Consider the following 57,671-nt stretch of genomic DNA (forward strand, 5'->3'; position numbering starts at 1 on the left):
TTACCTAAATAGCATATTAAATAAAAAAATAAAAGCTCAAAAAACGAATGAATAGATTTTTGAGCCTAGAAAAATATTGTAAAAATTTAACGAAGAATTTATTTGTTTTTTAACTCAGTTCTTTGTTGTAGGTAGTTTTTTTATTCCACCATGCATATCCAATCAGTCCAATTCCAACAACTGTCATTCCTACTATTCCAATTTTCAGTCCTAACATTGGATTGTCATATAATTTGTGGTTAAACAGACCAAAAATTAAGGAAATTAATCTTGTCGGTAAAAATGCTAAACTCATTAGTATTGCCAAGTATTTTGGATTTGCATATTTTGTTGAAATCGAAAGAATTATTGGTGCAATATGAATTTCCGAAATTCCGAGAAAAACCAATGATATTAAATATGTAATTGTATGATTTTCGGTTGGAATTTCTGGAATTACAAATAAAACCCCAAATGATATTGCTCCAAAAATAAAACCAACCATTAATTTAAAAAATTGAGAACTGTAGAAAAAAGTCCAAAGAATAATTGCAACTAATGAAATAGGAAGAGTGAAAATAGAACCAATAGTTTGCCATAGACTTTTAGAGATATTCCACGCTGAAATTTCGCTGAATTGCATTTGTAAGTCAAAAATCCGAATATTTGATATTTCGTAAATACCCCAAAACACTCCAACCACAATAAAAACAATTAGAATGTTTAAAATTCTTTTGCTTATTGATGTCTCGCCTTTTTCAAACTCTTCTGAATTAAACTCTTTTGAAATAATGATTGGAACAATTGACAGTAACATCAGTATTCCAGATATTACAAACCCAATATTGTAGGCAAATTTTTCTCCAGAATAGCCAATTAATGAAATTCCAAGAAATGAGCCTAAATTTATTGCGAGATAAAAGATTGTAAATCCTGAATCCAATAATTTAGTTTTGTTCAAATATGATTTTCCAAAATTTGAAAGGATATTAGGCGTAAAAAATCCGCTACCTAAAACGACAAGAAACAAACCTAAATAAAGACCAGTTGTCGAAGGTATACACAAGCTAAAAGCTCCGATTGCTTGAATAATTCCACCAAATATAATAGCTTTTTTATTTCCAATCAGTAAGTCTCCAAAAAGTCCTCCGATAATTTGAGAAAAAACCATTGAACCTGCAAACCAGCCATATATACTTAACGCTTCAGTTCTGTCCATTTTCAGGGTTTCTCCAGTCATATACAGAACTACTAAAGCTCTGAAACCATAATAAGAAGCTCTTTCAAGCATTCGGGTTAAACTGTAATAAAAAGTCTCTATTGAGTGTTTCCGATTTTGAATTTTTTCCATTCAGTTTCTTGGGTTGGTAAATTACCCACAAGGGTTACACGAATATGCAACGTTTCAATGTTTTATATTCGTAGTTAGTGAAGTTCTAGTTTTTTTAACTTAGAAACAAACTAAATTATCCCATAATACCTATTACAAAACAAAAAAACTCACAACTTTCGTTATGAGTTTTTACTAAATATATTTTAGACTAAGAATTACTAAAATTCTTATTGTCTTTAAAACTGCTCTCTACCAGAAAAGTGGAAATTTCCTTCAATTTCTGCATTTTCATCAGAATCAGAACCGTGTACAGCATTTTCTCCCATAGAAGTTGCATATAAGTTTCTAATAGTACCTTCTGCAGCCTCTGCTGGATTAGTAGCTCCAATTAAAGTCCTAAAATCTTCTACAGCATTATCTTTTTCTAAAATTGCTGCAATAATTGGTCCACGAGTCATAAACTCTACCAATTCTCCAAAAAACGGACGCTCGTTATGCACAGCATAAAAAGTTTCAGCATCAGCTTTTGTCATTTGGGTTTTCTTTAATGCTACAATTCTAAATCCTGCAGTATTAATTTTTTCTAAAATAGCACCAGTGTGTCCGTTTTCTACAGCATCTGGTTTAAGCATTGTAAATGTTCTATTTGTTGCCATTATATTGACTTTTTTGTTTCTAATTTGATTAATGTGAAACTATTCACAAATTCGCCGCGAAATTACATAATTTTTTTAATTAAATTGTATATTCGCCACTTATGATTTTAAAAGGATTTGAAGCTCTAAAAAGCTTTCTTGTTGCGCCAAAAAATATTGTAGTAATTGGTCATAGAAACCCAGACGGAGATGCTATGGGATCTACATTGGCCTTAAAACTTTATTTTGATAAAAAAGGACATCAGGCTACTGTTGTTGTGCCAAATGAATATCCTGAGTTTTTACATTGGTTGCCAGGTTCTAAAACAACATATAGGTTCGATTGGCAAAACAGTCAGTCTCAAAGAGCTATTAATAATTCTGATATTATTTTTCTATTGGATTTTAATGCGTTGCATAGAGTAGGAACTGATATGCAAAATACCTTAGAAAAATACCCGAATGATTTTGCTATGATAGATCACCATCAGCAACCAGAAGATGTAAAATATATGTATTCTGATGTTGAGATTTGTTCCACTTGTCAAATGGTATATCAATTTATAGAAATGAATAACGATTTGCATTTAATTGATGCTGATATTGCTACTTGCTTATATACAGGAATTATGACAGATACTGGTTCTTTCCGTTTTAGATCTACTACAAGTAAAACACATAGAATTATTGCAGACTTAATTGATAAAGGAGCAGAGAACGATAAAATTCATAATAATGTATATGATGTTAATTCTTACAATAGGTTATTATTATTAGGGCAAGCCTTAAGTAATTTGCAAGTTTTGCCATCATATAAGACGGCTTATATTACTTTAACTGATGCAGAAAAAAAACGTTTTGATTTCAAAAAAGGTGATACAGAAGGTGTTGTTAACTATGCTTTATCTTTAAAAGGAATTATTTTTGCAGCTATCTTTATTGAAGATAAAGAACAAGGAATTATAAAAATATCTTTTAGATCTAAAGGTAGCTTTTCTGTAAATCAGTTTGCAAGAAACCATTTTAATGGAGGAGGACATGATAATGCGGCTGGTGGTAAATCGGATTTGCCAATGGAAAAAACGGTTACAGAGTTTGCATCATTATTACCAAAATATCACAATGAATTACAAACTTCTTATGAAAGTTAGAATTTTAATTTTTTGTTGTATTCTATGTTTTGGTTGCTCTAGAGTTGAACCAAGGAAACCAATTCATCCAAAGCCATCGACTACAATTTTACTAGAAACAATTGAAGAATCTAAAAAGTTAAATAAGTTAGAAGACGATAAAATTATCAATTTAATAAAACAAGATTCTACTAAGAAATATCAAGTTTCCCCAAATGGTTTTTGGTATTCTTACATTCGCAAAGTACAAGAGGAAATACCTTTTGCAAAAACCGGTGATGAAGTTGAAATAGAATATAATATTGCAGATTTAAAAGGAAACATTATTTATTCTAAAGAAGAATTAGGAGTTAAAAAATATAAAGTAGATAAAGAAGATTTTTTATCAGGACTTCAATCAGGAATAAAGTTGATGAAAGTAGGAGAAACTATTACATTTGTTATTCCATCCTATAATGCTTTTGGTATTTCTGGAGATGGAAATAAAATTGGAATTAATCAGTCAATTATAAGTACCGTAACATTAATAAATATTAAATAATACAAAAAAAATGAAAATTATAAAAATTATTTTAACGTTAACAGTCGTAGTATCTATGACTTCTTGTGGAAAACAAAGAAAAGAAGTAAAATCTTTAAATTCAAAAATAGATTCAGTAAGTTATGCAGCTGGTATGAGTTATGGTGTTAACATAAATAAGCAGCTTAAAAATGGTTTTGAAGAGGTAAATAAAGAGATTTTTATTCAAGGTTTCTTAAATGGTATTGATTCTTTAAATTTTTTAATGCAAGAAAAAGATATCCAAAATGTAATTACTACTTACTTTCAGAAAAAACAAGAAGCTAAAATGAAAGAACAGCAAGAAAAAGCGATTAAAGAAGCAGAAGCTAAATTTGGTCACATAAAAAAAGCTGGAGAAGAATTTTTAGCTGCTAATAAAAGCAAAAAGGGGATAAAAACTACAGCAAGTGGATTACAATATATTGTATTAAAAGAGGGTAAAGGAGATTTAGTAAAGCCAACTGATAAAGTAAAAATTCATTATCATGGAACTACAATAGATGGTAAAGTTTTTGATAGTTCTGTAGAAAAAAAGTCACCTTACACTGCAAGAGCTAATCAATTTATTCCAGGTTTTAATGAAGGATTAGCAATGATGAAAGAAGGTTCAAAATATAAGTTTTTTATTCCTTATAAAATTGCTTATGGAGCTCAACAAAGAGGCGAATTAATAAAACCTCTTTCTACATTAATTTTTGAAGTAGAAATATTAGAAATTATAAAATAATATGAATAGAACTATTTTATACATTTTAGCTTTTGTTACAATAACAGCCTGTAAGCCTACTAAGTATAATGATTTAGAAAAAGGTCTATACGCAGAAATTCATACTAATAAAGGCGATATTTTATTAGAGTTATATGCTGATAAAGTACCGATGACAGTAGCTAATTTTGTTTCTTTAATTGAAGGCACAAATAATAAACTTCACGATTCTTTAAAAGGTAAAAACTTTTATGAAGGCATTATTTTTCATAGAGTTGTTAATAATTTTGTGATTCAAGGTGGTGGTTTTACGCCAAAAGGAAGGAAACCTGCGGGTTATGTTTTTGGTGATGAATTTCCAAAAAATAAAGAAGGAGACTTGTTATATAAACACGACGATGTTGGAGTATTATCTATGGCAAATGGTGGTCCATCTACTAATAATAGTCAGTTTTTTATTACGCATAGAGCAATTCCACATTTAAACGGAAAACACTCTGTTTTTGGAAAAACAACTGTAAATCCAAATCAATTAAAAGAGATAAAAACCAAGTTTAAGGATTCAGAGAAAATTAAAAAAGCAATAGATTCAGTAAGAATGTCTGTTGTAAATTCGATTACTCAAGGAGATACTATAAACTCAATAGAAATTATTAGAGTTGGTTATAAAGCAACATCTTTTAATGCTGCTAATGTTTTTGATAATGAACTTCAAAAATTTTCAGCTAACGAAAAAGATAGAAAAGCAGAAGAGTTTAAAGTTGAGCAAGCTAGGTATACTAAATATTTATCCAAAAAAGTGAAATTTTTGGAGAAAATGGAAGAACCTATAGCTACAAAAACAGAATCCGGTTTAAGAGTTTTAATGCTGAAAAAAACTAAAGGGAAGAAAGTAGATGCTAATAAACCTTTAACTGTACATTTTACACTTTTTGTTGCAGATGGTACTAGAATTCAATCTTCTTTAGACCCAGGTATGGAGCCTTTTTCTTTAACATTAAGTGATCCTCAAAGACCAATGATAGCTGGTTTTAAAGAAGGATTACTAAAAATGAGAGAAGGTGAAAAAGCTAGATTATTTATACCTTATTATATTGGTTATGGAGAAGAAGCTTTTGGACCTTTTCCTAAAAAAGCCGATTTAATGTTTGAGGTTGAAGTTTTAAAAGTAGGTGAATAATTTGATAGAAGATATCATACAAATAGATAAAAAGCTTCTTGTTTTTTTAAATAATTTAGGAAGTGAACAATGGGATTCACTTTGGTTGACAATTACAAATCAGCTAAATTGGATTCCTTTGTTTTTACTAATTTTTTTTTTAATCATTAAAAGTTATGGTTGGAAAAGAGGTGGATTTATGATTTTGGCTATGGTAGTATTAGTCGGCGTATCTGACCAATTTACCAATTTAGTTAAAAATACTGTTCAAAGACTAAGACCAAATAATGACCCTCAGATTTACCAACTATTAAGAAATTTGATTGACCCACAGAGTTATAGCTTTATGTCTGGACATGCTACAACTTCTACTTTTTTCACCATTTTTGCAATATTGTTATTAAAAGAAAAATATAAGTATCCCTATTTTTTACTTTTATTTCCAGCATTTTTTTCTTACTCAAGACTCTATTTAGGAGTTCATTTTCCAATCGATATTATTGTTGGAATATTAATCGGAGTTATTTTTGGAAACCTCTATTTTAGACTTTATCAAAAGTTAGATAGGGTATCATTCAACTAATTTTTTATTATTAAAATATAAATATTTTGTAGCATGATAATATGCATTTAATAAACTATCCATTTGTTTTGTAATTTCAGGATAGATAGATTTATAATCTTTTACTTCTTTTTCATTTAGATTGTATAGTCCGTTAGTTTTTGTGACATTGGTTCTTGAGTAGTATAAACTATCTTTTAGTAATCCTACTGAAGGTTCTCCATTGATTTTTAGATATACAAAAGAAATATTTTTATTGCTCGAGATAGAATCCATTAGGTTGTCTCCTAAGGTATAATTCGTGTGATTAACTCTTGCGATACTGGCTAAAGTTGGAAAAATATCAGCTAGCTTTCCATTAGTATTTATAGTAGTATTTTTTACAAAATTTGGAGCATGAATAAAAAAAGGAACATGATGTGGTTGAATTTCTAAATCATATTCTTTAGAAAATAAATCTGTTCTTTTCATTGCTGTATTATGGTCTCCAAAAAATGCAAATATGGTATTCTTATAATAACCAGATTCTTTTGATCTATCTAAAAAACGTTGAATATTAAAGTCTAAATATCTTAGTGCATTAAGCTGAGCAATTGATTTAAAACCAGATTTTTCAAGCAATTCGCTACTAATTTCGCTATTAGTTAAAGGTTTATAATTTTCTTTTTTATCTGGTACTGTAAATGGCATATGGTTTGTTGCAGTTTGAATATAAGCAACAAAGGGTTTTCCTTTTTTATGTAGTTTATAAAGTTCTTTATCAGATTCTTTAAATAAATCATAATCATCTATCCCCCAAACATCAGCTCTATCTTCAATCTCATAACTACCTTCTTCAAAAATTTTTAATCCTTTTATATTCGATTGAAAAATGCCTCTAATATTTGCCCAATTTGCACTTCCTCCCAAAAAATATAGCTTCTCATATCCTTCAAATTGATCAAAAATAATTCTCTGATTTATAACCATTGGATTTCTAGAAGCAGTTTTAACATCATCGATATCTGGTAAACCTGTAACACTTGCAAAGACACTTGCAGCTGTTCCTGCTTTATGAACAAAGAAATTAGAAAAATTTAAACTTCTTTTAATGATACTATCCATATAAGGAGTACTATTTATAGGGTTTCCATAATAGCTCATTGGTTTTACACCAACAGACTCCATCATTATAATAACTAGATTCGGTTTTTTGGTAAAGGTAGAATCAAAAGCAGTTTTTCTCTCGAAAGAAATTTTATCTTTAGGTAAATCTAGGTGTCTGGCAATAACAGGGTAATATGTATTCAATTTATTAATGTCTACTCCTTCGCTACGAAAAGCAAAACTGTCAAAAAAATATAACACTGGATTTAAAGCAAATTGGTTTACTGCATTGTTTTTGGAGAAAAAAGCCTGACTCCAGCGTAATGGATAATGTGTGATGCTATTGTAAATACCGTATGACATCAGTAAAATTGTACCAATAAAATAGATAGCTTTTAGCTTTTTTGAAATGGTTTTCTTTTGACTAGAAAAATATATAAAAATGAATTTAGAAAATATAAAAATTAAAAAGCATAATATTAGTAAACCTAATAACCCCTTGTATATAGGATAACTTTCAATTAATACCTGGCTAGATATTTTAATATCATCTAAGAAACGTAAAGAAGAAGCATCTAATCGAATATTTAGATAATCATAATAACCAAAATCAAAAAGGTAGAATAGGGTTAAAACGAGATAGACTAAAACCAAGTATAGTACAGCGATTTTTTTATACGTTTTATTTTTAAAAAAACGATAATTTACTATTAAAATTAAAGACGCTAGAGGAAAAAAAGCAATTACAGATATTTTAATGTCAAAACGAACACCTAACCAAAAAGCTTTTTGTATTTCTATAGTTTGTGCTTCATCAAGTTGAGAGAAAAAAGTGTAAAAAATCATTCTAAATACTAAAGAGAATAGAAATAGAAAAAAAATATTTGTAAAAATATATTTAATATAATTGGGAATACTCTTTAGCATTTGTTAGATTTAAGTTGGCAAAGATATTTATTTTAGAATTATTAAAAATAAACTTATACTTTTTAAAATGAAAATGAATGATAAAAAGTAGAATTTAAGTAAATTTGCGGCTAACAAACCCGATAGAAAATATGAAAATTTCATACAATTGGTTACAACAATTCTTACAAGTTGATTGGGAACCTGTAAAAACAGGAGAATTGTTAACTGATTTAGGTTTAGAAGTTGAAGGAATTGAGACTAAAGAATCTATAAAAGGAAGTTTAAAAGGTGTAGTCGTAGGTAAAGTTTTAACTTGTAAACAACACCCAAATGCAGACAGATTAAAAGTTACTTCAGTTGATTTAGGTGATGAAAAACCAGTTCAAATTGTTTGTGGTGCACCAAATGTAGCTTCAGGTCAAAAAGTACCTGTTGCAACTATTGGTACAACTTTGTATGACGAAAAAGGCGATGGTTTTAAGATAAAAAAAGGAAAAATTAGAGGAGAAGAAAGTTTTGGAATGATTTGCGCTGAAGATGAACTAGGTCTTGGTATAAGTCATGATGGAATTATGGTTTTAGATAAAAAACTAAAAGTTGGAACTCCTGCTGCTGAGGTTTTTAATATAGAGGTAGATTATGTTTTCGAAATCGGATTAACACCAAACAGATCTGATGCAATGAGTCATTTTGGAGTGGCTAGAGATTTACGTGCTGGGTTAATTCAGCAAGATGAAAAATTAGAATTAATATCACCTTCAGTTAGTGATTTTCATGTAGATGAAAGAAGACTTCGTTTTGACGTTGAAGTAGAAGATAAAGATTTAGTGCCTCGTTATTGCGGAATTACAATTACTGATGTCGAAGTTAAAGAATCTCCACAATGGATTCAAAATCGATTAAAATCGATTGGTTTGGCTCCCAAAAATAATATTGTAGATATTACCAATTATGTATTACACGAATTAGGGCAACCATTGCATGCGTTTGATGCCCAGAAAATTAAAGGAAATAAAATCTTAGTAAAAACTTTAGAAGAAGGTACTAAATTTATTACTCTAGATGAAGTAGAAAGAGAATTATCATCAGAAGATATCATGATTTGTGATGCAGATTCTAATCCACTTTGTATTGGTGGAGTTTTTGGAGGATTAAAGTCTGGAGTTACAGAAAATACTACCTCAATTTTTTTAGAAAGTGCTTATTTTAACCCAGTTTCTATTAGAAAAACAGCAAAAAGACATGCTTTAAATACTGACGCTTCTTTTCGTTTTGAAAGAGGAATTGATATTAACTTGACTGAATATGCTTTAAAAAGAGCTGCTCTTTTAATAGAAGAATATGCTGGAGGAAAATTAGCATCTGATATCTCTGATTTTTACCCTGAAAAAATAGAAGATTTTCAAGTGTTTTTATCTTACGAAAATGCATATCGTATAATAGGACAAGAAATTCCGAAAGAAACGATTAAGAATATTTTAGCTTCATTAGAAATAAAAATTAATAGTGAAACAGAAGGTGGTTTAGGATTAACAATACCTTCTTACAGAACTGATGTTCAGCGTGAAGCTGATATTATTGAAGAAATTTTAAGAGTCTATGGATACAATAACATAGAGTTTTCTCATAAATTGAATACATCAATTTCTTTTGATTCTAATAAAGAAACAAAGATTGAAAATATTGTTGCCAATCAACTAAGTGCACTTGGTTTTAACGAAACTATGGCGAATTCATTAACCAAGCCAGAGTACTCAAGTTTATCTGAAAATATTAATGAAGAAGCTAATGTAGAGATGTTAAATCCATTAAGTAACGATTTAAAAGTGATGCGACAATCTTTATTGTTTAGTGGATTAGAATCTGTTGGGTATAACATTAATAGAAAAAATAACGCACTTCAGTTTTATGAGTTTGGTAAGACCTATCATAAGTACAATGAAAAATATGAAGAAAATAAGCACTTAACTCTTTTTGTAACAGGAAATCGAACAAAAGAAACTTGGAATATTGATAATAAAATTTCAGATTTCTTTTATTTAAAAGGAATTATTACTTCTTTACTTGAGAGGTTAGGAATAGATAAATCAAAATCTTCGCCTTCTAAATTGGATGTTTTTACAGAAGGGATTTCTTTAGGTTTAGGAAAAATTAAATTAGTTGAATTCGGAGTTGTAAAGCGTTCAATTTTAAAAGAATTCGGAATTAAGCAAGAAGTTTTATTTGCAGATTTTAATTGGGATGCTATCTTAAAATTAGTAGGGAATAAGAAAATTAAAGTATCAGATTTGCCAAAATTTCCAGCGGTTAAACGTGATTTAGCATTATTATTAGATGGTAAAACTGAATTTAAAGAAGTGTATAATTTAGCATTCCAGTCAGAAAGAAAACTTTTAAAGGAAGTCGATTTATTTGACGTTTACCAAGGAGATAAATTACCAGAAGGTAAAAAATCTTATGCAATAAGTTTCTTATTACAAGATGAATCAAAAACATTAGAAGACAAACAAATAGATAAAATAATGCAAAAATTACAGCAATCTTTTGAAAAGAATTTAAATGCTGTTTTAAGATAATTCTATAGCTCCTTGGTTGGAGCTTTTTTTATATTTAAATATATGTACAAATTATTAATACGTCCAATTTTATTTTTATTTGATCCTGAAAAGGTTCATTATTTTATATTTTCTTTAATTAGAACTTTATGTAAAATTCCTTTAATGACATCAATTTTAAGAGGATTTTATCAAATAAATGATAAAAAATTAGAGCGTAACCTTTTTGGTCTTACTTTTAAAAATCCTGTCGGTTTAGCGGCTGGATTTGATAAAAATGCAGTTTTATATAACGAACTTTCTAATTTTGGTTTTGGTTTCATAGAAATAGGAACTGTAACTCCTAAAGGACAAATTGGGAATCCAAAGAAAAGATTATTCCGCTTAAAAGATGATAAAGGAATTATTAATAGAATGGGATTTAATAATGATGGAGTTGAAGCGGCAATAGAGAACTTAAAACAAAATAAAGGAAAAGTTATTATAGGTGGAAATATAGGTAAGAACACCAATACTAAACCAGAGGATTATACGGAAGATTACCTTGAGGTTTTTGAACAATTACATCCATATGTAGATTATTTTGTACTGAATGTGAGTTGTCCTAATGTTGGAAGTCATGCTAAATTAAATGATAAAGAATATTTAGTAGAACTAATAACAGCGTGCCAAAAATTAAATAATAGCCAATTAAAGCAAAGACCTATTCTATTAAAAATTGCTCCTGATTTAAACAATACTCAACTAGATGAAATTATAGAACTAGTTGCAGAAACAAAAATTGATGGTGTTATCGCTTCAAATACATCAACGACAAGAGATAATTTAAAAGCATCTAAATCACGTTTAGATGAAATTGGTAACGGAGGTGTAAGTGGTCAACCCATTAAAAATCAAAGTACAAAAGTTATCCAATATTTAGCGAATAAATCTGGTAAATCATTTCCTATTATTGGGGTAGGAGGTATTCATTCTGCTGAAGATGCACTTGAGAAGATTAATGCTGGAGCGGATTTGGTTCAAGTTTATACTGGTTTTATTTATGAAGGACCAAGTTTGCTTAAAAAGATACATAAAGCCATTTTAGAACAATCATAATTATGATTGAAACATTGTTTTCCTTTGGAGTGGCCACTTTGATTTTAGCCATTTCACCCGGACCAGATAATATTTTTGTATTAACACAAAGTGTTGTAAACGGTAAAAAATATGGTTTAGCTACTGTTTTTGGGTTAATTTCTGGTTGTATAATTCATACAACGCTCTTAGCATTTGGTGTATCTGCAATTATTAAAGAATCAGAAAATTTGTTTTTTGCAATTAAGTTATTTGGTGCTTTCTATTTACTCTATTTGGCTTTTAAAGCTTTAAAATCGGAGGCTTCTATTGCGTTGAATTCTAATAGTGTTCTTAAGAAAACAACGTTACAATTATTTAAACAAGGGTTTACAATGAATGTTTTAAATCCAAAAGTTTCTATTTTCTTTTTAGCTTTTTTCCCCGGTTTTTTATTTAGTAAAACCCTTCCAACAGTAATTCAGTTCTATATTTTAGGTTTCTTATTTATGTTGGTTTCATTAATTGTATTCTCTTTAATTGCAGTTTTAGCAGATGTAATATCACAAAAAATTAGAAATAATACCAATATTGCATTTTACTTAAAATGGATTCAAGTTATCGTTTTTATAATGATTGCAGTTCTTATTTTAATTTAGCATTATTATAAAAAAACCTTCAATTTTTAGATTGAAGGTTTTGGGATATTCCGGTATGTAATTTTATCTTTCTCTACGTCTTCTTCCGAAGCCTCCAGATTTTCTATCTCCAGAATTTTTAGGTCGGTCAGATCTTCTGTCTAATTTTCTTTTTCCTCCTTCATCTTTTCTCCTAGAAGAACTTTCAGAATTTCTTCTTCTTCCAAAACCACCATCTTTATTTCCAAAAGGTTTTTTTCCGCGTCTTTTTCCACCACTAGAACGATCTTTTTTAGTAATTTCTACATTGACTGAACGCCCATCAAAATCTGGCTGATTTGTTGCAAATGCTTCTAAGGTTGCACTTTCAAAGTTTTTATCAACTTCAAAGAAAGAGAAAGTGTCTAAAATATCTATGGCACCAATTTCAATTTTATCACCAATATTTTGGTCATTGATTAAACCAATTAATTTCGCTGGATTAAGTTTGTCTTTTCTTCCAATATTAATAAAAAAACGACTCATGTCTTCACTACTAGATCTTCCTCTAGAATTGTCTTTTGAGGACAAATCGTTTAAATCTTTAGCGTTTTCATAATATGATAAAAAGGTGTTAAATTCTAAAGAAACAAATTTTTGAATTAATTCTTCTCTAGAAAAACTTTCTAATTTTTCGTAGATGTTAGGTAAAAATTCTTCTATTTGAGATTTATTAACTTCAATATTTTGCACTTTATCAATCAAATGCATTAATTGGTTTTGGCAAATTTCTTTTCCAGATGGTACCTTAGTTTCTACAAATTTCTTTTTAATTATTCTTTCAATAGGTCTTAATTTCCCTTTTTCTTTGTTATTTACTAAAACTATGGAAATTCCTTTTTTACCAGCTCTACCAGTTCTTCCACTTCTATGGTTGTAATTCTCTATTTGATCTGGTAATTTATGGTTAATAACGTGTGTTAAGTTATCAACATCTAAACCTCGTGCAGCAACATCTGTTGCAACTAGTAATTGAACTGTTTTTTTTCTGAATTTACCCATTACAGAATCACGTTGAGCTTGCGATAAGTCTCCATGTAGTGAATCTGCATTATAACCATCTCTAATCAAATTATCTGCTACTTCTTGAGTTTCTCTTCGAGTTCTACAGAAAATAATTCCATAAATGTCAGGATTTAAATCAGCAATTCTTTTTAAAGCAGGATAACGAGTTCTTTCTGTAACTGCATAATATTCATGACTAACATTATCTGAACCTTGATTTTTTTCACCAGAAGTTACTTCTATAGGTTTAGTCATGTAGTTTCTGGCAATAGCCTCTACCTCTCTTGGAAACGTTGCAGAAAATAATAAAGTTTGTTTAGTTTCGGGAGTTACTTCTAAAATATTATCTAGTTCTTCTTTAAAGCCCATATTTAACATTTCATCGGCTTCATCTAAAACTAACCATTCTATATTTCCTAATTTTAAAGCTCTTCTATTAATTAAGTCAACAGTTCTACCAGGAGTTCCCACAACTATTTGGGCACCTCGTTTTAGTGCTCTAATTTGCTCTTCTATGTTTGCTCCACCATAAACTGTAACAACTTTCATATTTGGTAGATATTTTGAAAAGTCTTTAATATTGTTACCAATTTGAACCGCTAATTCTCTTGTAGGAGATAAAATTATAGCCTGTGTGTTTTTGTTATCGGAATCTGCTAATTGTAAAATAGGTAAACTAAAAGCTGCAGTTTTTCCTGTACCAGTTTGTGCAAATGCCTTTAAATCGTCTGTAGATGATATAATTTGTGGAATTGCTTTTTCTTGAATAACGGTAGGTTTTTCGTAACCTAAATCCGCCAATGCTTTGTTTATAGGCTCTTTTAAGCCTAATTCTAAAAATGTTGACATTACTGTGTTTTTGTGGATTCACAGAACGCCCACCTGCAAACCCGTTTATAATTCGGACTGATTTTTTACGAGTTACCCCATAAAATTAAAATCGTGCAAATGTACATTAAATAAAATAGATACTACTCGCTAATTAATTCTTTTAGCTGATTGTAAATTTTTCTGGAAGAAATAGATGCATATCCATTTTGGACAATTCCTTTTTTGTCAATAATAATAGAACGAGGCATTTTACTTGTTAGAAAATTATTTGCTTCGCTTGTAGCATCTATGTAGAATTGATTTTTTATATCTAACTTATGAATTCTATCTTTCGAATTTCCGTCAATTTTTATTTGTATAAACTGTATGTCTGGAAATTTTTTTGATAAATAGTTCATTCTTGATGAAATATACATTGGAGAAACATATTCAGGATTCCAAAAGAATAAGAAAGAATTTTTATTTTTTATAATTTTATGAATGCTTTGTTTTCTTTCATTAAAATCATATACCTGAAAATTATTTATTTTTTTTCCTTTGTGAACAGCTTTATTATCTGTTAGTAAGAGTCTAACATGGTTTTTGTCTTCATCACTAGTACTTAATTCAAAATAGGTGTTGAATGCATCTTTGTTTACATCACAACTAGATTTTCTATAAAAATGCCCAATTACGGTTTGCTTTAAAAAAGCATTTTTAGATTTTTTGGACGATATTTTAGTATCAATAGTGTTTAATAAATCTTTAGTAAAATCTGAAGAGTATTCATTTGCCATGGGTTTATGACCTAATGAATATGTAGAATTATATAAATAGTTTCTAACATATTGAGTGTAAGGAGGATAATACATCAAAGAATCTTTATTAATATTTACTACTTTTCTGTGTTTGAAAAATGTTTCATCTAAATCATGAAAATCTTTTTTGTTAGAATATTTTAAATGAACTATGGGGTATCTTTCTATACGTGCATATATAGGATAAGTTAGAGCTACATTTAATACAGTATTAAAACCAGAGGTTTCATCTGGGTGCTCTGTGATATATTCTTTGTATGTAATATCTTTTAAAAATAAAATTGAATCAGTTTTTTCCTTGAATTCTCTAGGTTCTAAATGATTCAATTTGTAAAACACTTTGTTATCCTTTTCATCTTCTAAAAAACAATCAATTAAGATATTATTTCTTTCAGCCCCTTTACCTGCAAAAACCAAAGATTCATCAAAATCCCATGTGTTTAAACGTAACATTAAACTGTCTTTTGGTTCTAAATAAATATATTGATTTTCGATTCCATGAACAAAATAGTATAAACCTTCGCTAATATTCTTAAACCTCCCTAAAAAACGATTATTATTATCTAGAAATAGCGTATCAATAACCTTATCCATAGCATAAAGAATAACATGATTCGTTTTTGGATTAATAATCTTACCGCCAAAAAATGTGTGCGAATCTTTATCTGATTTGCAACCTATTATGGCGTTGAAAATAATAATATAAAAAAGTAAGTGTTTTATCATTTAAAAATATACATTTCTGCAATCACAAATTTAACTATTCAAGGAAGCTATTCTTGTTAATTCGTTGTTAAAATAGTTCTTAAAAAACTATATTTTTTTGTAAAAAACGGTTTAAAATACTAATAGAAAAGAGAAATCTAATTTGTACTTTTGCAGCAAATTTTAAAAAAGTATTATGTTATCAGTTTCTAACTTATCTGTACAATTTGGTAAACGTGTTTTGTTTGATGAAGTAAATACCAAGTTCCTAAATGGAAATTGTTATGGAATAATTGGCGCAAATGGAGCAGGAAAATCTACCTTTCTAAAAATTCTTTCAGGCAAACAAGAACCAACATCTGGTCAGGTACACTTAGAACCTGGTAAACGTATGTCTGTTTTATCTCAAAACCATAATGAATTCGATGAATTCCCTGTGTTAGAAACAGTGGTAATGGGTAATAAAGATTTATTTGACATAAAAAAACAAATCGACGAATTGTATGCTGATTATACTGATGAAAATGCTGAAAAAATAGGCGAGTTACAAATTGTTTTTGAAGAAATGAATGGCTGGAATGCTGATTCAGATGCAGCAGCAATGCTATCTAATTTAGGGATTTCTGAAGATTTACATTATACACTAATGAAAGATTTGGATGGTAAACAAAAAGTAAGAGTTTTATTAGCGCAAGCATTATTTGGTAGCCCAGATGTATTAATTATGGATGAACCTACTAACGACTTAGATTTCGAAACAATTGGTTGGTTAGAAAACTTTTTAGCAAATTATGATAACTGTGTTATTGTTGTTTCACATGATAGACACTTTTTAGATGCGGTTTGTACACATATTTCTGATATCGATTTTGGTAAAATAAATCACTATTCTGGAAACTACACGTTTTGGTATGAATCTTCTCAATTAGCAGCAAAACAAAGAGCTCAACAAAACAAAAAAGCAGAAGATAAAAAGAAAGAACTTGAAGAGTTTATTCGTCGTTTTTCTGCTAATGTTGCAAAATCTAAACAAGCAACATCGCGAAAAAAAATGATTGAGAAATTAAATGTAGAAGATATAAAGCCATCAAGTAGACGTTACCCTGCAATTATTTTTAAAAGCGACAGAGAAGCTGGAGACCAAATTTTAAATATAGATGCTTTATCAAAAGATTTCGAAGGTGAAAAACTTTTTGATAAAGTAGATATTAATCTTAACAAAGGAGATAAAGTTGCAGTAATTTCTAAGAACTCTAGAGCGGTTACTGCTTTTTATCAAGTTATAATGGAAAATGAAAAAGCTAATTCTGGTAAATTTTCTTGGGGAGTTACAACAACACAATCTTATTTACCTCTAGACAATTCTTCTTTTTTTCAGAATGGAGAATTAAATTTAGTAGATTGGTTAAGACAATATGCACAGACCGAAGAAGAACGTGAAGAAGTATTTTTAAGAGGTTTTTTAGGTAAAATGATTTTTTCTGGTGAAGAAGCATTAAAGAAAAGTAATGTACTTTCAGGAGGTGAAAAAGTTCGTTGTATGTTGTCTAAAATGATGATGAAAAGAGCAAATATTTTAGTTTTAGATGAACCCACAAATCACTTAGACTTAGAATCTATACAAGCCTTAAATAACTCATTAATAAATTTTAAAGGAACTGTTTTGTTTACAACTCATGACCATGAGTTTGCACAAACTGTTGCCAATAGAGTAATTGAATTAACTCCAAAAGGTGTAATTGACAGATTAGGTACTTTTGATGAATATTTATCTGATCCAAAAATTAAAGAATTAAGAAGTAAGATGTACGCTTAGTATTACTATTTAACAAATACCCGAAAAATTTAAATTTTTCGGGTATTTAGTTTTAGGTTAATTGTACTAAACCTAGTTTACTATTATTTAGTCTTCTGTAAAGGACTAACTATTTTAACATCAGAAAAAGCAATTGCACCTTTTATAACACCATCAATAGTTTTCTTCAAAGCTTCAATCAATTGCATTTTTAATTGTGATTTATGGTAAATTAAACTTACCTCTCTAGCTGGTGGTGGGTTTGTAAATTCACGCAAATATCTTTTGTCAGTTTCGTTTATGTCTAAAGTATGTAGGTAGGGTAAAAGAGTCATTCCAAGACCCTCTTTTGATAGTTTTATTAATGTATCAAAACTTCCACTTTCTAGTTGAAAGCCTTTCTTGTTGTCAATTTTATGATTTCTACACAAGTTAATTACACTATCTTTAAAGCAATGCCCATCTTCTAATAATAGAATATCTTCCATTTCTAATTCATCAGAAGTAATATATTTATTATTAAAAAGTCTATGATTTTGAGGTATTAAACCAACGAAGGGTTCATAATATAAAGGTCTTTCTTTGATCGCTTCATTTTCTAGAGGAGTTGCTGCTATAGCAGCATCTATATGTCCATCTATAAGCTTTCTAATAATTTCTTCGGTGGTTAGCTCTTCGATAATCAACTTAACTTTAGGATATTTTTTTGTGAAATTATGTAAGAACATAGGTAATAAGGTAGGCATTATTGTTGGAATGATACCTAGTTTAAATTCACCCCCAATATATCCTTTTTGTTGATGGACAATATCTAATATTCTATTGCTTTCATCTACAACTACTTTAGCTTGTTCTACAATTTTTTTCCCTACCTCTGTAAGTTCTATAGGTTTTTTTGAACGGTTAAATATTTGAATGTCTAATTCATCTTCTAATTTTTGAATTTGCATACTTAACGTAGGCTGTGTAACAAAACTATGTTCTGCAGCTACCGTAAAATTTTGATACTCTGCTACAGATAAAACGTATTTTAATTGTGTGATAGTCATTTTGAATAAAAAATTTTGATAAAGATATTAAAACTATCAATAATAATTATAGTTTATTAAAATTATTTTCTGATAATTTTGACTTATCAAAAAAAACAATAAAATGAACAAAACAATATTAGGTTTAGACAAGCATCAAACTGCAAATTTAGTTAATGAATTAAATGGATTGTTAGCAAACTTTCAAATTTATTATCAAAATTTAAGAGGTTTACATTGGAACATAAAAGGTAAAAACTTTTTTGAATTGCATACAAAATTTGAAGAATTTTATACTGATTCTCAAGTTAAAATAGATGATATCGCAGAAAGAATTTTAACTCTACAAGGTAAGCCTTTGCATACTTTTTTAGATTATATTGATAACGCTTCAGTTCCTGTTGGTAAAAACATTTCTAATGATGTACAAGGTATAGAATTGGTTGTAAATTCGCTTTCTGAATTACTAAAAATAGAAAGAGTAATATTAGAATTATCTGATCAAGCTGATGATGAAGGAACAAACTCAATGATGAGTGATTTTATTTCTGAACAAGAAAAAACAATATGGATGCTTAATTCCTGGTTAGGATAGTTAATATATTATTAAATGAAAAAGGAACTTAAAAAAAGTTTCTTTTTCTATTTTAATTGATAACTAATTCCTATTTCAAAACCTACAATATTAAAACCACTATTCGGTTTCTGGAAATCAAAATTAGAAACATGACCAATATTAGTACCCAAATATAAAGCAGTCTTTAATGAAGTTTGATAAGTAAATCCTATAGAGCCATTTTCTATAAAAGTAAATCCTTTTGCAAGACGTTCAGTTTCTGTATCAATAACAGATAAACCAACACTGGCAGTAATCTTTAAAAAAAGGTTCTCTATAATTAACTGATTTATAGAGAATCCAAATTCTATAGAATACAAATTCATATTCTTTAATTTTGTAAAACGAAGTCTTTTTTCCTTAAAATTTTCTTCATTAGGTAAAACAAACTGCTCATTTAATAATTGATGCTTTAAAAATTGAATTTGAGGTTGAATAACTAGTTCAAAATTTAAGGTTTTCCAGTTACCAAGATTATAAAAAAACTGACTTTTAAAAGTATTGGTTGTGTAATAATAATCAGTATCATCAAACAAAAAGTTCTTCTCATTTGCATAATTATAAAGAAAACCAATCTTATTCGGTTTAAAAAAATAATTTTTATTATTTTGACTGTAAATGAAGGAACAAAAAAATAATAAGAAGAATAGAAAGCGAAAATTCATTTTTTAAGAAAACATTTTAGCAACTTTTTCTGCTTTTCTACTTTCAGTATAGTCATAAAAACCTTCACCAGATTTTAGACCTAATTTTCCTGCCGTTACCATATTTATTAATAATGGACAAGGGGCATATTTTGGGTTTTTGAATCCATGATACATCACATTTAAAATAGATAAACAAACATCTAAACCAATAAAATCAGCCAATTGTAAAGGTCCCATCGGATGTGCCATTCCTAATTTCATAACAGTGTCAATTTCATTTACACCAGCAACTCCATTATATAGTGTTTCAATTGATTCGTTAATCATAGGCATTAAAATTCTGTTAGCTACAAAACCTGGATAATCGTTAACTTCTACAGGAATTTTATGAATTGCTTGAGTAAGTGAAACAATGGTATCCATAACAGCATCTGAAGTATTATACCCTCTAATAATTTCTACTAACTTCATAATAGGTACAGGGTTCATAAAATGCATTCCAATAACCTTATCGGGTCTTTTTGTAGCTGCAGCTATTTGAGTAATTGAAATAGAAGACGTGTTGGTGGCTAATATTGTTTTTTCGTTTGAAAATTCATCTAAATTTTTAAAGATTTTTGTTTTTAAAGCTTCGTTTTCAGTAGCAGCTTCAACTACCAAATCTACATTAGAGACTCCTTCTTTTAAAGAAGTAAAAGTACTAATGTTGTTAATGGTTTGCAATTTATCAGCTTCAGAAATTTTTTCTTTTGCAACCATTCTATCCAAATTTCTAGCAATTGTATACATTCCTTTTTCTAAAGAAACTTCAGAAATATCAACTAAGTGTACTTTAAAATTAAATTGTGCAAATGTGTGGGCAATTCCATTTCCCATAGTTCCAGCACCAATAACTGCAATGTTTTTCATAAAAAAATATTAAAGATTATTATTTGGGCGTTTTAACAGGCTTTCGCTATTTGCTTTTTTTTAGAATAAAAAAAGCACTCAGTACCTAACGTATTTTTTAATTACAAAGTTGTTTAAAAACAATCAATTACCATTTGAGCAACTCTTAGTGCTTCAGTTCCTTGACTTAAACTTACAATAGGAGTTGTGTTATTATTAATAGCATCAGCAAATGTATTTAATTCATCTAAAATGGCATTGTTATTTTCTATCTCAGGATTTTCGAAATAAATTTGCTTTTTAACACCTTCTGCATTTTGTAAAATCATAGCAAATTCATCTGGATTTTTTGGGACATCTTTCATTCTCACCAATTCAGATTCTTTACTTAAAAAATTTACAGAAATGTATGCATCTTTCTGAAAGAAGCGTGATTTACGCATATTTTTCATTGAAATTCTACTAGCTGTTAAATTGGCAACACATCCATTTTCAAATTCAATTCTTGCATTTGCTATATCTGGAGTGTCAGAAATTACAGAAACACCGCTTGCGTGTACCTTTTTTACATTAGATTTTACAACTGAAAGAATAATATCAATATCATGAATCATTAAATCTAAAACTACAGGTACATCAGTTCCTCTAGGGTTAAATTCTGCAAGTCTGTGAGTTTCGATAAACATCGGATTGTCAATCTTGTCTTTTACAGCTGTAAACGCAGGGTTGAAACGTTCTACATGCCCAACTTGACCTAAGACTTTGTGATGTAAAGCTAATTTTTTTATGGTTTCGGCTTCTAAAATAGTTTTGGTAATAGGTTTTTCAATAAATATATGTTTACCTTTTTCAATGGCTTTTTTTGCACATTCAAAATGCGATAAGGTAGGAGTAACAATATCTACAACATCTACGGATTCAATTAAAGCATCAATAGAATCGAAAGATTTATAACCAAATTCTTCAGCAACATTTTTGGCATTTTCTTTAGAAGGGTCATAAAAACCTACTAACTCATATTTTTCTGATTGTTGTAATAAACGAAGGTGAATTTTTCCTAAGTGGCCAGCACCTAAAACTCCTGCTTTTAGCATAAATAATTGTTTTTGTATGTTTTCTGATTCTAAAACTGAACCACTAACAAAGATACAATTTTATGCCTATTTATTGGGATTAATTACTATTTTTAGAAACTAGAAATTTTATACTATTGAAAGATACTTCTAAACACCAAGGACTTAGAAATCAGCTTGCTAAAGTGTTACAAGCTAAAGGAATTAATGATGAAAATGTATTAAACGCAATTCGTAAAATTCCACGCCATTTGTTTATTGATAGTAGTTTTGAATCGCATGCTTATCAGGATAAAGCATTTCCAATTGCAGCTGAACAAACAATATCTCAACCTTACACAGTAGCTTTTCAGTCACAAATACTAACAATACTGAATGGAGAAAAAGTTCTAGAAATAGGTACTGGCTCTGGATATCAAACGGCAGTTTTATTAGAGTTAAAAGCTGAAGTATATTCAATAGAAAGACAACACGAATTATTTAAAAAGACCTCTTTGTTTCTGCCTAAATTGGGGTACAAGCCCAAGAAATTTATTTTTGGTGATGGCTACAAAGGTTTACCAGAAAAAGCACCATTTGATAAAATTATAGTCACTGCTGGCGCTCCTTTTGTTCCTAAACCATTATTGTCTCAATTAAAAGTGGGAGGGAAGTTGTTGATTCCTGTGGGTGATAAAACCCAAATCATGACCTTATTTATTAGAAAATCGGCTAAAGAATTCGAAAAACACGAATTAGGTGATTTTGCTTTTGTACCAATGTTGGAGAAGAAAAATTAAAGCCCATCTAAATCTTCCCAAAGGGAAGACATTGTATTTTAATTAAGTAGTTTTGAATACTGAATACTGAATACTGAATACTGAATACTGAATACTGAATACTGAATACTGAATACTGAATACTGAATACTATTCCTTAGCTCTGGTCCAATAGGCAGTTTTGCCAATTAAAGCAAATCCAATATAACCTCTAATTTTTAGTTTATTAGGCTCTTCTAATTTTATGTAGCATTTATAAATTTTTCCATTTCTTGGATCTAAAATTTTACCTCCAGACCATTCATCATCATCTTTTTCTAAACCTGTAAGTATATTTAAACCTAAAATGGGTTTGTTATTATTTTTTCCTTCACACAAATCACAAACAGCATTTTTTCTATCAGGATTTTTAATTTCTATAATTTTAGCGTAAGCTTTTCCATCTTTTTTATAAACTTCAATTACTGAATCGATTTCCCCAGTATCTTCGTTTGTTGAATGCCACTTACCAAAAATAGATTGCGCATTTATTGAAAAAGACATCGTAAAGATTAGCAGTGTAAAAAGTGTTTTTTTCATATTAATCATATTTAGCATTAAAATTATTTTCCCATTTTCCTTGAACTTTTAAAATTTGTTCAATAACGTCTCTCACGCATCCTTCACCACCTTTTTTATCAGAAATATATTTAGAAACGTTTTGAATTTCTGAAGCTGCATCATTTGGGCAACAAGGCATTCCAACTAATTTCATTACTGGGAAATCAGGAATATCATCACCCATATATAAGACATTTTCTGGTTTTAAACCATACTTTTCTGTCAACTCATTATACTGTTGAATTTTATCGTGAGCACCTAAATAAATGTCTTCAATTCCTAAATTTGCTAATCGAGTTCGTACACCTTCGTTTTTTCCGCCAGAAATAATACAAACATTTAATCCTTTGTCTACAGCCGTTTTTAAGGCATATCCATCTTTAATGTTCATATTTCTAACCAACTCTCCATTTGGCATTATGGTTACTAATCCATTGGTAAGAACTCCATCTACATCAAAAATTAAGGTAGTAATATTATGTAATAACTGTTTGTAACTAATTTCCATTTTGGATTGATTTTGTTAAGATTTGATAGATTTTTTGTTGTTTTTTATCCAACAAATCTAAATGATTTTTTATAGTTTTTTTATCGTTTCGAATTGCAGGTCCAGTTTGTGCCTTTTCTGGTGATAAGGATTCAATTTTTAATGCCGTTTCTTGAATTAAAGGCTGTAAAATTTCAAAGGGAACGTTGTGTTCTTTACAAATATCATTCCCAATTTTATAGAGATGGTTTGTGAAATTATTTACAAAAACTGCTGATACATGCAATGCTTTTCGTTGTTTAGAGTCAATTTGATACACTTTTTTACCTATTGATTTTGCTAATTTCTCAAGAATTTTATAATCGTCGTTATTTTCAGCTTCTAAACAAAATGGAACTTCAGAAAAATCTACCTCCTTATCTTTAGAAAAGGTCTGTAACATATAGAAAACACCTTTTCTTTTTGAGTTTTGTAATTCATCTATTCCGCAAGCACCAGAAGTATGCACAACCAAATATGTATTCATTTTAGATGAAACTTCTGCGATAGCATCATCAGAAACTGCAATAATGGCTATATCTGCTTGAGGAATATCCTCCAACTTTCTGGAATTGATTTGCGCAACAGCTATATTATCAGCTGTTAAAAAAGCTTTGTGTAAATGTGTGGCTACATTTCCATTTCCCACAAGTAAAACTGATATCATAAAACGAAGATATTGAAATTTTAAGAAAAGATAATTTAAGAATTGTTAATTTAGCGAATAGAAATTTATCAGATGAAAGAATCAAACAAACTAGGAATTAACACAACGTGTGTTCACGTTGGTGAAGTAAAAGACGAACAGTTTAAAGGAGCAGTTTCGCCAATATATCCTTCCACTTCTTATGCTTTTGATGGTGTAGATGTAAAACGTTATCCTCGTTATTTTAATACTCCTAACCAAGAAATGTTGCATCAAAAAATTGCAGCTTTAGAAAAAACGGAAGATGCATTGATTTTTACTTCTGGTATGGCAGCTATTTCATCAGCATTAATGGCATTTTTACAAAAAGGAGACCACGTAATAATTCAACAAGTTATTTACGGAGGTACTTATAATTTTATAGTTTCTGAATTTGATAAATACGGAATAGAGTATTCTTTTACAGAATCTGATAAAGTGGAAGATTTTGAATCTTTGATTAAAGAAAATACAAAGATTTTATACATAGAAACTCCTTCAAACCCATTATTGGGAATTACGGATATGAAAGCAATTTCTGAACTTGCAAAAAGTAAAGGAATTTTAACAATGATTGATAACACATTTGCATCACCAATTAATCAGAATCCAGTAGATTTTGGCATTGATATTATACTGCATTCCGCTACTAAATATATGGGTGGTCATTCAGATATTTCTGCTGGAGCCATTGCTGCTTCTGCAGTTCATATAGAACAAATCTGGAAAACTGCTATCAATTTTGGTGGAAATTTAAGCGATCAAACAGTTTGGTTATTGGAAAGAAGTTTAAAAACATTGAATTTGCGTGTAAAGGAGCAAACAAAAAATGCTCAAGTAATGGCAGAATATTTAGAAATCAATTCAAATATTGATTTTGTTTATTATCCAGGATTAAAAAGTCATCCACAATATGAATTGGCTAAAAAACAAATGAAAGGTTTTGGAGCAATGTTATCCTTTGAGCTTAAAGAAGGAATTGATGCAATGAAATTTCAAAGAAGTTTGCAATTGATAAAACCTTCAATGAGTTTAGCAGGATTAGAAAGTACAACAGTAAGTCCTACACAAACTACACACGCTTTGTTGAGCGAAGAAGAACGTTTAGAAAGAGGAATTAAAGATGGATTAATTCGTTTTTCAGTGGGAATTGAAGAACCAGAAGATTTAATTTCGGATATTGAACAAGCCATAAAAAAAGCGAAGATTTAAATCTTCGCTTTTTTCTTTTTATTAATATGTGTGATTAAAATGGCCATATAATTGGTACTAAAAGCAGAGTGGTGATTATAAATATGATTAATAGAGGTAATCCTACTTTAAAGTAATCCATAAATTTATAATTTCCAGAACTCATTACCATAGCATTTGTAGTCGTTCCAATTGGAGTTAAAAATGCTGTTGATGCACTAATAGCAACAGTAATTAATAAAGGTTCAGGAGAAATACCTATCGTACTTGCAGCTAAAAGTACAATTGGTGCCATTAAAACCGCAGTTGCTGAGTTGTTTATAAATTGACTAAAAGTAGTTGTTAGTATAAAGATTCCTGCTAATAATAAAGTCGGATTGTCTTTACCTAAAAAGCTAATTAAAGAATTCGAAATCATTTCAGCTGCACCTGTTTTTTGAATAGCAACACCCATAGGAATCATTGCTGCAATCATTACAACACTTGTAAAACTGATGCTTTTATAAGCTTTTGTAAATGGCACACATCCTGTAAATAGAACAATACCTGCAGAAATTAATGCCGCAATTGCCCCTGGAACTATTTTTGCAACTAACATAACAATCATTAAAACTAAAGCTCCTAATGCGATGTAAGATTTTGGTGTTAATTCATCAACATCTTTCAACATTTCTTCAGGACTACCAACTACAACAATGTTTTTATGTTGATTTTTTAGTTTTTCTATATCTTCCCAAATACCTCTAATAATAAAACTATCGCCAGCATTTACTCTTATTTCCTCTTCTAAATAAGGTGCTCTATTTCTAGAAGCTGCTAATAATTGTATTCCATATCTTTTAAAATATTCTTTTAGTTTTATTCTTCTACCAACTAATAATGATTTAGGGGTGATTAAAATTTCTGCCATTCCTACCTCTTGGTTAATTAAATTGTGTCTTAATTCACTTTCTGCAGATTCTTTTGGCAATAAGCCTAATCTGAATTTAATCATTAGTTTGTTAATATCTTCTGTATTTCCTTTTACAGTAATAATATCGTGATATCTTAAATCTGTTTCATAATCTGGAAACTCAATGAAAGGTTGTGTTCCTTTTAACCTATTTGGATGTCTTCTTTTTAAACGAATTACGTTAATTTTAAACTCATTTTCTAAATCCCAATCTTTTAATCTTGTTCCAATTAACTTAGAAACTGAACGTATTCTTAATTGATAATAATCGTTATCAATTTGATAGGCTTCAATCCATTCGTGTAAAGTTGAATCAATATTAATAGGTTTGTTATTGGTTTTGTTTTTTGGTAATATTTTAAAACCAACATATCTAAAATAGATCAATGCAATGATTAATAATGGTAAACCAATCAAACCGAATTCAAAGAAAGAAAAGCCTTCAAAACCTGCATCAATTAAAGCATTATTAGCAATAATGTTTGGAGGTGTTCCTGTTAATGTTAATAATCCACCTGTGTTAGAACCAAAAGCAACTGGAATTAATATTTTAGAAGGCATTGTACCAATACTCCAAGCAGAAGAAATGGTAGCGGGTAATAAAGTTGCCACGGTACCTGTATTACTTACAAAACCTGACAAAACACCTGAACCTAAAGTTATAATTACTAATAGTTTAGGTACACTTTTTCCAGCAAGAGTAATTAACTTTTTACCAGCTAAAGCAGTCCAACCTGTTTGAGATAAACCTTCTCCAATAATAAAAAGGGCAGCAATCATGATAACTGTTGGATTGCTAAAACCACTCAAAGTTTCACTTAAATTTAAAATTCCACATAAAAATAAACTCAACATAGAGACAAGTGCGACTACATCTGGTGAGTATTTACCCCAAACAAATAATCCAATGGTAATTGTTAGAATAACGAGCATTAAAATCATAATTTTTGATTTAGTTTAGTTTGTTTTTGTTTATAAAGTAAAATTATAGCCAATGTTAACGGTGTTTTATGACATATGTCATTACTTTATGTTTATTTTAATTTTTGTGATTATCATAATATTTTTTATCTAAAATACAGAAAAAATGATACGAAATCGAAATAGAAATACCAGCTTTTTAAATAATGTTTTTAAAAAGGTTATTTTTGATTTTTATAATGTTACTTTTTTTAATTTTATATTTTATTTTGATGCATGATATATGTCAAAACTTACAAATTAAAATAAGAATAATAACGTTTTAATTAAGTATTTATATAATATATTTATGAAATTAGATATTTTGGCATTTGGTGCTCATCCTGATGATGTAGAGTTAGGTTGTGGTGCTACTATTGCAAAAGAAGTTTCTTTAGGGAAAAAAGTAGGAATTGTAGACTTGACAAGAGGAGAGTTAGGCACACGAGGTTCTGCTAATTTAAGAGATAATGAGGCAGCAAAATCTGCAAAAATTTTAGGTATATCTGTACGTGAAAATTTGGCCTTTGCTGATGGATTTTTTTTAAATGATAGTAAACATCAATTAGAAGTAATTAAAATGATTCGTAAATATCAACCAGAAATTGTGTTGTGTAATGCTATAGATGATAGACATATAGATCACCCTAAAGGCAGTAATTTAGTTTCTGATGCTTGTTTTTTAAGCGGATTGTTAAAGATAGAAACAGAAGTAAAAGGTAATTATCAAGAAAAATGGAGACCAAAACAAGTGTATCATTACATACAATGGAAAAACATAGAACCTGATTTCGTTCTTGATGTTACAGGTTTTATTAATCAAAAAACAGAAGCAGTTTTAGCATATTCTTCTCAATTTTATAATCCGAATAGTAATGAACCAGAAACTCCAATAACCAGTAAAAACTTTATTGATAGTATACATTATAGAGCTAGAGACTTAGGTAGATTAATTGGTGTCGAATTTGCAGAAGGTTTTACCTCAGAACGTTACGTTGCAGTAGAAAATTTAGGCAAATTAATTTAATTATTTCTTTTTTTAGAACTTAAAAAATATTTATATTTGCACCCGCAAGTTACATGGTGGTTGTAGCTCAGTTGGTTAGAGCGTCGGTTTGTGGTACCGAAAGTCGCCGGTTCGAATCCGGTCTTCCACCCAAAAGTAGAATCCTTCTCAATTTGAGAGGGATTTTTTTGTGTTTTAATAGCTATATCTTTTTTAAATAAAAAAAACTCCTCGAATTGAGAAGTTTTTTTAATTTATTTGAAGCTTAATCAAATATTGAAGGCCTTTTCAACGAAACTTAGTCTATATTAGGGGGCGACTTCGTTTAAGAGTTGTTATTTTTATTCTATGGGGAATAAGTTAATTATTTAACAGACTCTTCAATATTTGATATTCTTTGAAGAATGTCATCAGATAATTCTTCAAATTGCTTCCTAACTATGCTTTTTATCTGAAATTCTATAGGGGATCGAACTTCGCTTAGGGGTACATAGTTGTTGTTATATTTTCCTCTACCAGTAAGCAACCACATTGGGTCTATTGCTGGTATGTTATCGATGATAGCAAACAAAATAGTTTCATTAGGTTTTTTAGTATAGTTGACAACCGCACTTATTAATTGCTGAGATACTCCAATAAGTTCCGAAAATTGTCTTTGATTCAATCTACTATCTTTAAAAACCTTAATTATTCTATCTGATCGTTGTCTATCCTCACTCTTCATTTTAATTAATTACTCCAAATGTAGTAAAAATTTACTACAAACAAAGTTTTTTTAATAAAATTTTTTTATAACCCTTTTAAAAAATGAATTACATCTGTTCTTTTTCTTACAGATACAGGGATGTTTGAGTTATCTTTTAAAATTAAATATCCTCCATCAGACTTTATATATTCTTTTATTTCAGATTTATTTATTAGATGACTTTGATGAGTTCTTAAAAAGTTATAATCTTTTAAAATATCAGAATAATATTTTAATGTTCTAGATACTAGTACTTTGGTGTTGTTTTTGAAATAGAATGTAGTATAGTTGTTATCAGATTTACATCGAATAATGTCTTTAATGTCGACTATAATTATTTTGTCTTGGGTATGTAGAGATATCTTTTTTAAATTGGTATTAGGTTTTGTGACAGCTTGTTTTAGAATGTTTAATTGTTCTTTTCGAGGTTCTATTTGAAGTTTAGCTTTATGAATTGATTTTTCTAAATCTTCTAATGAATAAGGTTTTAATATATAATCTATTGCTGCAAACTTAAATGCTCTTATTGCGTAATCATCACTAGCTGTAACAAAAATAATTTTTGATTTTAGATTCGGAAAAATTTCTAACAAATCAAATCCTGTATCATTACCTAACATAATGTCTAAAAACAGTATGTCTGGTTGTGTTTTCTGCAATAATTTTGCAGCCTCTATAACACTTTTAGCGGTTCCAATGATTTCTATTTCTTTAAAGTTTTCAGAAATATCATTCACTAGCATTTCTAATGCTAATAAATTATCTTCTACCACAAATGATGTGAGCTTTTTCATAATTAATGTTAATAATCCGTTTTTAAAGGAATTCTAAAAGAAACTTTAGTTCCTTTAATTTGGTTGTTTTTTATAATTTCTTCGATTTTAAAAACACTTTTGGGCGATAAGTTGTCAATTCTTTCTTTAGTTACAGACAATGCTACAGACTTATGATTGCTATTTTTTCTCTTTTTAGATTGAAGAAAACCAATTCCGTTATCTTCTATTACAAAATGTAAAAATTGATGTTTAACTTCAAATGAAATTATAAGATTAGGGTTGTCTATTTGTGTTAGAAATCCGTGTTTGATTGAATTTTCTACAAAAGGTTGAATTAACATTGGAGGAATAAGAATTTCTTCTGTGTCAATATTGTTCAAATTGGTTTTAAAACAAAACTTAAAATCTTTAGAACTCATTTTTTGCTCTAATTCTAAATAGTTTTTTAAAGTTTTTATTTCATCTTTTAATGTGATTTCTTCTAAACGAGAATTGTTTAACACACTTCTTAATAATACTGAAAATTGAGAAATCGTGGTATTTAATTCTTTAGATTTTCCTTTATTACCAAGTGCTTTTATTCCGTTTAAAACATTAAAAATAAAATGAGGATTCATTTGTAATTGCAATGCTTTTTGCTCTAAACTTAATAAGTGTTTTTCGGTTTTTAATAGGTCAACTTCCTTTTTATTTTTTTTCTGTATTTGTTTTAATCGAAGATCAATAAATAAAGCAATAATGAAAAATAGGAGAGAAGTACTTAATATAATAAACCAGGTTTTCATATATAAAGGTTTGTCTATATAAAAATGAAAAAGCACTTTTTGACTGAATTTTTCTCCAATTTTAGATTGTACTGAAAACATATACTTCCCAGGTTTTAAATTCGCAAATTCTATACTATTTTTAGAACTCCAGGGTGAAACATTATTATTTAATGAATATTGATATTGAATATTTTTTGAATTCTCTAAATCAATTGTTTTAAAGCTGATAGAAATATTGTTTTGATCTGGAGTTAATTTCAAACTTTTATTAATTAGAGATATATTTTTATAATTAATAGCAATATTTTCTATGTGAACCTGTAGTTTTTCATCACTTAAAGATGTGCCAATAGATCTGTATTTATATAAACCTTTATCTGCGCTCCCAATCCAAATTGAGTTTTTATTGTCTTTATAAACTGCTGTAATTTGATTAGAAATGTTGGAATTGTATTTGTTTATTTTTCTTTTAAAAGAGAATCTATAAGCATCTAAAACTTCAATTCCATTACCGTTTGTAGCAATCCAAAGCTCGTTGTCAATTAGTTTTACAACACTTATATTTTGTTCTGTTTGAATTGAAGATACTACTTTATTTTTTTGAATAATTTTAATTCCGTTGTTTTTTGTAGCTGCAAGTATTTTATCGTTAATTTCTATAATAGATACAACTTCATTATTTAAAATAATTTTTTTCTTAACTACATGAAGTAGTTTGTCAATAATCCATAGAGCTTTATTTGTGGCTACATAAGCGGCATGTTTTGTTATTAAAATATCTTTAATTGGAAAGAAATCTATTTTTGTGTGAATTTGAAGTGGCTGTAAATACTCTTGTTTAAGTTGATATATACCTTGTTGTGTTGCTAAAAAAAAATGATTATCATTTACCAAAATCTTATTTATTATTTCTTTTCCTAAGAATTTATATGTTTTGTTTTTATAAAGAAATAACCCTTTTTGATGCCCTATAAATAAAGAATCCTTTTTTAAATAAAGAACATTGACTTTGGAGTTTGTGCGTTTTTGAAGATTTTCAAATTTTTCTCCATCAAAACGAATCAAACCTTTATCAGTTGCTAACCATAAATAACCTATTTCATCCTGAATAATATCATTTATAGAAGTACTTGATAATCCATCGTCAGTTGAAAAATGTAGAAGATTACTTTGTTGTGAGAAACTATTAATAGTAATCATCAATAATGAAAAAGACAAGATTTTATAAATTTTTTGCATCTATACAAACTTACTAATTAAAACGCCATTACATCATTTAAAATTATGTGTAATGACGTTTATTAACAACAATTTCCATTCCAAATTACTTCATCGCATACAAACGTTTGTTATTTGTATCGGGTTTGATATGTTTTAAATCTCCATAAGGTTTAATTAGTGGTTTTAATACTACCAAGCCAGTGGTTCTTCCTCTAATGATTAATGTGCTATTTTTCACATTCCAACTCCATCTAAACTTTTCTATAGGTATGTTGTATTTATTTAATTCTACCATTAATTCTGGTTGTTGCTCAATCCAATCCATAACTTCTTCTTGCATTGTAAATATTGGCATTTCATCATCTGTATTATGGAAACCAAATTCCCATTTAATCGGAATTGAAAATTGTTTAGTATATGCTTCTCCTACATATCTTTCTTCCTCGTTATTTAGGGCTTCATACCAATCTATGTCTTTTTCTTCAGGATATTTTTTAGCAATTTCTTTTGATAAATCTGTTTTTCCTGGAGAGTTTGCGGTTGGATAGAAAACATAGTAGGGTTGTGCTAAATAATGATTCGCAAATTTTCCTCCAAAAATTGTGTGATAAGGAGAAGCGATTACTTTTGGCAATTTTTTTGCTGAAAAAGCATCTTTTAAAGTTTTTAAAAGTGCTGTATTTTCAACCAATCCAGATGCATGAAATACAATTTTTGAGTTGTTATTTACTACATTTTTAAGTGATGGCAAAGTGCCTTGAGTTATACTTTTTCTTAAAGTTTCTGTGGTAATTTTTTCTCCTCTTATAATAGTTTCTAGGTTCATTCCTTTGTATGGATTACTTTGATTTACAATATGAATTTCTCCATAAGGATTCTGATTCGCATTTTTATTTAACCAAGTAATAATTTCTTCTAATGAATATTGACCATCTATAACTTTAAGTCCTTTTTCTTTAAAATACCTTCTAGCGTTTGCATAAAAAGTTTCATTGCCTTTATCAAAACCAGCTATAAAAACTATTGGACTTCTAGCTTCAATGTTAACTTCAACTTTTTCTTCTTTTGGGAAGTTGCTTTCTGCAACAATTATTGGTTCTTTTTCTGTTTTAATTTCTTTTTTATCACAACTGATAAAAGGGGTGCTTAAAACAATTAAACCTGCTGCTAATACCGAATTTTTTAGGAATGTTTTCATAATTTCTACTTTTTTAATGTTAATACATTGTAAAAGTAGAAGAGAAGTAAAGTAAAATTTTGGTTATATTAGAATTCGTGAAAAGTGAATTAGAATTCGTTGCATAATGAATAAATCAAATACAAATTCATAAATTATTTTCTATAATCGTGATTATAAACGACCAATTTTGTTAACCCTTTTTTGTTTGGATTTTTGGCAAATGAGCATAAATACACATCCATATATTGAATAATCCTTTCTTCTGGGTAAAACAAAACTTTATTATCGTATTGTGCCCATTCATTCATATTTAAATATGCTTTACCATTTTGAAAACGATAAAAAGCTTGAATGTGTTCAGGTAAAGCTTCTTCTAACTCCTCATCAACAAAAACATTATAATAATTTAAGTCTGCTGTAAAAAAATGAAAAGATAAAAGATTATCGTAAAATCCTGTTAAATTATTTGCCAATGGTAAGCAAACTGTAAATATTAACATAGCAATTTTTTGCTTGTTAAAGAATTTTAAGAAAAACTCTAAAGGATTGTAAGTTTTTAACGTCCAAAATATAATAACAACCGAAAACATATTCTGAATGTTCCAAGGCACAACATTATAGCCATATCCTAAATAGAAGAGTAGGAAAGTAATAATTCCGTGCATTGATAATATAAAAAGCACTCCAAATTTTCGAGATTTATTAAATAATAATAGCACGCCCATTAAAGCTTCTAACCAAGGTACAGCATAAGTAAATACTTCTAAAAACCATTGAGGTAAACAAATTAATGCGGTGTTAGTAACGTCTACACAGCTAAAATGTTTGTTTAAAGCGCTTAACCATTGAATGTAAAAATCTTCATTTACTTTCTGAATTCCACTCCAAAAATAAGTGGCAAAAAAGATCAGGATTACAGTGTATAAAACTTTTTTAGGATTTGCTTTTTTTCTGAAAATTTCAATCGCGAAAATGGTTAAAAAGCTTTGATAAAAGTAGGGTTGCAATCTGTTTTGGTCTACTAAAGCTAAATATAAATAGAGTAAAACAATTACCCAACCTTGCCATCTTTTATTTTGGAAAATGTAAACGATTTGAATTAAAAAGAAAAATCCGGCTAAAATATAATCAATAGGATTTGTAGGAATTGGTATCCAATCAAACAAAGGAATTACAGGGAAAACTTTTGTTGTAATCCATAATTTTGGTGCATAAACCATCAAAATTAAAACAGCAAGAATTGCTAAAATTCTTACATAATTTACTTTTTGTTTGTCTGTTAATTCTTTAATTATTTGTAGCATTTTCCAAATTCTTAATAGTAATATTTAATCCGTCTATTTTTTTGAATTGACTAAAAGAAGTCTTGAAATATTTCTGGTATGATTTACTAATTAACCAAGTTAATTGATTTTCTCTTCCATCAAAAATAAATTTATGAATCTTGCCTTTAATTTTATATGATAATATTCCACTTCCAAAATTAAGTGGTTCAAAACGAAACTCTTGTAATTCATATTTGACAATTGAATCTAATTTTTTTTCAATATCATTTCTAAAGTCTTCAAAATTCATTTTAAAACACCAATTTCTCTGCTAAATATTTAGCAGTATGTGATTCCTTATTTCTAGCCAATTCTTCAGGAGTTCCTTGGAAAATAAGATTCCCTCCATTTTTTCCTCCTTCTAAGCCTAAATCAATAATATAATCTGCACACTTAATCAATTCTATATTATGTTCTATCACAATTATAGAATGTCCGCGTTCAATTAAAGCATTAAAACTAGCTAATAATTTTTTAATATCGTGAAAATGCAAACCAGTAGTAGGTTCATCAAAAATAAATAAGGCTCTGTCTTTGGTGTTTCCTTTTACTAAAAAGGAAGCTAATTTTATTCTTTGTGCTTCTCCACCAGAAAGGGTAGAAGAAGATTGTCCTAAAGTTACATAACCCAAACCTACATCTTGTAAAGGTTTTAATTTGCTCGCTATTTTTGTGACTAGATTTTCAGAGAAAAAAGTAACAGCATCATCAATAGTAAGGTTTAGGATTTGGTCAATCGATTTTCCATCAAATTTTACTTCTAAAACTTCTTTTTTGAAACGCTTTCCATTACAAACATCACATTCTAAGTGCACATCTGCCATAAATTGCATTTCAATAGTAACTTCACCTTCGCCTTTGCAAACTTCACAGCGTCCACCTTCTACATTAAAAGAAAAATGTTTGGGTTTGTAGTTTCTTATTTTTGATAATTTCTGATTCGAAAACAAAGCTCTAATATCATCATAAGCCTTGATGTAAGTAACAGGATTTGAGCGAGAAGAGCGTCCAATAGGATTTTGATCGATAAATTCTACGTGTTTTAAATTTTCAAAACTCCCTTTAATATCAGTATGTTGCCCAATCTTATCACCATAACCATTCAATTTTTTTTGCATTGTAGGATATAAGATTTTCTTAACCAAAGTACTTTTTCCAGAACCAGAAACCCCTGTAATTATAGACAAACAATTTAGTGGAAACGTAACATCAATATTTTGTAAATTATGTTCTCTTGCTCCAATAATTTGGATGTTATTTTTTGATGTTCTTCTTTTAGTTGGAACTTCAATTTTTAAATCTTCATTTAAATATTGAGCAGTTAACGAATCTGATTTTAGAATTTCTTTGTAAGTTCCTTCAGCCACAACATTTCCTCCAAAGGTTCCAGCTTCTGGACCAATATCGATAATGTAATCTGCTTCTTTCATAATATCTTCATCGTGTTCAACAACCACAACTGTGTTGCCTAAATCTCGAAGATTTTTTAAAACACCAATCAAACGCTCAGTATCTTTTGGATGCAAACCAATACTTGGTTCATCTAAAATATACATAGAACCTACCAAAGAACTTCCTAAAGAAGTAGCTAAATTAATACGCTGACTTTCACCCCCAGAAAGTGTGTTAGAAGTTCTATTTATAGTTAAATAAGACAAGCCAACATCCGTTAGAAATTGTAATCTATTATTGATTTCTGTTAACAAACGCTTCCCGATTTTTTTCTCGTATTTGTCTAATTTGATGTCTTTAAAGAAGTCAGCTAATTCATCTAAAGGCAGAGAAACCAAGTCTGAAATAGTTTTATTGTTGATTTTTACATAATTTGTTTCTTCTCGTAAACGTTTACCATTACAAGTGGTACATTTTGTCTTTCCTCGATAGCGAGAAAGCATTACCCTATTCTGTATTTTATAACTTTTTTCTTCTAAAGTTGTAAAAAAGTGATGAATTCCGTTGAAAGACTTGTTTCCATTCCAAACTAATTTTTGTTGTTTTTCTGTTAATTGGAACCAAGGTTTGTGAATTGGAATGTCAAATTGATACGCAACATTAATTAAATCTTCTTTATAATGAACATAAGAAGGTGTTCTAAAAGGAAAAATTGCATCTTCGAAAATAGATAAACCTGTATTTGGAATTACCAAATCTTCATCAATTCCAATTACATTACCATAACCTTCACAAGTAGGACAAGCTCCATAGGGATTGTTAAAACTGAATAAATGTGTGTTGGGTTCTAAAAAAGAGATTCCGTCTAAATCGAATTTATTGCTAAACTCGCTAACCTTATTGTCAGCTAAATTTTCTACAAAACAAACACCTTTTCCTTCAAAAAAAGCGGTTTGAATAGCATCAGCTAATCTGTTGTAAAAATCTTCATCATCTTTAGTTACAATTCTATCAACAACTAAAAATAGGTTTTCATTCTTAAAATCGTTTTGAGGAAAATCTGCAATTCTGTAAACAGTGTCTTTCCATTTTAACCGAGCATAACCTTGTTGTTCTAAAACTTGTAAAACTGTTTTTAAATCACGATTTTCATCAATAGTAATAGGAGCTAAAAGCAGTAATTTTGTTCTTTCTTCAAACTTTTTAATAAAGTTTACAACATCAGAAACGGTGTCTTTTTTTACTTGTTTGTCAGAAATAGGAGAGAAGGTCTTACCAATTCTTGCATATAGTAATTTTATATAATCATAAATTTCTGTGGATGTTCCAACTGTAGAGCGTGGGTTTGTAGAATTTACTTTTTGCTCTATAGCAATTGCCGGAGCAATACCTTTAATGTAATCTACTTTTGGTTTGTGTAATTTTCCTAAAAACTGACGTGCATAGGCAGATAAACTCTCAACATAACGTCTTTGACCTTCTGCGTACAAGGTATCAAAAGCCAAAGATGATTTTCCAGAACCAGAAAGACCTGTAATTACAACTAGTTTATTTCTTGGTATAACAACGTCAATATCTTTTAAATTATGGAGTTTTGCTCCTTTTATAATGATGTTTTCTTTAGGGTTTATCGTTGAAATATCAGTCTTCATTCATAAAAAATATAAGCTATAAAAATACCACTTTTTTGAATCAATTTAAAAAGATTATAAAATGATTTTTGTTAAAATATTTGTTGAATTGAAAAATAATATTCATATTTGGCATTCATAATAACCACAAAATAAGACGCATATACTTGAAAACTACTTTATAAATTATTAATAAAATAATAAATAGGAAGAGTCACTTAATCTTCTAAAAGGTAGTTATGATGCGTAAAAATTCAATTTCAGACAGCACTTTAATTAGTGAATATATACAAGGAAAAGAAGCCGCTTTAGGTGTTTTAATACAAAGACATCAACAAAGATTGTTTAGCTTTATTTATAGTAAAGTTCAAGATAGAGACATTACAGAAGATATTTTTCAAGATACTTTTATAAAAGTTATTAGAACTTTAAAAAGAGGAAATTACAATGAAGAAGGTAAATTTTTACCTTGGGTTATGAGAATAGCTCATAATTTGGTAATTGATCATTTTAGAAAATCAAATAGAATGCCTTCTTTTAAAAATACAGATGAGTTTGATATCTTTTCAGTTTTAGGTGATGGTAGCTTAAATGCCGAAAAACAAATAATTCAAGAACAAATACATAGTGATGTTAGAGAGCTTGTCAATGAGTTGCCACAAGAACAAAAAGAAGTTTTGGTAATGAGAATGTATAAAGATATGAGCTTCAAAGAAATAAGCGAAAATACCGGTGTAAGTATTAATACAGCTCTGGGTAGAATGCGTTATGCACTCATAAATATGCGTAAATTAATAGAAAAACATAAAATAATTTTAGTTAACTAACAATAAAGTTTAAAAGTCATCGTTACTATTTTATAACCAAGATATTAAAATAGAATATATGATGCAACTTTACTCAAAAAAGTCATCTGAAATTCAGATGCAACCCAAACAAGAAACAGTTCAATTTTTGATTAATTTTTCCAAGTCGCTAACTATTGTAAAAACCAAATCAGAAGACTTCATTGAATTGAATTTGAATTAAGAGTGGAAAAAGCTTCAACATTGTTGAGGCTTTTTTTATGGATTATTTTTTTTGGCGTTCCCTAAAGGTCAGGCTTTACGTTGCAATCTTTTTTATTAGTTTTCTCTTGCTATCTTCAGTCAAAATAAATTTTGATTTCGATAATTTTACAAATTCACTCGAACTGACATAAAAAAGGATTTCCACTTCAATCCCTAACGCAAGTATTTGCCAACATTAAGAAAATTAAAATTTAGTAGATAATTTAAAGGTTCAATTCTTTTTTTTGCCTCCAACTTCCAACTTCATACTTCAGACTTCTCACTTCATAATTCCCACTAATAACAATCCTTACCTTCCTCTATAATACTCGTCTAAAACCGATTTTCTTCCAATAGTTTTGGTAATAATATCCTTTTCTAAATCCCAACCACGAGCAGGGGAGTATTCACGACCATACCAAATAATTTGTAAGTGTAAATCGTTCCATAATTCTCTTGGAAATAAACGTTTTGCATCTTTTTCAGTTTGTTGTACGTTTTTTCCGTTGGTTAAATTCCATCTGTACATCAACCTGTGAATATGAGTATCTACAGGAAAAGCAGGAACTCCAAACGCTTGACTCATTACTACACTTGCTGTTTTATGACCAACAGCGGGTAATTCTTCTAAACCTTCAAAAGATTGAGGAACTTCGCCATTATATTTTTCAATTAGAATTTTTGATAAACCATAAATTCCTTTACTTTTCATTGGTGATAATCCACAAGGACGAATAATTTCCTTAATTTCTTCAACAGTCATTTTAACCATATCAAAAGGATTATCCGCTTTTGCAAATAATAAAGGTGTAATTTGATTTACACGAACATCCGTACACTGTGCAGATAATAAAACAGCTATTAAAAGTGTGTAAGGATCTTTATGGTCTAAAGGAATCGGAATTTCAGGATAATATTCTTGAAGCGTATCAATTACAAATTGAACTTTTTCTTGTTTGGTCATTTTAATAAGTTGCAAAGTTGGCAAGTTACAAAGTTTTAAAGTTAAATTAGAATTAAAATTTACTTTGCGTTTAAAAATTTAGAGTGTTGCTTTGTATCTTTGAAACTAAAAATAACAAATGACATCATTAAAAATAGGAGATAAAGCTCCACAATTTGAAGCTAAAGATAATGCTGGAAATACGGTTAAATTATCTGATTACACTGGTAAAAAGTTAGTTCTTTTCTTTTACCCAAAAGCAAGTACACCTGGTTGTACAGCAGAAGCTTGCGATTTAAGAGATAATTATCAAACTTTTTTAACAAAAGGATATGATGTGTTAGGTGTAAGCGCAGATTCTGCCAAAAGACAACAAAACTGGATTAATAAACACGAATTACCTTTCTCACTTTTAGCAGATGAGGACAAAACGGTTATAGAAGCTTTTGATGTTTGGGGGCCAAAGAAATTTATGGGACGTGAATATGATGGAATACACAGAACGACTTTTGTTATTGATGAAAAGGGAATCATTGAAGATGTAATTACCAAAGTAAAAACAAAAGCACACACTGCTCAGATATTAAACTAAAAATTATAAAAATATCAAATTTGAGATTTTGTCAACTCTTTTTTATAACTTCATTCCAATTTTAAAATTAAGCACTCTACCAGTCATAAAATTAGGTATTCCAAATTGTCTTTTGGAGTAAGCATCTCTTACCCATGTATTTGTTATGGAGTTCTGAATGTCAAACATATTAAAAAGCTCAAGGCCAAAAGTTAATTCTTTAAATTTTGAAAGCCATCCAGATTCATATCTTTTATTGGCGTCAGTAAAAACATATGAAAGACCTAAATCTGCTCTTTTATAATCTCTAAGACGATCTTGGAATTGATAAACATCAGCATATGAAGGAGATCCTCCTGGAACTCCAGTGTTGTAAACTAAATTTAGGTACGCTTTTAAATTAGGTATTGTTGGTACATAATCTTGAAATAAAATCCCCAATTTAATTCTCTGATCTGAAGGCCTAGAAATATTACCTCTCTTATCTATGTTCTCTTCTGTTTTTAAATACCCTAAACTTATCCAACTATCGCTACCAGGAATAAATTCTCCATTTAATCTTAAATCTATTCCATTTGCATAAGCAGTTGTATTATTGTCGGCTCTGTAACGAATACGAACATTTTCTAAAGTATAAGAATTTACATTTTTTAAATCTTTATGATAGGCCTCTAGAACAAATTTAAAAGGTCTTCCCCACATTTTAAAACTATAATCCATCCCAACAACTAAGTGAATTGACTTTTGTGCTTTTAAATTTAAATTTATTTCTCCATTAAAATTTCTTAATTCTCTATAGGAGGGAGGTTGAGAATACCAACCACCAGAAGCTCTAAATAACATGTCTTTAAACCAATTAGGTTTTATAGCAAATTGTGCTCTTGGACTAAAAGTAAATTGTCCTTCAGATGAGAGCCCATTTTTACTTACTGTCCAATATTGAGATCTTACCCCAATGTTATACCAAATTTCATTGCTACTCCAAAATAATTTTTCAGAAAATTGTGCAAAACCCGAAATTCTATTTATTTGAACACTGTTATCTTGTCTAATATTTTGAAAAGGAACTATTTCCCCTTCAAAAGGTTCATAAGGTTGGTTATTTTTTATTGCGTGATTTGGAGGTCTGATGGAGAAACCTACTGAATCAATAATTTCCCATTCTCGAATTCTATCTCTAACATCTTCTTTTTGATACTTAACACCAAAATCAATTTGTATATCATCAATTTTATAATTAGCTCTTATTTGTGCATTTGTATATAATGCATCTAAATCGTTTCGGGCATGGTTTAGCTGAGAGCCAATACCTTGAGAAAATTCTACTTCGCCAAAATTTTCAGAACCAATATTAGAATCAACTTCACCTAAATTATAAGTTGCAGCAATATCAAAATGTTCTTCTTCTTGTGTATTATATCTTGATACAGTTCCTGTTAAAGTCAAAAAATCATTAACTTCATATTCAGTTGAAAAAGCTCCAGTTAATGTTAAAAATTTATCTTTTTCTTCTCCACTGTAAAAAACAATTAATTCTAAAGGGTCTGCAACGGTTCCAAAACGAGTTCTTCTTGATAACGGTTGATAGTTATAATCATTTAGAGAAAAGTTACCAAAAAATTTAAAGCTTAAATAATCAGAAGCGTCATATTGTAGAAATGTTTGGAAATCTGCAAAAATTGGTTTAAAATTTGTTTCTATTTGCTTACTATTTACAAATAAACTATTATCTCTATACCTAAAACTAGTTATTGTACTTAATTTTTTATCGAAAAAAGGACTTTCAAAAGTAGCACTACCTCCCAAGAAACTGAGGTCAATCATGGTGCCAACCTCTTTTGGTTTTCTATAGGTGATGTCTAAAACAGAAGACAGTTTATCTCCATACTTAGCTTGAAACCCACCCGCTGAAAAATTAATATTTTGTACCATATGAGGATTGATGAAACTAAAACCCTCTTGCTGACCAGATCTAACTAAAAAAGGTCTATACACTTCAATTCCGTTAACATAAACTAAGTTTTCATCAAAATTACCGCCTCTTACATTGTATTGAGTACTAAGTTCGTTATTATTGTTAACACCAGGTAAAGTCATTAAAATGTTTTCTACGCCGGCATTAGCACCAATTACATTTTTAATTTTTTTAGTATCAATTTTTATAACACCTTGTGCATTTTTAGAATTATCTTTTATTACAATTTCATTTAACTCTTCTGTTTTTGAAGCTAGAGTAATAGAGAATCGAACTCCATTTCTACTTTTTGCAGTGAATTTTTTTGATACAGTTCTATAAGAAATATGTCTAAAAACTAGAGTAATCTCTTTTTTAAAAGGAATTTTAATAGAATATCTACCATTCTTGTCTGTTATTGTCCCTGTATTGTTATATTTTATCGAAACGCCTTCTATAGGCTGTTTGTTTTTATTTTTTATAGTTCCTTTTAAAACTGTCATTTTTTGCGCAAAAGCAAAAAGAGGAAATAAAAATATAAATAGAAAGATTTTTTTCACGTAAATGAATTAATTTGCTTGTTTCTTAAAAAACGTTGTAGAAAGCGTATTCGTATTTCCTACATTGTCCGAGACTACAATTTTAAAGATATGTTTGCTACCAACCAATTTTTTATCACTAAAATTATGAGTAAGTATCTTTTTTTTATGATTATACTGCATCAAAATCCATTTTCCGTCGATAGTTGCTCTCCAATTTTTAATTCCAGAACCTATATCAGATATCTTTACTTTTAGGGTTTTATGCTTGGTAATCCATTGCTTATCTTTAAAAAACAATAGCTTTATTCTAGGTTTTATAGTATCTGAAACCAAAGAGTAGTTTCCTAAAGTTTTTGTTGTAGTATAAAAAATACTGTCTTTTTTTCTTGTATACTGATAAGTAGGGTATTTAGGCTGCTCTATATTTGCAATGTATAGTTGTTGTTTTTCAATTTCGGAGTAATTTTTAACGTTAAAAGTTAATGTAAAACTTTTATCTAAAGGAACTGTAGGTGTATGAATTTTTGCGATCCCATTTTTTACTTTAAAATCTAGATAAATATCTTTATAAAATGTTTTTTTAGGAAAAGCTACTGTAACATTTTTTATTGTAAACTTGTTAAACTTTTTTGTATTGATTTTGTATCCTGAAGTGTCTTTTGTTTTCGAAAAGATAGGATTATTCTTTTCACCAACAATCGGAATGTAAACAGTACTCGTATTTCCCTTAATATCTTTAGCTATAATTTTAACAGTATAGTTTAACCCTTGTCTTATATTTATTTTACCATTATTAATTAGTTTCTCATATGTAGAAAGCTTATTTGTAGTCTCTTTATATGTTTTTTGATATTTTCTTTTATATTTTTTATAGTACTGATAATCTATATGTAAATTAATAAATTTACTTTCTGCAAAAGAAAAGGTTTCTAAATCATGATAATAAAAACGTTTACCATTTACATACATTTCTAAACTAAAAATTCCGTTTTTATTAGGTGCTAAATTTAACCTATCAAAAACACTTACACCAAAACCTATCATACCAGAAGCTCTTATTTTATCTGTAATGTATTTTCCCTTTTCTATGTTTTTTAGAGGAAGAATAAAACTTTTATTTTGATTATTAATTCTTGATGAGTTGTTTAACGCATATACTTTTAAAGATTGGATAACAGGTGATTTAGAATCTTCAGGTTCTAACCCAAAAAGCAACGGATTAATAACAAACTCTGTTTTTGTATCTCTTATTTCATAATGTAAATGAGGTCCACCCGAGCTACCTGTATCACCCGAAAAAGCAATTAGCTCACCTAGTTTTACAGGAAATCTATCTTCTTTAAAAAATAAATTACCAGTAGCATAATTTTCTCTCTTGTATTGAATTGCTTTTACATATTGTTCAATTTTATTAGCATACTTTCTTAGGTGGGCATATACAGTAGTATATCCATTGGGGTGGGTAATGTAAAGAGCTTTTCCAAAACCATATTGCGATACTTTTATTCTAGATATATATCCATCCGCCGCCGCATAAACTTTAAGACCTTCTTTACCTTGTGTTTTAATATCTATGCCTGAATGAAAATGGTTGGACCTTAATTCACCGAAAGTACCAGCTAGAATAGTTGGTATATCTAAAGGGTTTCTGAAATAGTTTTTAGGATATTTATCTTGAGAAAAGTTAAGAATTGTAAATAAAAAAAAAAATATTAAAAATGCTTGTTTCAAAATGCAATTATTTTACTGTAAAAATAGTAAAAATGATTTTTTAAGTAATTGGCTATTTTTCAGAGGTTTAGTAAAAAAGTGATAAAATGTTGTAAAAATTAAAACAGAATGTTAACTTTGTAGATATAGTTTTATTCTTATAACTGAGATGAGTAATATAACAGAAGCAATTCATTTATTGGAAGATAGGTTACAAAACTTACTTTCTAATTATGAGTTTTTAAAGAATGAAAATGAAATATTGCTTCAAAATATAACATTATTACAGCATCAACTCAAGGAAAAAGAGCAACTGTTTGCAGAGCAAAAAAAACAATATGATTTGTTAAGAGTTGCAAAAACTATAGAAGGCAGTAGTACAAATACAAAAGATACAAAACTCAAAATAAATGCTTTAATTCGAGAAATCGATAAATGTATCTTTCAGTTACATAAATAAAGTTCTTTAAAATGTGGGAAAATTAAAAATTAATATCGTAATAGCTGGTAGAACTTATCCATTAAGTGTAAATAACACAAAAGAAGAAGAAGGTATGAGAAAAGCGGCAAATTCTATTAATAAATTAATTTCTATGTATGAGCAAAACTATGCAGTTAGCGACAAACAGGATGTTTTAGCTATGTGTGCATTACAGTTTGCGTCTAAAGTAGAGATATCATCAATTGAAAAAGATTCCACAAATAGAGAAGTAGTAAATAAAATAAAAGAATTAACCAAAATAGTTAATTCATGTTTAAAATAAGTTCTTTAAAATAAACATTAACAACACACTGCCTACGTTAGTAATTTGTTTGATAAACTCAACGAGAATCTATTATAAAGGATAAGTCTTAGTTGCTAAAGCGAGCCGTCTAGAACGGATACTTGATCAGCTAGTTAGTCCTAAACCTGTAATAATGGAGTTTATATAAACCACACTAACGTAGGCTTTTTTTTATATATTAAACTAAAATTATGGATGGAATGATACTTCCCATTGCTGTGGGAGTTTTAGGTATTGCGATTGGTTTTATTATTGCAAAAGCATTACAAAAAGCAACAGGAAAAAAAATACTTAGTAGCACAAGAAAAGAAGCTGCTGCAATCATAAAAGAAGCAAAAATTGATGCTGAATCAATTAAAAAAGATAAAATACTTCAAGCTAAAGAAAAATTTATTGAGTTAAAAGCAGAGCATGAAAAAGTAATTCTTGCAAGAGAAAAAAAGATGTCTGATGTTGAAAAACGTATTAGGGATAGAGAATCTCAAATTGCATCTGAAGTTGATAAAACTAAACGTTTAAATAAATCTCTAGAGCATAAAGAAAATGATTACAATAACAAACTAGATTTTTTAGATAAAAAAGAATCTGAGCTTGAAAAAATGCACAAACGTCATGTAGATATGTTGGAACAAATTTCTGGATTATCTGCAGATGAAGCAAAAAAAGAGTTGGTTTCTTCTTTAAAAGATGAAGCTAAAACAGAAGCAATGGCTTTTGTTCAAACTTCTATAGAAGAAGCTAAATTAACTGCAGAGCAAGAAGCTAGAAAAGTTGTTTTAGGAACTATACAAAGAGTAGGAGTTGAACAAGCTGTTGAGAATTGTGTCTCTGTTTTTAATTTAGAATCTGATGATGTTAAAGGTAGAATTATTGGAAGAGAAGGTCGTAATATTAGAGCCCTAGAATCTGCAACAGGTGTAGAGATTATTGTTGATGACACTCCTGAAGCAATTATTTTATCTTGTTTTGATCCTGTTCGCAGAGAAATTGCTCGTTTATCAATGCATAAATTGGTAACAGATGGTAGAATTCATCCTGCGAGAATAGAAGAAGTTGTTAAAAAAACTGAAAAACAAATTACACAAGAAATTATAGAAGTTGGTAAAAGAACAGTTATTGATTTGGGTATTCATGGATTGCATCCAGAATTGATAAAAACTGTTGGTAGAATGAAATATCGTTCTTCTTATGGACAGAATTTATTACAACACTCTCGAGAAGTTGCGAATCTTTGTGGAATTATGGCAGCAGAAATGGGCTTAAATTCTAAAGTTGCAAAGCGCGCAGGTTTATTACATGATATTGGTAAAGTACCCGATACGGAAAGTGAATTGCCACATGCACTTCTAGGAATGCAGTGGGCCGAAAAGTATGGTGAAAAACCAGATGTTTGTAATGCCATTGGAGCACACCATGATGAAATAGAAATGAAGAGCTTAATTTCTCCGATTGTCCAAGTTTGTGATGCTATTTCTGGAGCAAGACCTGGAGCAAGACGTCAAGTTTTAGATTCATATATTCAGCGTTTAAAAGATCTAGAAAATATAGCGTTTGGTTTTAATGGAGTCCAGAAAGCATATGCAATACAAGCTGGACGTGAATTGCGAGTTATGGTTGAAAGTACAAAAGTAAACGATGCTAAAGCAGCTGAATTATCTTTTGGAATTTCTCAAAAAATACAAAATGACATGACCTACCCCGGTCAAGTAAAAGTAACAGTTATTAGAGAAACAAGAGCTGTAAATGTAGCTAAATAAAATAGGCGTTTTATAATATTAAGAATCCCGCATTAGCGGGATTTTTTATTTTCTTGGATGATAAGTTTCGACAATTTCTTTTAAATAACTATTATCCAAATGAACATAAACCTCTGTGGTGGTAATGCTTTCATGACCTAACATTTGCTGTATTGCTCTTAAATCAGCACCATTTTTTAATAAATGTGTAGCAAAAGAGTGCCTAAATGTATGCGGACTTATTTTTTTCTTTAGCCCAATTTTTATTGATAAGTTTTTGAGAATTGTAAAAACCATTTGTCTAGTTAAATTTTTACCTCGTCTATTTAAAAATAAAACATCATCATAACCTTTTTTAATTACTGTGTGTTTTCTAACATCTTTAATATAGAATAAAATGTATTTCTGTGCCTTGTAATGTATTGGAATAAAACGCTGTTTGTTTCCTTTACCTATAACCCTTATAAAACCTTCATCAAAAAATAAATCAGAAATTTTTAAAGATATAAGTTCACTAACTCTTAAGCCACAGCTATACATTGTCTCTAGTATGGTTCTATTTCTCTCTCCTTGAGGATGACTTAAATCTACAGATGAAATAAGTTCGTCAATTTCTTTTTCAGATAAAATGTCTGGAAGTTTTCTTCCAATTTTTGGAGTTTCAATTAAATCCATTGGATTTGACTGCCTATAATCTTCAAAAATTAAGTAATCAAAAAAACTTCGTAGACCAGAAATTATTCTTGCTTGGCTTCTAGTGTTCAGCTTTTTTGCAACATCATAAATAAACTTTTGAATAATATCATTATCAATGGTAATTGGAGAGATGTTAATAATATTATCCTTAAGAAATAAAATCAGTTTATCTAAATCATTAGTATAACTTTGAATTGTGTTTTTAGAAAGTCCTCTTTCGATCTTTAAGTATATTTGGTAGTCTCTAATTGCATTTTGCCATTTCATTTGCTAAAAATAAAGCATATATTTACAACTTTTAATATTTTCATGAAACTAATTATTATAAACGGACCAAACTTAAACCTTTTAGGCAAAAGAGAACCAGAAATCTATGGTTCAGAAACATTTGAGGATTTTTTTAAAACTTTGCAATTAAAATTTCCAACTATAGAATTGTCTTATTATCAATCTAATATAGAAGGTGAAATTATAGATAAATTACACGAAGTTGGTTTTGATTATAATGGAATTATACTAAACGCTGCAGCATATACGCATACTTCTGTTGGTATTGGAGATGCAGTAAAAGGAATTACAACTCCAGTTGTTGAGTTGCATATTTCAAATGTTCATGCCCGTGAGGAATTTAGACACCATTCTTACATAGCTCCTTCGGCAAAAGGAGTTATTTTCGGTTTTGGTTTAAAAGGGTATGAATTGGCAATTCAAAGTTTTTTATAATTCTAAACGCATTTTAATATCTGAACGCTCATAATGAGAGTTTTCTTCTAAAGGAATTTCTTTAAAACCTAGCTTACTATATAGATTAATGGCGGCAACTAGTTTTCTATGAGAGTATAATGTAATACTTTTCCAGCCTTTAGTTTTAGCAAATTCGATACAGAAATTCATTAATTCTAAACCAATTCCTAAACCCTGATATTTAGGAGAAACTGCCATTTTACTTAATTCAAAAAATGTTTTTTGATTGATTAAAGATACAACACCTGCAATTTCATTATTGTACTTTGCAAAAAAAATAAATCCACCAGGTTCTAAAACATATTTTTTTGGATTACTTAATACCTTTTCATCATATGGTTCTACGTAAAAATATTTTTTTAACCATTCTACATTTAGATTGTAAAAATGAGATGCGTATTTTTTTTCAAATGAAATAATATTAAGTTTAATTTTTTTCAATATAAATCCTTTACATTAATTGTTTTTATAGTATTTTTAAAAGCTTTTCAGACTTTTTTATTAAGTTTGTAAAGATATTAAAATTGTAGTATCTCTTCCCTCGTTAAAAATATAAAGTTCTTTATGTAACCTAAAATTGCTATTGCAATAAATAGAAAAACAAATAAAAAAAATTATATTTGTTTTAAACAACATTTAATGAAATTAATAGCTATTTCACAATCTAATTATATACCTTGGAAAGGATATTTTGATTTAATAAAATCAGTAGATGAGTTTGTTATTTATGATGAAATGCAGTACACAAAAAATGATTGGAGAAATAGAAATATGATTAAAACTATTAATGGTGTTGAGTGGATTACTATACCAATAAAGCATAGTGGTCATTTCGGGCAAAAAATTAATGAGACTAAAACCACCAACGTTTTATGGAAAAAGAAACATTGGAAAACTTTAAAACAAAACTATTCTAAAGCACCTTTTTTCAATCAGTATTCTACTTTTATTGAAGCATTATATCTTAATAATACTGAAGTAAATTTAAGTATGATTAATTATAGCTTTATAAATGTTATTTGTAAAATTCTTGAAATTGATACCAAAATAACTTTTTCTAAAGATTTAAATTTGGTAGGTAACAAATCTGAAAAAATTATAAACATTTGTAAGCAACTTAATGCTAAATCTTATATTTCAGGTCCTGCTGCCAAGAACTATATTGATAAAGAATTATTTAAAAAAGAAAAAATAGATTTAAAATGGATGGATTATAGTAAATACAAACCATATCATCAATTACATGGAAGCTTTAACCACAATGTAACTATTTTAGATTTGATTTTTAATGAAGGAGAAAATGCAAAAAACTTTTTATAATGGATATTTCTATTGTAGTTACTTGTTATAATGATAGTGAAATTATTTTACCATTAGTTGATAAATTAGAAACAAATATTCCTACCAATTATAAGTATGAGATAATTTTGGTGAATGATTTTAGTACTGATAATACTGAAACGATTATAGAGCAATTATGTAATATTAATAAAAGAATTAAATTAATAAGCTTATCTAAGAATTTTGGACAACAAATTGCTATGAGTGTTGGAATAAATAACACAAAAGGAGAAATAGTTATAATTATGGATGGAGATTTGCAAAATCCGCCCAATGCTATACCTCTATTAATAAAAGAAATAAATAAAGGGTTTGATCTTGTTTATACAGTTTCAAAAAACAGAAATAACTTAAAAACTAAAGTATCCTCTTATTTATTTTGGTTTTTTGTTACAGAAATATTTAAAGTTGATATTGTAAAGAATCAACTAATGATGAAAGCATTCACAAAAAAAATTGTAAACTCTTATAAAGAATATTCAGAGAATAGTAGAACTGTAGCAGGTATTTTAAAAAATACAACATCAAATTACTCTATTTTAAAAATTGAGAACTCTAAAAGATACAATGGAAAAAGTAATTATAATCTTGTAAAAAGATTAAATTTAATGGTAGATTTAGTAATAGATTTAACTACTTATCCTTTAAATGCAATGATTTTCTTTGGTTTCTGTACATTTATTTTAACAATTTTTGTTTCTATCTATTTTATAGTTAATTATTTTATAACGAGTAACATTCCAGTTGGTTATACATCTATTTTATTGTCAATTTTATTCTTTGGTGGACTTACAATTTTTATATTAGGCTTTATTGGAAGATATTTAGCAAATATTTATATAGAGGTAAAGTCTAGACCTTTTTATCATGTAAAAAGAAAATTAAATTTTTAATGAGTATAATAAAAAAACAAATAGAAGCTTATCGGGAAAATTTTTTAGAAAACTTAGGAACACCAGAAGGCACTTTCCAAAACAATTTAGAAACACAGTATTTAAGATTTTCAAGATTAATTAAGTTTTTTAGGTTAGAACAAGAAAATACTATACATGATATTGGTTGCGGTATTTGTGATATGTATAAATATTTTAAAAGTATTAACCTAAAAAACTTCATTTATTCTGGTACAGAAATAGTTCCCGAAATGGTAAATTATGGCAAAGAAAAATATAAAGACATTAAAATATTTAATCAAGATATTCTTAAAATAGATGATAGTATTAAATACGATTATTTAGTACTTAGTGGTGTTTTTAATTTACCGGGAAAAACAGACCGAAAAGAGTGGAAAGAATTTTGTTTTAAAATGATAGATAAAATGTTTGAACTTTGTAATAAAGCTATTTCATTTAACTTTTTAACAACAAACGGAACTTTCCAAGCACCAGAATTATTTTATTTAGACCCAACAGAAGTTTTTAATTATTGTCTAAAAAAACATTCTAGATTTGTAGTATTAGATAACAATTACCCTTTGTATGAATTTACAATAACTGTTTATAATGCCAAAGAAATGGAGAAAGAATTTGATAGTAAACCGTTTAAAAAATACTTTAAAAATAATAATGAATAAATATGAAGTTGTAGTTATCGGAGGAGGTTATGCTGGTTTATCTTGTGCTTTAGAGTTAAGTAAAAATGATGTTAAAAGTATTTTAATAGAAAAAGAAAAAGAGCTTGGAGGTTTATCTAGAACATTTAGTATTGGTGATTCTATTTTTGACATCGGTCCTCATATTTATTTTAATAAAGATAAAGAAGTTGTAAAGTTTTGGAAAAACTTAGTAGGAGATAAGTTACAGACTAGAAAAAGGAGTAATAGTATATTTTATAACAGTAAATATATAAAATCTCCATTACAAGTTAGCAATACACTTAAACAGCTTGGAATTTTTACAACAGTAAAAATTTTTTATTCTTTTTTTATGAGTAAAATTAAAAACAGAAATAAAGCACCTAAGACTAGTAAAGATTGGGTGGTTTTTAATTTTGGTAAAGAACTTTACGAACGTTTTTTTAAAGTTTATAATGAAAAAATTTGGGGTTTACCTTGTGAAGAAGTAACATCTAATTGGGCAGGTCAGAGAATAAAATCATCGCTATCTAAGATGATTTATAAATCATTAACAAGAGATAATGATTTTATAATAAAATCTTTTGATTATCCAGAAAAAGGTTCTCAAACTATAATAAATGCAATCGAAAAAGAAATTATTTTACATAAAAAATGTGAAATTTTAAAAGCTGACAAAATTGTTTCGATAGAATTGAATAAAAAACAAAAAGAATATTTAGTTAAAACCGAATCAGGAAAACAAATTCTGTCAAAAACTATAATATCTTCAATACCAATAGAAACTACATTAAAATTTCTAAATAATAAAAACACATTCATTAATTCTCTTTTAGATAAATTAGTTTATAGAAATCTGGTGTTATGCTTATTAAATATAGAATCTACTATTCCAATTAGTTTTAAAAATCAATGGATAGATATTCATGACCCAAATGTAAAAGCCTTAAGAGCAACTAATTATGCAAACTATGATTGTAAAATGAATTCTAGTCAATATGTACCAGTTTCATTAGAATATAATTGCTTTAATAAAGAAGAAATTTGGAATGCATCAGATGAAGAAATATATAAAATTGCTATTAATGATTTAATTAAGTTAAAAGTAATTTCTAAAGAAATTAAAGTTTCATATAAAATTGTAAAATTAGAAAAAGCTTACCCAGTATATTTTAAAGGATATGAAGAAATAATAAAAATATTAAAACAAGAAGTTAGTAAGTTTCCTAATTTAGAAGTAATAGGTCGGTTAGGTATGTATAAATGGAACAATATGCATCATTCTGTAAAGACAGGAATTTTAGTTGCTAAAAACTGTATAGAAGGCACTAATCATAATTTATGGGATGTTAAAGGTATGGTAAGCATTGGTAAAGAGTATAACGATTAATATGATTCCTTTTAACAAACCATATTTTACAGGCAAAGAAACAAAGTATATTAAAAAAGCGGTTGATTTTGGTCATATTTCCGGGAATGGTTCTTATACAAAAAAGTGTCAAGATTTTTTTCAAGAAAAGTATAACATAAAAAAAGCTTTATTAACTACATCCTGCACTGATGCACTAGAAATGTGTGCCATTTTACTTAACATTAAGAAAGGAGATGAAGTTATAATGCCTTCTTTTACATTTGTATCAACAGCAAATGCATTTGTTCTAAGAGGTGCAAAAATTGTTTTTGTAGATTCAAAAAAAGAGAATCCCAATATTGATGAATCAAAAATTGAATCTTTAATAACTAAAAAAACTAAAGCAATTGTTGTAGTTCATTATGCAGGTGTTGCTTGTGAAATGAATACAATTTTAGACATTGTTAAGAAACATAATCTCTACTTAGTTGAAGATGCAGCCCAAGCAATAAACTCTTATTATAAAGGAAAACCTTTAGGTAGTTTTGGTCATTTGTCTACCTTTTCATTTCATGAAACAAAAAATATTCAGTGTGGAGAAGGAGGAATGTTAGCTATTAATGATAAACAATTTATTGATAGAGCAGAAGTAATTTGGGAAAAAGGAACAAACAGATCTGCTTTTTTTAGAGGAGAGGTAGATAAGTATGGTTGGGTTGATATTGGATCTTCTTTTTTACCTTCAGAATTAAATGCAGCTTTTTTGTGGGCACAATTAAAAAGAGTTCAAAAAATTCAAAATAAAAGAATTCATATTTGGGATTCATATTATAAAAGACTTAGTCAACTATCTCAATTTGGAGTTAAGCTTCCTTTTATTGATAATTATGCAACTAATAATGCACATATGTTTTATTTCATTTGTAATTCAACGAGTGAAAGATCAGATTTAATAAATTTTTTAAAAAAGGAAAATATATATGCAGTATTTCATTACCAAAGTCTTCATAAAAGTGATTTTTATAAGAAAAAGTATGATAGAGAAGAATTAAAATACTCAAATTTATTTTCCGATAGATTAATAAGAATCCCTTTATATTTTGAGTTATCGAATAGTCAACTTGAATTTATACAAGATAGCATTATAAAATTTTATGAATAAACTTCAAAAAAACATTACTACAATAAATTTTTTACTACTGTCAATAGTATTATTAATTTATTCATACTTGAGAATAAACAACACTTTATTAAGAAACATCGCTGTTGGCGATGAACCAGCTTTTTTAAAAGTATTTGAGTTATATATTAAAGAAGGTTACTATTCGGCTAATGCTTTTGGAAATTCTACAATATTCAATTTGTCATCAGGTTTTATTAATTATTTTATTGATAATCCGTTGCTGTCACTTAAATTGAGTAGCCTTATATTTGGTTTTCTATGTATAGTTTTCTTGATAAAAATTTTGAACTTAAAAAAAAGTTTAACCTACCTTGAGAAGAGACTAATTATTATAACAGCTATAAGTTCATTAGTGGTTTCTAGTATAATTTTTACGGGTTATAATGATGTTTTAGTATATTTTTTTACAGTACTACTTTTTTATTTTTTAGAAAAATTAAACTTGATGAAAAAAAATATTAAATTAAGTATTTGTATTGGTGTTTGTTTTGCTCTAATGTTTTTGGTAAGAAAAATGGCAGTTTTATTTCTAGTCCCTTTTTTGTTGGTTTTTTTTCATATGCATTATAAATGTTACTTTTCTAAAGGTTTACAATACATAATAGTCCGTTTTGTGAAAAACATTTTTATTGTTACAATCACATCTGTATTATTGTTGTCTTTTTTTAATTACCCCTCATTAAAAGAAAAAAAAATATTTTCCTTTACGGTTAAAGCACCTGAACCTTCTGTAAAAGTAAACTGGATTCAAAGACAATACTTATCAGCTTTAAAGGTCGAACAAGGTGAATTAGAATTTGGGCAACATATGAGTTGGTCTCAAACAGAAGATTATATAAAAATAAATGGTGATAATTCTTTACCTAAAACTTATTTCGAATCGATAACTTTTAATTTTAAAAATACCTTAAAACACTTTGCTTTTAATGTGTTTTATCAGATAAAACCAATAACTAGGCTCATAGGTTTATTATTTATTATATTCTTAATCTTAAAAATAATTTATATAAAAAGTAACTTAAAGTTTAATGTTTTAACTTGGAACAAAATATTAATTTTTTTCATCTCATATCTCTCAATATTATGTTTTATTACCTTTAGTTATGTAGAACCAAGATGGTATATTAATACTTTAATACTTTTGCCAATTCCACTTGTTGGTTATATTTCTAAATTTAAATCAAATAATAATAAAAAATGGTTAGAATTTGTTTTTTTTAATTCTCAATTAGTTTTTCTCATAATAATAAATATCCCTTATATCATTAAAAATATATAAGCGCTATGCATATTAATAAATCATTTTTCACCATGTTAAGATGTATTTAAAATATTATATTTGTTTAATATAGATTATATAGTTAATGAATCAAGAAAAGTGGCTTTTCGAAATAACACCCAAGAAAAGTTTATTTAGTATAAACCTCAAAGAAGTTTGGCAATATAAAGATTTATTATTTTTATTTGTTAAAAGAGACTTAGTAACAAAATATAAACAAACGGTTCTAGGCCCGTTATGGTATATTATCCAACCACTTTTTACTTCTGTTATTTTTACCTTAATATTTAATAACATTGCAGCAATACCTACTAACGGAATTCCTCCTTTTTTATTTAACCTTGCAGGAATTACTTGTTGGAATTATTTTAAAAGTTGTTTAACTGAAACATCAGATACTTTTAAAAAGAACGAAGCAATTTTTGGTAAGGTGTATTTTCCAAGAGTTATAATGCCAATGTCTACTGTATTTTCTAATTTAACAAAATTTGTAATTCAATTATTAATTTTTATATCATTCTACATTTATTTTGTTGCTAATGGCCTTTCCGCTAACTTTTCTGAATCTATTATATATCTACCTATCCTGATTATATCTATGGGAGTTATAAGTTTAGGATTAGGTATGATTATATCTTCTATGGTAACAAAATATAGAGACTTAACTTATTTGGTTTCTTTTGGAGTTCAGCTTTTAATGTATTTATCAGCAGTAATGTATCCTGTTGAAGTAGCTGTAGATAAAATGAGTAATTTTCCTATGGCAGTTAAATTCATAGAATATAACCCAATGACTATTATTATTGATAATTTTAGAAGAATAGTTTTTAATACTTCTCAAGTAGAAATTTTTGACCTTTTTTATATGCTATCTATATCCTTACTAATATTTTTGATAGGTTTAATTATTTTTAATAAAACAGAAAAAAGTTTTATTGACACTATTTAATATGGATATGGAAACTAATACGATTTTAAAAATTGAAAATTTGTCTAAACAATATCGTTTAGGTGTTGTTGGTACTGGAACAATTGCACACGATATAAATCGTTTTATAGCAAAAGTAAGAGGTAAAGACGATCCTTATTTAAAAATAGGAGAATCTAATGATAGATCTTCTAAGGGGAATTCTGAATATGTTTGGGCATTAAAAAATATTAATTTTGATGTAAATAAAGGGGAAGTATTAGGTATTATTGGTAAAAATGGTGCTGGCAAATCTACTTTACTTAAAATTTTATCAAAAGTTACTGGTCCTACTACTGGGTTTATTAAATCTAAAGGCCGAATAGCTTCTTTACTAGAGGTTGGTACAGGATTTCATCCCGAGATGACTGGTAGAGAAAATATTTTTTTAAACGGAGCTATTTTAGGAATGACCAAAAAAGAAATTCAGTCAAAACTAGATGAAATAGTTAGTTTTTCAGGTTGTGAACGTTATATTGATACTCCTGTTAAAAGATATTCAAGTGGTATGACTGTTCGATTGGCATTTTCTGTAGCAGCGCATTTAGAGCCAGATATTTTAATTGTTGATGAAGTATTAGCTGTAGGTGATGCAGAATTCCAAAAAAAAGCTATTGGTAAAATGCAAAACATATCAAATTCTGATGGGAGAACAGTGTTATTTGTTAGTCATAATATGTCGGCTATTAAAAACCTATGCTCAAGAGTAATAGTGTTAGAAAATGGTACAGTTAAATTTCAAGGTAAAACTGAAGAAGCTTTAGATGCCTATCTTTCAAAAAACTATCAAACCAATTACTTTATTAATTTTCTTAACAATAAAACATCTTCAAATAAAGAAATACAATTTAAATCTATTCAATTAAGAAATCAACTAAATAAAAAAACTAAAGATTTCTCAATTGGAGATGATTTAAATATAGACCTTACAATAATAAATGCTTCTTCAGAAGCAAAAATCGATTTAGGTATTCAAGTTAAATCAATAGATGATTTTCCTATTTTCCATATTATGGGTAGAGATTCTAATTATGATTTAGTCTTAGAAAAAAAAGAAGAAACTTTTTCTGTTTCTATAAAAGATATTAGATTATTTCCAGGCGTATACTCTATCAACTTGACGTGCAATAATTTATCAGGTCATCAAATTTTTGATGCAATAGAAAACGCAATTACTTTTGAAATAATTGATGGAGGTAAATATACAAATAGGCAACTTCCAAAAGCAGCAGGATTGTTTTTTCTAAATCCAGAATGGAAAAAATTGGATTTATGAAAATAGTTAAATTAACTTTCAATTACGATTTTCCAATTTTTAGGCAAACTCCAAATTATAGCCAGATTTGGGGGGATTATAAATTTATTATAAGCAATGATATTGAAGAATGTGATTTTTGGGTAATTTATACAAGTTATAATTTGGCTTTAAAAGAAACTGTAAGGTGTAATAAAAATAATATTATTTTTATTTCAGGAGAAGCAAAAGATACAAGTCCTAAATATAGTCAGAAATTTTTAAATCAGTTTGGAGCAGTAATAACGGTTCAAAGAGAGTTAAAGCATAAGAATATATTATTCATTCAAAATGCGCTTCCATGGTTTATTAATAAAAGTTTTGATGAATTAAATAATAAAATTGAACCTAAAAAAACTAAATTACTATCTATTATATCTTCAGATAAAACAATTACAGAGGGTCATAGAAAAAGATTGAAATTTACAAAAAAAATAAAATCTTATTTTGGTGATAAAATTGATGTATATGGAAGAGGAATTAATGATTTTGAGGACAAAAGCA

At 28.4% G+C, this 57,671-nt stretch carries 53 protein-coding genes, 1 tRNA gene and 1 other RNA gene (1 of these 55 running past the window's edge); 30 read left to right on the forward strand and 25 right to left on the reverse strand.

All coding sequences use genetic code 11. The features are described from left to right. Nucleotides 1-109 precede the first annotated feature (109 nt). Both DIS07_RS12435 and DIS07_RS12440 read right to left on the reverse strand, forming a co-directional pair. The gene (locus DIS07_RS12435; RefSeq protein ID WP_109405590.1) at nucleotides 110-1,330 is read right to left on the reverse strand and encodes a POT-type proton-dependent oligopeptide transporter; all 1,221 of its coding nucleotides are present in this window, start codon (nucleotides 1,328-1,330) and stop codon (nucleotides 110-112) included. Between the two features lie 218 nt (nucleotides 1,331-1,548). Then, nucleotides 1,549-1,968, reverse strand: coding sequence for a nucleoside-diphosphate kinase (locus DIS07_RS12440; protein WP_109405591.1), 420 nt, complete (start codon nucleotides 1,966-1,968; stop codon nucleotides 1,549-1,551). A gap of 101 nt (nucleotides 1,969-2,069) precedes the next feature. On the opposite strand from DIS07_RS12440, the gene DIS07_RS12445 reads away from it, so the two are divergent. From DIS07_RS12445 to DIS07_RS12465, 5 genes are read left to right on the forward strand one after another with little or no spacing between them, the layout of a single operon-like run. Then, the gene (locus DIS07_RS12445) at nucleotides 2,070-3,098 is read left to right on the forward strand and encodes a DHH family phosphoesterase (protein WP_109405592.1); all 1,029 of its coding nucleotides are present in this window, start codon (nucleotides 2,070-2,072) and stop codon (nucleotides 3,096-3,098) included. Next, a complete protein-coding gene (gldI, locus tag DIS07_RS12450) occupies nucleotides 3,088-3,618 on the forward strand; it encodes a gliding motility-associated peptidyl-prolyl isomerase GldI (protein WP_109405859.1) in 531 nt (176 codons plus the stop codon). Before DIS07_RS12445 ends, gldI begins: the two co-directional genes overlap by 11 nt. A 10-nt stretch (nucleotides 3,619-3,628) precedes the next feature. Next, nucleotides 3,629-4,366 (forward strand): FKBP-type peptidyl-prolyl cis-trans isomerase, encoded by a 738-nt coding sequence (locus DIS07_RS12455; RefSeq protein WP_109405593.1) that lies wholly within the window; start codon nucleotides 3,629-3,631, stop codon nucleotides 4,364-4,366. A gap of 1 nt (nucleotide 4,367) precedes the next feature. Further along, entirely contained in the window at nucleotides 4,368-5,525 is a 1,158-nt protein-coding gene (locus DIS07_RS12460) for a peptidylprolyl isomerase (protein ID WP_109405594.1), read from the forward strand. After that, nucleotides 5,518-6,087, forward strand: a complete 570-nt coding sequence (locus tag DIS07_RS12465) for a phosphatase PAP2 family protein (protein WP_235869140.1) — start codon at nucleotides 5,518-5,520, stop codon at nucleotides 6,085-6,087. Before DIS07_RS12460 ends, DIS07_RS12465 begins: the two co-directional genes overlap by 8 nt. On the opposite strand, the gene DIS07_RS12470 is transcribed toward DIS07_RS12465, so the two are convergent. Continuing rightward, on the reverse strand, nucleotides 6,076-7,998 hold the full coding sequence (locus DIS07_RS12470; RefSeq protein ID WP_235869141.1) for an LTA synthase family protein: 1,923 nt from the start codon (nucleotides 7,996-7,998) through the stop codon (nucleotides 6,076-6,078). The two genes, DIS07_RS12465 and DIS07_RS12470, sit on opposite strands and share 12 nt — an antisense overlap. 212 nt (nucleotides 7,999-8,210) lie before the next feature. Here DIS07_RS12470 and pheT point away from each other — a divergent pair, with 212 nt between their 5' ends. The 3 genes from pheT to DIS07_RS12485 are packed head-to-tail and all read left to right on the forward strand — an operon-like array spanning nucleotide 8,211 to nucleotide 12,331. Continuing rightward, nucleotides 8,211-10,637, forward strand: a complete 2,427-nt coding sequence (gene pheT, locus DIS07_RS12475) for a phenylalanine--tRNA ligase subunit beta (RefSeq protein ID WP_109405596.1) — start codon at nucleotides 8,211-8,213, stop codon at nucleotides 10,635-10,637. Nucleotides 10,638-10,679: 42 nt separating this feature from the next. Next, a complete protein-coding gene (locus DIS07_RS12480; protein ID WP_109405597.1) occupies nucleotides 10,680-11,714 on the forward strand; it encodes a quinone-dependent dihydroorotate dehydrogenase in 1,035 nt (344 codons plus the stop codon). Between the two features lie 2 nt (nucleotides 11,715-11,716). Beyond that, the gene (locus tag DIS07_RS12485; RefSeq protein ID WP_109405598.1) at nucleotides 11,717-12,331 is read left to right on the forward strand and encodes a LysE family translocator; all 615 of its coding nucleotides are present in this window, start codon (nucleotides 11,717-11,719) and stop codon (nucleotides 12,329-12,331) included. A gap of 63 nt (nucleotides 12,332-12,394) precedes the next feature. On the opposite strand, the gene DIS07_RS12490 is transcribed toward DIS07_RS12485, so the two are convergent. Beyond that, a complete protein-coding gene (locus DIS07_RS12490) occupies nucleotides 12,395-14,203 on the reverse strand; it encodes a DEAD/DEAH box helicase (protein WP_109405599.1) in 1,809 nt (602 codons plus the stop codon). Nucleotides 14,204-14,325: 122 nt separating this feature from the next. Next, nucleotides 14,326-15,708 carry a TlpA family protein disulfide reductase gene (locus DIS07_RS12495; protein ID WP_109405600.1) on the reverse strand — a complete coding sequence of 461 codons (1,383 nt, stop codon included), beginning with the start codon at nucleotides 15,706-15,708 and terminating at the stop codon, nucleotides 14,326-14,328. Nucleotides 15,709-15,883: 175 nt separating this feature from the next. Here DIS07_RS12495 and DIS07_RS12500 point away from each other — a divergent pair, with 175 nt between their 5' ends. Next, nucleotides 15,884-17,503: an ABC-F family ATP-binding cassette domain-containing protein gene (locus DIS07_RS12500; RefSeq protein ID WP_109405601.1), complete on the forward strand. Its 1,620-nt coding sequence runs from the start codon at nucleotides 15,884-15,886 to the stop codon at nucleotides 17,501-17,503. 83 nt (nucleotides 17,504-17,586) lie between these two features. On the opposite strand, the gene DIS07_RS12505 is transcribed toward DIS07_RS12500, so the two are convergent. Next, on the reverse strand, nucleotides 17,587-18,531 hold the full coding sequence (locus DIS07_RS12505) for a hydrogen peroxide-inducible genes activator (protein ID WP_109405602.1): 945 nt from the start codon (nucleotides 18,529-18,531) through the stop codon (nucleotides 17,587-17,589). 103 nt (nucleotides 18,532-18,634) lie between these two features. On the opposite strand from DIS07_RS12505, the gene DIS07_RS12510 reads away from it, so the two are divergent. Then, nucleotides 18,635-19,105, forward strand: a complete 471-nt coding sequence (locus DIS07_RS12510) for a Dps family protein (RefSeq protein WP_109405603.1) — start codon at nucleotides 18,635-18,637, stop codon at nucleotides 19,103-19,105. A 47-nt stretch (nucleotides 19,106-19,152) separates the two neighbouring features. Here the strand turns inward: DIS07_RS12510 and DIS07_RS15205 are convergent, their stop codons facing one another. From DIS07_RS15205 to DIS07_RS12525, 3 genes are all read right to left on the reverse strand, one after another. Beyond that, nucleotides 19,153-19,791, reverse strand: a complete 639-nt coding sequence (locus DIS07_RS15205; RefSeq protein ID WP_109405604.1) for an acyloxyacyl hydrolase — start codon at nucleotides 19,789-19,791, stop codon at nucleotides 19,153-19,155. A 3-nt stretch (nucleotides 19,792-19,794) separates the two neighbouring features. Next, nucleotides 19,795-20,682: a 3-hydroxybutyryl-CoA dehydrogenase gene (locus DIS07_RS12520; protein ID WP_109405605.1), complete on the reverse strand. Its 888-nt coding sequence runs from the start codon at nucleotides 20,680-20,682 to the stop codon at nucleotides 19,795-19,797. 113 nt (nucleotides 20,683-20,795) lie between these two features. Next, complete coding sequence (locus DIS07_RS12525; protein WP_109405606.1) at nucleotides 20,796-21,755, reverse strand: Gfo/Idh/MocA family protein; 960 nt, start codon at nucleotides 21,753-21,755, stop codon at nucleotides 20,796-20,798. Nucleotides 21,756-21,871: 116 nt separating this feature from the next. On the opposite strand from DIS07_RS12525, the gene DIS07_RS12530 reads away from it, so the two are divergent. After that, a complete protein-coding gene (locus DIS07_RS12530; protein ID WP_109405607.1) occupies nucleotides 21,872-22,513 on the forward strand; it encodes a protein-L-isoaspartate(D-aspartate) O-methyltransferase in 642 nt (213 codons plus the stop codon). A gap of 129 nt (nucleotides 22,514-22,642) precedes the next feature. Here the strand turns inward: DIS07_RS12530 and DIS07_RS12535 are convergent, their stop codons facing one another. Genes DIS07_RS12535 through DIS07_RS12545 form a run of 3 tightly spaced genes read right to left on the reverse strand, consistent with a single transcriptional unit; the run spans nucleotide 22,643 to nucleotide 24,285 of the window. After that, nucleotides 22,643-23,071, reverse strand: coding sequence for a DUF2147 domain-containing protein (locus DIS07_RS12535; RefSeq protein ID WP_235869142.1), 429 nt, complete (start codon nucleotides 23,069-23,071; stop codon nucleotides 22,643-22,645). Nucleotide 23,072: 1 nt separating this feature from the next. Continuing rightward, nucleotides 23,073-23,600 carry a KdsC family phosphatase gene (locus DIS07_RS12540; RefSeq protein WP_109405608.1) on the reverse strand — a complete coding sequence of 176 codons (528 nt, stop codon included), beginning with the start codon at nucleotides 23,598-23,600 and terminating at the stop codon, nucleotides 23,073-23,075. After that, the gene (locus DIS07_RS12545; protein ID WP_109405609.1) at nucleotides 23,590-24,285 is read right to left on the reverse strand and encodes a Rossmann-like and DUF2520 domain-containing protein; all 696 of its coding nucleotides are present in this window, start codon (nucleotides 24,283-24,285) and stop codon (nucleotides 23,590-23,592) included. The genes DIS07_RS12540 and DIS07_RS12545 overlap by 11 nt, the downstream gene beginning before the upstream one ends. Before the next feature lie 72 nt (nucleotides 24,286-24,357). Here DIS07_RS12545 and DIS07_RS12550 point away from each other — a divergent pair, with 72 nt between their 5' ends. Then, nucleotides 24,358-25,515, forward strand: coding sequence for a trans-sulfuration enzyme family protein (locus DIS07_RS12550; protein ID WP_109405610.1), 1,158 nt, complete (start codon nucleotides 24,358-24,360; stop codon nucleotides 25,513-25,515). Nucleotides 25,516-25,549: 34 nt separating this feature from the next. Here DIS07_RS12550 and DIS07_RS12555 read toward each other — a convergent pair whose 3' ends face one another. Further along, the gene (locus tag DIS07_RS12555) at nucleotides 25,550-27,388 is read right to left on the reverse strand and encodes an SLC13 family permease (protein WP_109405611.1); all 1,839 of its coding nucleotides are present in this window, start codon (nucleotides 27,386-27,388) and stop codon (nucleotides 25,550-25,552) included. 328 nt (nucleotides 27,389-27,716) lie between these two features. Between DIS07_RS12555 and bshB1 the strand changes: the two genes are divergently transcribed. Then, the gene (bshB1, locus tag DIS07_RS12560; RefSeq protein ID WP_109405612.1) at nucleotides 27,717-28,433 is read left to right on the forward strand and encodes a bacillithiol biosynthesis deacetylase BshB1; all 717 of its coding nucleotides are present in this window, start codon (nucleotides 27,717-27,719) and stop codon (nucleotides 28,431-28,433) included. A 55-nt stretch (nucleotides 28,434-28,488) separates the two neighbouring features. Continuing rightward, a tRNA-His gene (locus tag DIS07_RS12565) sits at nucleotides 28,489-28,564 on the forward strand. A 212-nt stretch (nucleotides 28,565-28,776) separates the two neighbouring features. Here DIS07_RS12565 and DIS07_RS12570 read toward each other — a convergent pair. The 7 genes from DIS07_RS12570 to uvrA form a co-directional block, all read right to left on the reverse strand. Then, entirely contained in the window at nucleotides 28,777-29,136 is a 360-nt protein-coding gene (locus DIS07_RS12570) for a helix-turn-helix domain-containing protein (protein ID WP_109405613.1), read from the reverse strand. Between the two features lie 65 nt (nucleotides 29,137-29,201). Continuing rightward, on the reverse strand, nucleotides 29,202-29,951 hold the full coding sequence (locus DIS07_RS12575; RefSeq protein ID WP_109405614.1) for a LytR/AlgR family response regulator transcription factor: 750 nt from the start codon (nucleotides 29,949-29,951) through the stop codon (nucleotides 29,202-29,204). Nucleotides 29,952-29,959: 8 nt separating this feature from the next. Next, the gene (locus DIS07_RS12580; RefSeq protein WP_109405615.1) at nucleotides 29,960-31,939 is read right to left on the reverse strand and encodes a sensor histidine kinase; all 1,980 of its coding nucleotides are present in this window, start codon (nucleotides 31,937-31,939) and stop codon (nucleotides 29,960-29,962) included. Nucleotides 31,940-32,024: 85 nt separating this feature from the next. Continuing rightward, a complete protein-coding gene (locus tag DIS07_RS12585; RefSeq protein WP_109405616.1) occupies nucleotides 32,025-33,119 on the reverse strand; it encodes a hypothetical protein in 1,095 nt (364 codons plus the stop codon). A gap of 134 nt (nucleotides 33,120-33,253) precedes the next feature. Then, the gene (locus tag DIS07_RS12590) at nucleotides 33,254-34,405 is read right to left on the reverse strand and encodes a hypothetical protein (protein WP_109405617.1); all 1,152 of its coding nucleotides are present in this window, start codon (nucleotides 34,403-34,405) and stop codon (nucleotides 33,254-33,256) included. Then, on the reverse strand, nucleotides 34,389-34,676 hold the full coding sequence (locus DIS07_RS12595) for a hypothetical protein (RefSeq protein WP_109405618.1): 288 nt from the start codon (nucleotides 34,674-34,676) through the stop codon (nucleotides 34,389-34,391). The genes DIS07_RS12590 and DIS07_RS12595 overlap by 17 nt, the downstream gene beginning before the upstream one ends. Before the next feature lies 1 nt (nucleotide 34,677). Then, the gene (gene uvrA / locus DIS07_RS12600; protein ID WP_109405619.1) at nucleotides 34,678-37,470 is read right to left on the reverse strand and encodes an excinuclease ABC subunit UvrA; all 2,793 of its coding nucleotides are present in this window, start codon (nucleotides 37,468-37,470) and stop codon (nucleotides 34,678-34,680) included. Between the two features lie 221 nt (nucleotides 37,471-37,691). On the opposite strand from uvrA, the gene DIS07_RS12605 reads away from it, so the two are divergent. Then, entirely contained in the window at nucleotides 37,692-38,276 is a 585-nt protein-coding gene (locus DIS07_RS12605; RefSeq protein ID WP_181374611.1) for an RNA polymerase sigma factor, read from the forward strand. Between the two features lie 532 nt (nucleotides 38,277-38,808). Here DIS07_RS12605 and DIS07_RS12610 read toward each other — a convergent pair. Further along, entirely contained in the window at nucleotides 38,809-39,462 is a 654-nt protein-coding gene (locus tag DIS07_RS12610; RefSeq protein WP_109405621.1) for an endonuclease III domain-containing protein, read from the reverse strand. A gap of 118 nt (nucleotides 39,463-39,580) precedes the next feature. On the opposite strand from DIS07_RS12610, the gene bcp reads away from it, so the two are divergent. Continuing rightward, on the forward strand, nucleotides 39,581-40,033 hold the full coding sequence (gene bcp, locus DIS07_RS12615; RefSeq protein WP_109405622.1) for a thioredoxin-dependent thiol peroxidase: 453 nt from the start codon (nucleotides 39,581-39,583) through the stop codon (nucleotides 40,031-40,033). 42 nt (nucleotides 40,034-40,075) lie between these two features. Here the strand turns inward: bcp and DIS07_RS12620 are convergent, their stop codons facing one another. Further along, entirely contained in the window at nucleotides 40,076-42,469 is a 2,394-nt protein-coding gene (locus DIS07_RS12620) for a TonB-dependent receptor (protein ID WP_235869143.1), read from the reverse strand. 66 nt (nucleotides 42,470-42,535) lie between these two features. Further along, a complete protein-coding gene (locus DIS07_RS12625) occupies nucleotides 42,536-44,239 on the reverse strand; it encodes a M23 family metallopeptidase (RefSeq protein WP_109405624.1) in 1,704 nt (567 codons plus the stop codon). A gap of 148 nt (nucleotides 44,240-44,387) precedes the next feature. On the opposite strand from DIS07_RS12625, the gene DIS07_RS12630 reads away from it, so the two are divergent. From DIS07_RS12630 to rny, 4 genes are all read left to right on the forward strand, one after another. After that, a complete protein-coding gene (locus DIS07_RS12630; RefSeq protein ID WP_109405625.1) occupies nucleotides 44,388-44,678 on the forward strand; it encodes a hypothetical protein in 291 nt (96 codons plus the stop codon). A gap of 13 nt (nucleotides 44,679-44,691) precedes the next feature. Next, the gene (locus tag DIS07_RS12635) at nucleotides 44,692-44,982 is read left to right on the forward strand and encodes a cell division protein ZapA (protein ID WP_109405626.1); all 291 of its coding nucleotides are present in this window, start codon (nucleotides 44,692-44,694) and stop codon (nucleotides 44,980-44,982) included. Nucleotides 44,983-45,038: 56 nt separating this feature from the next. Next, nucleotides 45,039-45,145, forward strand: a non-coding RNA gene (gene ssrS, locus DIS07_RS12640) — 6S RNA. 49 nt (nucleotides 45,146-45,194) lie between these two features. After that, a complete protein-coding gene (gene rny / locus DIS07_RS12645; RefSeq protein WP_109405627.1) occupies nucleotides 45,195-46,760 on the forward strand; it encodes a ribonuclease Y in 1,566 nt (521 codons plus the stop codon). 45 nt (nucleotides 46,761-46,805) lie between these two features. Here the strand turns inward: rny and xerD are convergent, their stop codons facing one another. Further along, nucleotides 46,806-47,702 carry a site-specific tyrosine recombinase XerD gene (gene xerD / locus DIS07_RS12650; RefSeq protein ID WP_109405628.1) on the reverse strand — a complete coding sequence of 299 codons (897 nt, stop codon included), beginning with the start codon at nucleotides 47,700-47,702 and terminating at the stop codon, nucleotides 46,806-46,808. 42 nt (nucleotides 47,703-47,744) lie between these two features. Between xerD and aroQ the strand changes: the two genes are divergently transcribed. Further along, nucleotides 47,745-48,158, forward strand: coding sequence for a type II 3-dehydroquinate dehydratase (gene aroQ, locus DIS07_RS12655; RefSeq protein WP_109405629.1), 414 nt, complete (start codon nucleotides 47,745-47,747; stop codon nucleotides 48,156-48,158). On the opposite strand, the gene DIS07_RS12660 is transcribed toward aroQ, so the two are convergent. Then, complete coding sequence (locus tag DIS07_RS12660; RefSeq protein WP_394340969.1) at nucleotides 48,153-48,620, reverse strand: GNAT family N-acetyltransferase; 468 nt, start codon at nucleotides 48,618-48,620, stop codon at nucleotides 48,153-48,155. The two genes, aroQ and DIS07_RS12660, sit on opposite strands and share 6 nt — an antisense overlap. Before the next feature lie 198 nt (nucleotides 48,621-48,818). Here DIS07_RS12660 and DIS07_RS12665 point away from each other — a divergent pair, with 198 nt between their 5' ends. The 9 genes from DIS07_RS12665 to DIS07_RS12705 form a co-directional block, all read left to right on the forward strand. Beyond that, nucleotides 48,819-49,499, forward strand: coding sequence for a WbqC family protein (locus DIS07_RS12665; protein ID WP_109405630.1), 681 nt, complete (start codon nucleotides 48,819-48,821; stop codon nucleotides 49,497-49,499). Beyond that, nucleotides 49,499-50,413 carry a glycosyltransferase family 2 protein gene (locus tag DIS07_RS12670; RefSeq protein ID WP_109405631.1) on the forward strand — a complete coding sequence of 305 codons (915 nt, stop codon included), beginning with the start codon at nucleotides 49,499-49,501 and terminating at the stop codon, nucleotides 50,411-50,413. Before DIS07_RS12665 ends, DIS07_RS12670 begins: the two co-directional genes overlap by 1 nt. Beyond that, a complete protein-coding gene (locus DIS07_RS12675) occupies nucleotides 50,413-51,093 on the forward strand; it encodes a class I SAM-dependent methyltransferase (protein WP_109405632.1) in 681 nt (226 codons plus the stop codon). Before DIS07_RS12670 ends, DIS07_RS12675 begins: the two co-directional genes overlap by 1 nt. Next, nucleotides 51,086-52,483 carry an FAD-dependent oxidoreductase gene (locus DIS07_RS12680; RefSeq protein ID WP_181374595.1) on the forward strand — a complete coding sequence of 466 codons (1,398 nt, stop codon included), beginning with the start codon at nucleotides 51,086-51,088 and terminating at the stop codon, nucleotides 52,481-52,483. The genes DIS07_RS12675 and DIS07_RS12680 overlap by 8 nt, the downstream gene beginning before the upstream one ends. Before the next feature lies 1 nt (nucleotide 52,484). Further along, nucleotides 52,485-53,606, forward strand: a complete 1,122-nt coding sequence (gene rffA / locus DIS07_RS12685; protein ID WP_109405634.1) for a dTDP-4-amino-4,6-dideoxygalactose transaminase — start codon at nucleotides 52,485-52,487, stop codon at nucleotides 53,604-53,606. 466 nt (nucleotides 53,607-54,072) lie between these two features. Continuing rightward, on the forward strand, nucleotides 54,073-54,906 hold the full coding sequence (locus DIS07_RS14995; RefSeq protein WP_146190735.1) for a hypothetical protein: 834 nt from the start codon (nucleotides 54,073-54,075) through the stop codon (nucleotides 54,904-54,906). Nucleotides 54,907-54,991: 85 nt separating this feature from the next. After that, on the forward strand, nucleotides 54,992-55,855 hold the full coding sequence (locus DIS07_RS12695; protein ID WP_109405636.1) for an ABC transporter permease: 864 nt from the start codon (nucleotides 54,992-54,994) through the stop codon (nucleotides 55,853-55,855). A gap of 7 nt (nucleotides 55,856-55,862) precedes the next feature. Continuing rightward, nucleotides 55,863-57,149, forward strand: coding sequence for an ABC transporter ATP-binding protein (locus DIS07_RS12700; RefSeq protein WP_109405863.1), 1,287 nt, complete (start codon nucleotides 55,863-55,865; stop codon nucleotides 57,147-57,149). After that, nucleotides 57,146-57,671 carry the 5' portion of a glycosyltransferase family 10 domain-containing protein gene (locus tag DIS07_RS12705; protein WP_181374596.1) on the forward strand. It continues 437 nt past the right edge of the window, so 526 of the gene's 963 nt are visible here — the first part of the coding sequence; the start codon lies at nucleotides 57,146-57,148; the stop codon falls past the right edge of the window. The genes DIS07_RS12700 and DIS07_RS12705 overlap by 4 nt, the downstream gene beginning before the upstream one ends.

Source organism: Polaribacter aquimarinus, assembly GCF_003129485.1.
GTDB classification, from domain to species: Bacteria; Bacteroidota; Bacteroidia; order Flavobacteriales; family Flavobacteriaceae; genus Polaribacter; species Polaribacter aquimarinus.

Bases quoted from the DNA above. Each gene is read 5' to 3' on its own strand.
- DIS07_RS12435 (WP_109405590.1), bottom strand. From the start codon at position 1,330: ATGGAAAAAATTCAAAATCGGAAACACTCAATAGAGACTTTTTATTAC.
- DIS07_RS12440 (WP_109405591.1), bottom strand. From the start codon at position 1,968: ATGGCAACAAATAGAACATTTACAATGCTTAAACCAGATGCTGTAGAA.
- DIS07_RS12445 (WP_109405592.1), top strand. From the start codon at position 2,070: ATGATTTTAAAAGGATTTGAAGCTCTAAAAAGCTTTCTTGTTGCGCCA.
- gldI (WP_109405859.1), top strand. From the start codon at position 3,088: ATGAAAGTTAGAATTTTAATTTTTTGTTGTATTCTATGTTTTGGTTGC.
- DIS07_RS12455 (WP_109405593.1), top strand. From the start codon at position 3,629: ATGAAAATTATAAAAATTATTTTAACGTTAACAGTCGTAGTATCTATG.
- DIS07_RS12460 (WP_109405594.1), top strand. From the start codon at position 4,368: ATGAATAGAACTATTTTATACATTTTAGCTTTTGTTACAATAACAGCC.
- DIS07_RS12470 (WP_235869141.1), bottom strand. From the start codon at position 7,998: ATGATTTTTTACACTTTTTTCTCTCAACTTGATGAAGCACAAACTATA.
- pheT (WP_109405596.1), top strand. From the start codon at position 8,211: ATGAAAATTTCATACAATTGGTTACAACAATTCTTACAAGTTGATTGG.
- DIS07_RS12480 (WP_109405597.1), top strand. From the start codon at position 10,680: ATGTACAAATTATTAATACGTCCAATTTTATTTTTATTTGATCCTGAA.
- DIS07_RS12485 (WP_109405598.1), top strand. From the start codon at position 11,717: ATGATTGAAACATTGTTTTCCTTTGGAGTGGCCACTTTGATTTTAGCC.
- DIS07_RS12490 (WP_109405599.1), bottom strand. From the start codon at position 14,203: ATGTCAACATTTTTAGAATTAGGCTTAAAAGAGCCTATAAACAAAGCA.
- DIS07_RS12495 (WP_109405600.1), bottom strand. From the start codon at position 15,708: ATGATAAAACACTTACTTTTTTATATTATTATTTTCAACGCCATAATA.
- DIS07_RS12500 (WP_109405601.1), top strand. From the start codon at position 15,884: ATGTTATCAGTTTCTAACTTATCTGTACAATTTGGTAAACGTGTTTTG.
- DIS07_RS12505 (WP_109405602.1), bottom strand. From the start codon at position 18,531: ATGACTATCACACAATTAAAATACGTTTTATCTGTAGCAGAGTATCAA.
- DIS07_RS12510 (WP_109405603.1), top strand. From the start codon at position 18,635: ATGAACAAAACAATATTAGGTTTAGACAAGCATCAAACTGCAAATTTA.
- DIS07_RS15205 (WP_109405604.1), bottom strand. From the start codon at position 19,791: ATGAATTTTCGCTTTCTATTCTTCTTATTATTTTTTTGTTCCTTCATT.
- DIS07_RS12520 (WP_109405605.1), bottom strand. From the start codon at position 20,682: ATGAAAAACATTGCAGTTATTGGTGCTGGAACTATGGGAAATGGAATT.
- DIS07_RS12525 (WP_109405606.1), bottom strand. From the start codon at position 21,755: ATGCTAAAAGCAGGAGTTTTAGGTGCTGGCCACTTAGGAAAAATTCAC.
- DIS07_RS12535 (WP_235869142.1), bottom strand. From the start codon at position 23,071: ATGAAAAAAACACTTTTTACACTGCTAATCTTTACGATGTCTTTTTCA.
- DIS07_RS12540 (WP_109405608.1), bottom strand. From the start codon at position 23,600: ATGGAAATTAGTTACAAACAGTTATTACATAATATTACTACCTTAATT.
- DIS07_RS12545 (WP_109405609.1), bottom strand. From the start codon at position 24,285: ATGATATCAGTTTTACTTGTGGGAAATGGAAATGTAGCCACACATTTA.
- DIS07_RS12550 (WP_109405610.1), top strand. From the start codon at position 24,358: ATGAAAGAATCAAACAAACTAGGAATTAACACAACGTGTGTTCACGTT.
- DIS07_RS12555 (WP_109405611.1), bottom strand. From the start codon at position 27,388: ATGATTTTAATGCTCGTTATTCTAACAATTACCATTGGATTATTTGTT.
- bshB1 (WP_109405612.1), top strand. From the start codon at position 27,717: ATGAAATTAGATATTTTGGCATTTGGTGCTCATCCTGATGATGTAGAG.
- DIS07_RS12570 (WP_109405613.1), bottom strand. From the start codon at position 29,136: ATGAAGAGTGAGGATAGACAACGATCAGATAGAATAATTAAGGTTTTT.
- DIS07_RS12575 (WP_109405614.1), bottom strand. From the start codon at position 29,951: ATGAAAAAGCTCACATCATTTGTGGTAGAAGATAATTTATTAGCATTA.
- DIS07_RS12580 (WP_109405615.1), bottom strand. From the start codon at position 31,939: ATGCAAAAAATTTATAAAATCTTGTCTTTTTCATTATTGATGATTACT.
- DIS07_RS12585 (WP_109405616.1), bottom strand. From the start codon at position 33,119: ATGAAAACATTCCTAAAAAATTCGGTATTAGCAGCAGGTTTAATTGTT.
- DIS07_RS12590 (WP_109405617.1), bottom strand. From the start codon at position 34,405: ATGCTACAAATAATTAAAGAATTAACAGACAAACAAAAAGTAAATTAT.
- DIS07_RS12595 (WP_109405618.1), bottom strand. From the start codon at position 34,676: ATGAATTTTGAAGACTTTAGAAATGATATTGAAAAAAAATTAGATTCA.
- uvrA (WP_109405619.1), bottom strand. From the start codon at position 37,470: ATGAAGACTGATATTTCAACGATAAACCCTAAAGAAAACATCATTATA.
- DIS07_RS12605 (WP_181374611.1), top strand. From the start codon at position 37,692: ATGCGTAAAAATTCAATTTCAGACAGCACTTTAATTAGTGAATATATA.
- DIS07_RS12610 (WP_109405621.1), bottom strand. From the start codon at position 39,462: ATGACCAAACAAGAAAAAGTTCAATTTGTAATTGATACGCTTCAAGAA.
- bcp (WP_109405622.1), top strand. From the start codon at position 39,581: ATGACATCATTAAAAATAGGAGATAAAGCTCCACAATTTGAAGCTAAA.
- DIS07_RS12620 (WP_235869143.1), bottom strand. From the start codon at position 42,469: ATGACAGTTTTAAAAGGAACTATAAAAAATAAAAACAAACAGCCTATA.
- DIS07_RS12630 (WP_109405625.1), top strand. From the start codon at position 44,388: ATGAGTAATATAACAGAAGCAATTCATTTATTGGAAGATAGGTTACAA.
- rny (WP_109405627.1), top strand. From the start codon at position 45,195: ATGGATGGAATGATACTTCCCATTGCTGTGGGAGTTTTAGGTATTGCG.
- xerD (WP_109405628.1), bottom strand. From the start codon at position 47,702: ATGAAATGGCAAAATGCAATTAGAGACTACCAAATATACTTAAAGATC.
- aroQ (WP_109405629.1), top strand. From the start codon at position 47,745: ATGAAACTAATTATTATAAACGGACCAAACTTAAACCTTTTAGGCAAA.
- DIS07_RS12665 (WP_109405630.1), top strand. From the start codon at position 48,819: ATGAAATTAATAGCTATTTCACAATCTAATTATATACCTTGGAAAGGA.
- DIS07_RS12670 (WP_109405631.1), top strand. From the start codon at position 49,499: ATGGATATTTCTATTGTAGTTACTTGTTATAATGATAGTGAAATTATT.
- DIS07_RS12675 (WP_109405632.1), top strand. From the start codon at position 50,413: ATGAGTATAATAAAAAAACAAATAGAAGCTTATCGGGAAAATTTTTTA.
- DIS07_RS12680 (WP_181374595.1), top strand. From the start codon at position 51,086: ATGAATAAATATGAAGTTGTAGTTATCGGAGGAGGTTATGCTGGTTTA.
- rffA (WP_109405634.1), top strand. From the start codon at position 52,485: ATGATTCCTTTTAACAAACCATATTTTACAGGCAAAGAAACAAAGTAT.
- DIS07_RS14995 (WP_146190735.1), top strand. From the start codon at position 54,073: ATGAAAAAAAATATTAAATTAAGTATTTGTATTGGTGTTTGTTTTGCT.
- DIS07_RS12695 (WP_109405636.1), top strand. From the start codon at position 54,992: ATGAATCAAGAAAAGTGGCTTTTCGAAATAACACCCAAGAAAAGTTTA.
- DIS07_RS12700 (WP_109405863.1), top strand. From the start codon at position 55,863: ATGGAAACTAATACGATTTTAAAAATTGAAAATTTGTCTAAACAATAT.